This is a genomic window from Vibrio sp. J2-3(2022) (genome assembly GCF_021725735.1).
Taxonomy (GTDB): Bacteria; Pseudomonadota; Gammaproteobacteria; order Enterobacterales; family Vibrionaceae; genus Vibrio; species Vibrio diabolicus.
This window is the reverse complement of the sequence record NZ_JAKKCK010000010.1, coordinates 1-54,791: the sequence shown is the minus strand read 5'-3', so window position 1 is coordinate 54,791 and position 54,791 is coordinate 1. Positions and strand designations below refer to the sequence as shown.

Genomic DNA, 54,791 nt, shown 5'->3' with positions numbered 1-54,791 from the left:
GATCATCCTCTCAGACCAGCTAGGGATCGTTGCCTTGGTGAGCCCTTACCTCACCAACTAGCTAATCCCACCTAGGCATATCCTGACGCGAGAGGCCCGAAGGTCCCCCTCTTTGGCCCGTAGGCATTATGCGGTATTAGCCATCGTTTCCAATGGTTATCCCCCACATCAGGGCAATTTCCTAGGCATTACTCACCCGTCCGCCGCTCGACGCCATTAACGTTCCCCGAAGGTTCAGTTAACTCGTTTCCGCTCGACTTGCATGTGTTAGGCCTGCCGCCAGCGTTCAATCTGAGCCATGATCAAACTCTTCAATTTAAGATTTTGTTCGGCTCAATGAATACTGAACATTACATAACGTAATGTTTGAATTGACTGTGCTGAATCCGAAGATTCAATGGTCACTTCGTTTCATTGAAACCTAATTTGAAACCGAAGTTTCTAATTGGATTATCATCAACGAGTGCCCACACAGATTGATAGGTTTATATTTTTAAAGAGCTTTTCTAACTTATCCAGCAACTTAGTTGCTCGTCGTTAGGGGTGCGTATCTTACTCCGCACCGTGAGAGAGTCAAGCATTTTTTCAAATTTCTTTTTCTCTCACTTCCGACTCGCTGTGTGACTTTCGTCTCACTCCGTGTCGGTGGATGCGCAGTATAGGGAGTTGAGAAATTAGTACAAGCGTTTTTTGCAAAAAAACTTTCAACAGGTTATTAGTTAGCCAAAAGCGTGATATTTGCATATTTCTTCGTCACATTTGAGACATATCACAGCAATTGGTTGGAAAAACACCAACCATATACGTAAGATTCATGTGTCTATTCTGTTAATGGACAATCGATCTCTTTATCACTATGTGTAGTAATTAAAATGACGTCTAAAAAAAATCTGATTTTATGTGCTGGGCTGGCCGTCGTTGGGGGAATCGTCTTCTCTCAAGTCACCATCCCACCAGCCTTGAGTTTTCTCATTGGTGTTATCGCTACTGCTTTTTTATTTTCATTTTCTAGCCAGACACCTTCTATTCAATCAACAGACTCGGATCCATCAACTAAAACTCTGTATGTCGGCAACCTTCCTTATAAGGCCAATGAGAGTCACGTTCGCGATTTGTTTGCTGAATATGGACAGGTCTATGCAGTACGCTTAATGAAAGATAAGCGCACTGGAAAAAGAAGAGGGTTTGGTTTTGTCGTGATGGCTGCGGCAGATGCCAAGCCAGCTATCGCTAAACTTAATGAAAAGGAATATATGGAGAGAACGCTAAAAGTGAGAATTGCGAACGATCCTAAACACCCGGATGGTGGTAAACCAGAACAGGATTAAAACCTAGCTCCTTTAAACAAATGTTCAGTGCATCTTCCTGCCAAGGAGTTGCACTGGCATAAATCGACTTACTTCCCTCTTCCGTATCCTCAATTTCATCACTTAATAGTAATGCTTTTACTCGACGTGCAATGGCTGCACCCGAATCAATTAAAGTAACGTCCTCACCCAAAGCTTGATGAATTTCCTCTTTGATTAAAGGGAAGTGAGTACAACCGAGCACCGCAACGTCTACTTTATCGCGAAGCGGAAGCAGGATTTTTGTCAGTTCGTCTAGAGAAACGCTGTTGCCTCGCAACTTCTCTTCGGCCATATCCACCAAGCGAGTGGATCCCAACAGCTCAACTGGTTTGCCTTGCGCAAAGTCTCGTATTAACTCATGAGTATATTGGCGTGTTACTGTCGCCGGCGTGGCGATCAGCCCCACCCCTTTTGATGCTAAAAGCGATGCGGGTTTAATCGCAGGGACAACACCAACAACGGGAATAGATAAATTTTCGCGTAGGGAAGGAAGCACTATGGTGCTTGCCGTATTACAAGCAATGACAACAATGTCGACTTGGTGTTCTTCGACTAATGAAGAGACCAGTTGGTTAACTCGTGAAATGAGTACCGCCTGATCGAGTTCACCATAAGGGTAAGCCTGATTATCGAATAAGTATAAGTAGTCAAGCTGCGGCAATAGGCGATGTATCTCTTGGAATACAGAAAGACCACCAACACCGGAGTCAAAAACTAGGACTTTTTTCTTACTTGCTACTCGCACGAGCCTTACCTAAAGAACAGAAACGTTGCGATCATACTGCTTAGATTTGTTTTGGCAATGCTTTAGCATGGTATCTTTGATGGCTGAATCTATCTCCAGATTCTACATCTCGCTTCGTCAGCTCGATATGCCCTTGAAAAGACGGCGAAGACGTGACCAATGTGTGAAATTCACCATTTTCCCCACAGGGATCAATTTGACTTGGTAATGACTCTATTAGGACTTTGTCATACCAGCGACCACACCACTCTGGAGGGAGAACACTTCCGTCGATGGTGATCAACATAGTTTGAATACCACGCTCTATGATTTCCATCGCTAGCTTTTCGCTGCTCTCCCCTAATAGAGGAAAGACGCACTCCCAACCAGCAGGTTCAATATAGCTGCGTCGATACTCGGCAATGCCATTGCAAAACATATCGCCAAATGCGACAGCTTCTATATTCAGACCACTACTTTGTAATGCATTAACGATGGTCGATTGATAAATGTCGTTACTTGGAAAGACTTCAGGTAGCTCGATAGTAATGAGCGGAAGCGCAAGTAAGTCGGCTTGCATTTGTACGACTTCAAGCGGAGTTGCTTGGAAAGGGACTTCTTTCCCTACGTAAGTCGTGTACAAACCGACAACTTGATAATTTGGATTCTCGTTAAGGCGCTCAAGCGTTAATGTCGAATCTTTACCGCTGGACCAACTGATCACCACTTGCTTGGGTTTCTTCATTCGATTTTCCACCACAAAATATTAAAAACCGCCCGAAGGCGGTTTGTGTTCATTCACGATTAGAATTCGTAGCCAACGTTTAGATAGTACGCTCGCTCAGCGGCAGGGTAACCTTTTGCCATCTCATACTCTTCATCAAATAGATTATCGATACGAGCGCTAATAGAGGTCGACTCATTCGGATAGTAAGTCACAGCCGTATCAACCAACGAGTAAGAAGAAAGCGTGATATCTTGTGAAGGCCAAGTGCTGTAATCCACATCTGGACGCTTACCTACGTACTGATAGCTAACCGACCAGTCCACTTTATCGAAGCTCACTAAAGCGTTCCACTTATACATTTCTTTAGCGCGGCGCTGCAACTGATGCCCTTTATCGTCTTCAGCATCTTTGTAATCTGCACTCAACTGGTGTTGCACAATCCCTGTATCAAACTCAGCAACAAGCTCCACACCTTGGATACGTGTTTCACCATCGACATTCAAATATTTGTATGTGGTTGGATGGTAATCGATAAGATTCGTGATTTTATAGTCATAACCCGTGACGGACCAAAAAACGCCTTGTACATCACCGCTAAATGCTAGTTCCCAAGCATCTGACTCTTCCGGCTTCAGATCTTTCTCACCGTATGTTGGGTCATACTGTTGATATAGGTTTGGAGCCTTAAACGCAGTACCAAAAGAAGCTTTAACCCCAAACTCTGGCACAAACTGGTAACCAGCCGCTAAGCTGTAAGTGAACTCACTACCGTATTCTTCGTTATCATCCAAGCGAGCACTGCCCTCAAGCATTGCTTTATCAATACTAGTGGTTGCCATACCAAACAGAGCGCCATTGGTACGATCAAACGTTTTATTCGCACTCTTGTCTTTGTAAGATTCGTTGCGCCAATCAATACCACCAGCAAACGTCGTATTATTGTTTAGCAAGTAACTGTTGGTCCACTGGACATTTTGCTGCTCAAGTTCATCTTCAGTACCTGAGTGTTTGCCTTTTGCTTGCTCATAGTTCCAAGACTTCTGTTTCTGTGCCGTTACTTGTAGTTCTGACATCACGTTACCAGACTGATATTTACCGCCCAGAGTGGCAGAAAGGTCGTCTTTTTCTGCTTCGTAATAACCGCGACTGCCGTAGCTGCTGTCATATTGATAAACATTTTCGTAAGCACGTAGGTTACCAAATACAGACCACTGGTCATTGAAGTTATGCACGTAACCTAGCAGACCATTCTTTGTATCAAAGCCATGGCGATCGCCGTCATTAACTCCAGGTACAGGACGAACGTTATAACCATCATCACTTTCACTACCAAGCGCGATATTCAGCTGGCCGCTCTCTGTGACTTTAATGCCAGATGCCACACTCAATTCTTGGTAATCTAAGCTACCTAAACCTGCGCTTAACTTCGTTCCTTCTTCGTCAGCACGTGCAATGGTGATGATATTGATCACGCCACCAATCGCTTCTGAGCCATAAAGTGACGCACGCGCACCACGCACGTACTCAATCCGTTGAACGTAAGTAAGTGGGATTTGGTTAAAGTCCACAGCGCCCTTCGCTGCTCGTGCAAAACGTACGCCATCAACCAGTACTAAAACTTGGTCGGAACTGGTTCCACGAACAAATAAAGACGCTAACTGACCACGACCACCATTTTGTGAAACTTGAATCCCAGTAAGACGACGCAATACATCTGGTAGGGTTTTCGCCTGAATGCGATCGATGTCTTGTCGAGTAACTACTTCGACATCTGCCAACGTACGGCTTTCGGCTTGCTCAAAACGGTTTGCAGTAACAACGATGGTTTCGTCAGTGGAGGTTTCTTGGGCCTGTAGATAAGAGACAGGTGAAAGCAGCGATGCCAAAGTGATCGCCAGTGCGGATTTTCTCATTGTATTGTCCTAAATCGCGTAATTCCTTCCGAGCCCTGTCATCATGACAGTCCAGTGCTATGGCTCAGTTGTTGGCAGGTATTCGGACTCAAGAGCACGGGTGTACCGCCTACTTGCTCGACTTCCCACATAAACTAATGCAGTGTCTGATGAGCGTTCGTTCTCTTTTACCGCTGCGCGTCAGTTCTGGATTCACACCAGATTCCCATTTCAGCCATCTAGATTGCTAGATAGCACCAACTTGAGGCAAATATTATTCAGCTATTGATTATTTGTCCAGCCAATATTGCCCTTACAAGTTGTAACGTTTTGATTGATTTTGCTTTCTACTCTGTCTGTACGCACTATCTTTAAATCAATTCCAGTACAAAACTGGACATCCTATTGAGATTGAATAAAATCTGCGCTCTTAAATTGAATGCACCATAAAAGGTAAGATCATGGCTACTCTTGATGTAAACCCACAACGCTACCAAGAACAACTGGCTGAAAAAGTCGAACGTCTCACGGATATGTTCGCGCCATACAACATGCCAGAACTGGAAGTGTTTGAATCACCAGAGCAGCACTACCGCATGCGTGCTGAGTTCCGTGTTTGGCATGAAGGCGAAGATCTTTACTACATCATGTTCAACCAAGAAACTCGTGAGAAATACCGTGTTGACCAATTTCCTGCAGCAAGCCGTCTGATCAACGACCTGATGCCGCTATTGGTTGAAGCGATGAAAGACAACGACTCGCTACGTCGTAAACTGTTCCAGGTGGATTTCCTATCGACGCTAAGTGGTGAGATTCTGGTTTCACTCCTTTACCATCGCCAACTTGATGAAGAGTGGATTGAAAACGCGAAAGCCCTTAAACAGCGCTTAAATGATGAAGGCTTCAACCTAAACATCATTGGTCGTGCTCGTAAGATGAAGATTGTCCTAGACCGCGACTACGTGATCGAGAAGCTCGATGTAAATGGTCAAAGCTACATCTACCAACAAGTAGAGAACAGCTTCACTCAGCCGAACGGCAAAGTCGCAGAGAAGATGCTGGAATGGGCGGTCGACTGTACCCAAGAAAGCACTGGCGACCTACTAGAGCTTTACTGTGGTAACGGTAACTTCTCGCTGGCGCTGGCACAGAATTTCGACCGCGTCCTGGCAACTGAGCTAGCCAAACCATCGGTTGTATCTGCACAGTACAACATCGCCGCCAATAAGATTGATAACGTACAAATCTTACGTCTATCAGCAGAGGAATTTACTCAAGCGATCGAAGGTAAACGTGAATTCCGTCGTCTACAAGATGCAGGCGTAGATCTGAAGAGCTACAACTGCAACACGATTTTTGTCGACCCACCACGTGCTGGGATGGATGTCGATACTTGTAAAATGGTGCAAGGTTACGAGCGCATCATGTACATCTCTTGTAACCCTGAGACTCTAAAAGAGAACTTGGACATTCTATGCGAAACACACAACGTGACGCGTTTTGCTCTGTTTGACCAATTCCCTTATACCCACCATATGGAAGCGGGCGTGCTATTGGAACGCAAAGCGTAACCCACGGCGTCAAATACAAAAAAGCGAGCTCAATGGCTCGCTTTTTTGTATTTGATTCGTTTTGCTTACTCCGCAGAAGTCTTCTTGCTGACAAAACCTAGCTTCTTACCAATCCATGCGAGTAAGATCATTGAAACCATGATCGCGAAGAAGTTTGAGCCTGCTTCTGGGTATTGCGCTTTAATAAACGCAGAGTGACCAAACGCACCTACGAAGAAACACGCCAAGCCAACTAATGGGATATCTTCTGATACCGGATTATTTAGGTACTCTTGGTAAAGAGCTTGTACAGCCAGTACGAGTGCAATCAATGGGAAGATTGAAAACGATACTTCACTCATGGTCAACCATGACAACAAAGCATCACCACACATACCTGCAACCAGTGCCAAAATCAGCGTTTTCTTTTCAGATTTATTTCCATTCGACATTATTCTATCCCGCCTTTTAATCGGTTACGTTCACGTTCTTTGCGATACCAATAGGCCCCTTTGGCTATCATTCGCAATTGCATGATCAATCGCTCGGCGAGTTCATCGCGCTCACGTCGATCTAAATCTAAAGCTTCAGCCCCCGAACTGAAAACCAAAGTCACAGACGCTTCTGCTTGAGTATACGCCTCTTCTCTGGTCACGCCGGTGCTCATTAAATACTCGGTTAATTCTGCCGCAAAATGCTGGATTTCTCGAGCAACAGCGGTACGAAATTCAGCAGAAGTGCCGGAGCGCTCACGCAACAACAAACGAAAGACGTTCGGACTACTTTCAATGAATTCCATAAAGGTTTCGACCGAGGTACGAATTACGCTACCTTCTTTCACAATACGTTGACGCGCCTGACGCATCAGTTGACGTAGTAGCAAACCGCCTTCATCAACCATGGTTAAGCCTAGCTCATCCATATCTTTGAAGTGACGGTAAAAAGAAGTCGGTGCAATCCCTGCCTCTCGGGCGACTTCTCGCAAGCTAAGGCTGGAAAAGCTGCGATCCGCACTTAATTGACTAAATGCCGCATCGATCAATGATCGACGTGTCTTCTCTTTTTGCTGTGCGCGGATTCCCATCGATTTCATTCTTAACTTGCTCTTTTTCTGTAGGGTACAAGAGCCTCAATATAACGCAATTTGCTCCTACGGAGAAAGATATGTTGCTTCGCTCGCTCTGAGCGCCGAGAACGTTACTATTGGCATGCATCTAATTGCAATGTTCTCGATGCAATTTATAGACATACAACATACCAAATCATCCTTTTGGTCGATTCTGCGTGATCACTTCCACTCTCTAACAGGCATGACGTGTACCAATAGAGTAAATGAGTTAAAATCGCGCTAAAGCAATGTTAAGCAAATATAACAAGGAAGGCATCATGGCGCATGTTAATCACTATGACGTGATCGTAATCGGTAGTGGCCCTGGCGGAGAAGGGGCTGCAATGGGATTAACCAAAGCGGGACTGAATGTTGCCATTGTCGAGAAAGAAAGCAGTGTCGGCGGCGGTTGTACTCACTGGGGTACCATTCCATCAAAAGCACTGCGTCATGCCGTTAGCCGCATCATCGAATTTAATAGCAATCCGCTATTTTGTCGAAACAACACCAGCGTTCATGCAACATTTTCTGACATTTTAGGTCATGCTAAATCGGTCATTGATAAGCAAACTCGACTTCGTCAGGGCTTTTATGACCGTAACTCATGCACACTTTTGTTCGGAACCGCGCGATTTATCGATAACTACTCTATTGCAGTGATGCAAAGCGACGGCACAGAAGAAATCTATTCAGCGGATAAGTTTGTCATTGCGACGGGTTCTCGTCCGTATCAGCCTAACGACGTTGATTTCTTGCATGAGCGCATCTACGACAGTGATTCCATTTTGAGTCTGAAACACGACCCTCGCCATATCATCATTTACGGTGCGGGCGTTATCGGTTGTGAATACGCTTCTATCTTCCGCGGACTTGGAGTGAAAACCGACCTTATCAATACCCGCGACCGCTTGTTGGAGTTTTTGGATAACGAAGTGTCAGATGCGCTGTCTTACCACTTCTGGAACAGCGGTGTGGTAATTCGTAATGATGAGACCTATGAAAAAATCGAAGGCACAGAAGATGGCGTGATTATTCACCTACAATCTGGCAAGAAGATGAAGGCGGACTGCTTGTTGTATGCGAATGGTCGAACAGGTAACACCGATAAGTTGAATTTGGGCGCAGTTGGTCTGGAAGCGGACTCTCGCGGACAACTAAAAGTAAACCGTAACTACCAAACCGATATTGAACACATTTATGCTGTAGGCGATGTCATCGGTTACCCTAGCCTTGCAAGCGCCGCTTATGACCAAGGGCGATTTGTCGCACAAGCCATTACGAAAGGTCAGGCAGAAAACTATCTGATTGATGATATTCCAACGGGTATCTACACCATCCCTGAGATTAGCTCTGTGGGTAAAACCGAGCAAGAGCTAACAGCTGCTAAAGTACCGTATGAAGTAGGACGCTCTTCGTTCAAGCATCTAGCTCGTGCACAGATCGCAGGGAAAGACATCGGCAGCTTGAAGATATTGTTCCATCGTGAAACCAAAGAAATTTTAGGGATTCACTGCTTTGGCGAACGTGCCGCGGAAATTATCCACATCGGTCAAGCTATTATGGAGCAAAAAGGCTCAGCGAATACCATCGAGTATTTCGTCAATACAACCTTCAACTATCCGACGATGGCCGAAGCGTATCGTGTCGCTGCATTGAATGGTTTGAACCGCTTGTTCTAATCTATGCTTCTTGATAGCAAACAGAAAAACAGCAGGCTTGGACCTGCTGTTTTTATATCAACATTGTGCGAGGAAGGTATCCTTACGCCATTGGTAGAGAAAGATAACCCCTAAACCAATACCCCGCATCAACATAAAGCTCGTCATTGCAAACCACAGCGCGTGATTTTCCCACTCGGCGAACAAGTAAAAGACAACAAAGAAACTGCTGGTCGCGACAAACATACTATTGCGCATGTCTTTGCCTTTGGTTGCACCGACAAAAATGCCATCCAATAGAAAGCACCACATCGACGCAAGTGGCATCACCACCAGCCAAGGTAGATACACCGCTGCTTGCTGTTGTACCGCCTTAATTGAAGTGATCATGGCGATCAACTGCGATCCCGCCAAACCAAAGAGCGCGGTCAGTCCTAAGCAAATAACCAAACTCCAAAAGAAAGTGCCGACAAGCGATGCACTCAATTGTTGCCTATCTTTGGCACCAACCGCCTTCCCGACCATGGCCTCCATTGCATAAGCAAAGCCGTCCATGCCATACGAGATAATCATCAAGAAGCTCATCAGTACCGCATTTGCAGCGACAACCTCATCACCAAAGCTTGCGCCTTGGAACGTCATAAAGCTAAAAGCCGCTTGCAGACACAAAGAGCGCAAGAAAATATCGCGATTCAATTTCACGAAGCGCCCTAACCCGTGTTGAGTGCTGGCTAGCAGCTTTTGAGGTGATGGTAATTGCCTCTCTCGCCAGGTTTTCCAGACACACATGAGACCAAAACCCATGCCTGAGTAGTCAGCAATCACCGATGCCAGCGCAGCACCTTCTACTTTCCACCCCAAACCCATCACAAACAACAAATCGAGGGCAATATTAGTCACGTTGGTGATGATCACCATCCACATTGGTGCTTTGGAATTTTGCGTTCCGAGCAACCACCCCAACAACACAAAGTTCATTAGCGCAGCGGGGGCACTCCACACTCGGATAGAGAAATATTGCATGCCGTAGTGCTTCACTTCAGCACTGGCGTCACTCCAACCAAAGATCAAATCAGCAATCGGGTTATGGGCAATAAGAAAGACTAACGCAAACAGTAGCGCCATGAGTGAGCCTTGCATAAACACCAAGGCAAGTTGTTTTCGGTCTTCACCGCCATAGGACTGCGCTGCCAACCCAGTAGTCGACATACGCAAAAAACCAAGCAGCCAAAATGTCACGCTGATCATGGTACTGCCCAACGCAACACCGCCCAAATACCAAGCGTGGTCTAGATGACCAATCACCGCAGCATCGACCAAACCGAGCAATGGAACAGTAATATTCGACAGCACCATAGGTATCGCTAAAGCTAAGACTTGGCGATGAACTTTTGGGTTAGATAAAGGAGAGAAGATTGAATTTGTCACAGGCACCTCATCAGTAAGATCGACGAGTGTACCTGAGCGCTTAACGACTAGCCAATTACCACTTGATATGAACGAGTACTGGCGTGAGGCGATGCTTCAACATTGGAATCTTATTAAGCCAACGCTGCCAAGCTTTCCAACGAGAACAGAATCTATCGAATGGCGAGAAAGCTTTCACCCACTGTGCCCATGGTAACCATTGCAATATCTGTTCTGCAGGCGCTTCAAAGCCATGAGCATAACGATCAGAACCAAGCTTTTGTCCCCACTTGGTTTCAGTTAAATCTCCTGCCAGCACCATACACAGTTCAGCAGAGACAAAATGTCGACCCAAGGTTTGAATAAATTTCGCGACTTGACGTTCTGTGCAATCGAGCAGTGCCATTTCACATAAAATGAGTACTGGTGCTTGATCTGGAATGGCTAACGTCTCTAGCCACGACATTTCATCCACACTGCCACAGCGATGTTCATAACGTTCATTTTTGTGGAACAAGCGCTGACGCCATACCAAATTTTCCGTCACGTCCAGCTCTATCCAATGGCAGCGTCCATTATCCAAACGATAAAAGCGGGTATCCAGCCCAGCTCCAACATTGATTATCCAAGCATCGGGATACTGCTGTAAGAAGTGACTAACCTGCTGGTCACAAAGCTGGGTCAGCGTCACGTGCAGCAATTGCTTCTGCGCAATATCACCACTCAAACAATCCGGCGCCATCTTACAGCTCAAACACGCTTTAGCAGCAATCGGATCGTACACCAAGCCATTGTCGACCATGCTTTCACGGCTACGCAATAACAGTGGCTTTAATAAATGGTTAGGAACTTGATGTTTAGACTGAGACATGGGCATTTCCTGCGCCAGAGAGAAAACATAGACATTGAAATAGATGATAATGAATATCAATTACATTATCAAGCTTATAAATTGCTCAAAACAAACAAGGTCAAGATGATGAGCAAGCTTTTGGAGGAAGTAGAAAAAGAGAAAAGAAGAGAAAAGACAAAACAGCCCAGATGAACTGGGCTGCTTAAATACACTTACATCCAATCGGTATTACGAATAATACCAACGGCTAAGCCTTCAATCGTAAGATGCTGAGACGTTAAGTCCACTTGGATTGGGGCAAACTCTTCATTCTCAGCATGCAGTAATATGGTTGAGCCTTTGCGCTCTAAACGCTTTACTGTCACATCATCATCAACGCGCGCAACGACAACTTGACCGTCTCTCACGTCTTGGGTTTTATGCACAGCGAGCAAATCGCCATCCATAATCCCGATGTCTTTCATACTTTCGCCATTTACACGAAGTAAGAAATCCGCTTGCGGCTTGAACATCGCAGGGTCGACTTGGTAGTGCGCTTCTACGTGTTCCTGAGCCAGAATCGGCTCACCCGCAGCAACTTGACCAATCAAAGGCAAGCCCTGTTCGTCATTAGCGGCAGAGTCATCAAGTAGGATACGAATCCCACGCGATGCACCTGGGATAATTTCAATTGCTTGCTTACGAGCAAGCGCTTTTAGGTGTTCCTCTGCGGCATTCGCAGAGCGGAAGCCAAGCTCACGCGCAATCTCTGCACGAGTTGGTGGCATTCCGGTGTCATCGATTTTACTTTTGATCAAATCGAAGACTTGTTGTTGGCGTGGCGTTAACGGCTTCATGTCTCACCTGTCTTTTTATACAGTTAACTGTGAGTATATCCAGTAAATGCTCAAATGAAAACCCAATTGGTTGTTTTTTAATTTATTTGTGGAGTGCACTTCGTTTGCTGCCCAAGTTCATTATTCATGCGTTTAAAACACCGCCTTTTCAGTTAATCAAAGTAAAGCAACAACTTAGGAGTTCGACTAATTTACAGCCAATAAAATTAAAAGGTTTGACCAGTTTCTGGTATCCTTGCTGCGCTTAAATTTTATCGCCTAGGCTTATTTCTTTTGCCGTACTCATTTCTTTTTCTATAGAAGACATGCAAAGCGGACACTGAAATAAGGTTAGGCCTGTTTGAATACCTATTGAGGCTGTGAACTTTATGTCTTCTGGACAATCATTTTCACGTTCATTACTAAAACTACCTTTATCGGTACTGGTAAAGGGCACCACAATCCCGTCGAACCCGATTGAAGATCTGAATATCGACCTCGCTAAGCCGATTGTATATGCCCTACCGTTCCGCTCGAACGTGGATTTGCTGACACTGCAAAAACAAGCCATGAGCCTTGGTCTGCCTGACCCGCTCAGTCCGCTGGAAATCAATGGCAAAACGCTGAACCGTTTCGTCTTTATCGCTGCGCGTCCAACTGTGATGAACAACGATAATGATGTCCCAACCGACTCTGTCTCTCTGTTCACAGACTTGCTGGAACTGCATAAACTGGACAGTGAATTGGACGTTCAAATGATCCCTGCAACCGTGCTTTGGGGTCGTAAACCAGGTAAAGAAGAAAACCAAAAGCCTTACCTTCAGCCAATGAATGGCCCGCAAAAGGCGAAAGCGGTAATGGCAGCAGGACGCGACTGCTTAGTTCGCTTTAGTCCCGTGGTATCTCTGCGTTATATGGCAGACTCTCACGGTACCGACAGCGCAATTGCGCACAAATTGGCTCGCGTGGCGCGTATCCACTTCTCTCGCCAAAAACTTGCGGCTTCAGGCCCAAACCTGCCACAACGCCAAGTGTTGTTTGCTCGTTTATTAAAATCTCCAGCTATTGAACTGGCGATCGCTGACGAAGCCAAGAGCAAAAATATCTCGATTGATAAGGCACGTAAAGAAGCCCACGACATCATGGATGAAATCGCCGCCGACTTCTCCTACGGTCTAGTGAAAAACGGCGACCGCATCCTGAGTTGGCTATGGACAAAGCTGTACCAAGGGTTGCACATCAATAACGCCTCGACTGTGCGTCGTTTAGCGCAAGACGGCCACGAAATTGTGTACGTTCCGTGTCACCGTAGTCACATGGACTACCTACTGTTGTCTTACGTTTTATACCATGAAGGCATGGTGCCTCCGCACATTGCGGCAGGCATTAACCTGAACTTCTTCCCGGCCGGTCCTCTTTTCCGTCGCGGTGGGGCGTTCTTTATTCGTCGTAGCTTTAAAGGTAACAAACTGTACTCAACCATTTTCCGCGAGTATCTAGCTGAGCTGTTTGCCAAAGGCTATTCAGTCGAGTACTTCAGTGAGGGTGGTCGTTCACGTACAGGTCGCTTACTGCAAGCGAAAACGGGTATGCTGGCTATGACCATCCAAGCAATGCTACGTGGTCTAAACCGCCCAGTAACACTAGTGCCGGTCTACATCGGTTACGAGCACGTAATGGAAGTAGGCACTTACGCGAAAGAGTTGCGTGGCAAACGCAAAGAGAAAGAAAACGCAGGGCTTGTACTGCGTACTCTGCGTAAACTGCGTAACTTTGGTTTGGGCTATGTGAACTTCGGTGAGCCAATTCAGCTCAACCAATACTTGAACGAGCATGCTCCTGAGTGGACGAAAGACATCGACAGCATGGGTGGTAACAAACCACAGTGGATGAATCCTGTGGTGAACGACCTTGCTAATAAGATGATGACGCACATCAATGATGCGGCGGCGGCAAACGCGTTGACCTTGTGTGCAACCGCACTGCTTGCTTCTCGTCAACGTGCACTTTCTCGTGACTCGCTGATCAATCAGATCGAGTGTTACTTAAAGCTACTCAAAAATAATCCGTACTCAAGCACCTCCACTATCCCTACCGAAAGTGCTGAGGAGTTGGTCGATCATGCGATTTCACTTGATAAGTTCGTGATTGAAACCGATAGCATGGGTGACATCATTTCGCTGGATCGTAGCCAATCGATCCTGATGACCTACTACCGCAACAACATCATCCACTTGTTTGCTCTGCCATCATTAATTGCTCAGATGATCATTCGTCAGCGCAACCTTTCGGTAGAAAAAATTCAAGCGAATGTCGCGCAAATCTACCCATTCTTGAAGAAAGAGTTGTTCTTAAGCTATCAAGAAGACGAGTTGGATGAATTGGTCGTTAAAACACTGCATGAGTTTGCCGAGCAGAAAATGATTAGCCTCGATGGTGATAAGCTGGAGATCAATCAGTCGAACAACCAGCCTTTGGTTCTGCTAGGTCGTACAATCACGGAAACACTGCAGCGCTACTCTATTGCGATGAACTTGCTTGTTGCTTACCCAGAGCTCGGTAAATCGGACCTAGAACAGAAGAGCCAAGATATTGCTCAACGTTTAGGACGCTTACACGGTATTAATGCTCCAGAATTCTTCGATAAAGGTGTGTTTACCGCTATGTTCAATACACTCAAACAGCAAAAATACCTCGATAACGATGGTAACTGTGACACGAAGAAAACGCAGCAATTTGCACGATTACTATTCACTCTGCTTTATCCAGAAGTGAAACTGACGATCGAAGAGAGTATTCATCAACTTCAGTCGTAACCGTTTTACCTTCTTCCAAAATAAGAAAAAAGGCATCCAATCGGATGCCTTTTTGCTATTTCTTCGCTTACCAAAATGCGACCAATAACCCTATCGCTATCACCATGCCAACATAGTTGTTGTTGAGGAAAGCCTTAAAGCACAACTCCCGCTCACGGTGACGAATTAAGTGCTGCTGATAAACAAACAACGACGCTGCAATCAAAAGGGTCCAGTAGTAACTTTGTCCCAATTGGTAGAACTGCCCTAACCAAACCAACATCGCGAGCGTAATCAGTTGCAACACACCAATAATAAGTTTGTCATGACGACCAAACAAAATTGCCGTCGATTTAATGCCAATCTTTAAATCATCATCGCGATCGACCATCGCATATTGAGTATCATAAGCAATGGTCCATAAAGCGTTAATCAGAAACACAAACCAAACTATCAGTGGTAGCTCCCCGGTTTGTGCAGCCCACGCCATTGGAATTGCCCAGCTAAACGCCAAGCCTAAAAAGAGCTGTGGAATATGAGTGTAACGCTTCATAAATGGATAAATGAACGCCAACACGATGCCAGCGAAGGATAGCTGAATCGTCAACGGGTTCATGGTCAGCACTAACAAGAATGAGCTGATACCCAAAACCAAAAATAATCCAATCGCTTCTTTTGCTGTCACTTTCCCTGATGGCAGTGGGCGTTGCTTGGTACGTTTTACATGGCCGTCGACTTTGCGGTCAGCAAAATCATTAATCACGCACCCCGCGCTACGCATTAGGAATACACCCAATACAAACACGATAAATACATCCCAACTCGGCATCCCTTGGGCTGAGATAATTAGCGCCCAAATCGTTGGCCACATCAGTAACAGTGAACCAATCGGGCGATCCATGCGCATCAGTTGCCAATATGCTTTGGCTTTTTCTGCGGACATTTACACTGTCTCCTTAGCGTAAACTGGTGAATTAGATAAGAATAACTCGGCGACTAGCATCGGTTTGTGATTCATCCACAACCTTGAGCGTCGCGCTAACAAACGTCCTTCTGGTACGGCTACCCATCCCATTTGCAAAGAGTCCCGCTCAACGTTATCTGCGCTGAACACAGTTAGTCCTAATGGGATATCCCCTTGTTGAGCCAAATCATACTGCTGATCAACTAAGGTTGAGCGAGGAATTAATGTCCGTCCGATAACCCAGTTATCATTGTCACCACACAAAATTACCTCTCGCAGTAAGCAATCTTGTTCGGACAATAACTGGCTTTCGTCCTGTTTTAACGTCGCCGCAGTGACGATCTGATTTTGTAGCAATTCTACCGTTAATGCTTGGCAGTGTTGCTTTAAACGACGTGACAAAGACCCTTGCTCTTCAAGCCAGTGCTTGGCAAATTCATTTGGAAATTCGAATTCTTCGGGGTTTTGCCACTCTACTTCCAATAAAGAAGCAAGATAGAGTGATGTTGGCTGATTCATACTAGTATTCAATTGGAGGCTTTATGCGTACAATAAAGCAACAACTTACCGTCCATAGTAATGTATGTAACCGTAAGTTCCGTTATTTGTTATAGACGGCCCATTGTATCAAGACTGAAGCGATTCGAATATCGCGATCCAGAGAAAGAAAAGTTAGAAATATGTACAAACGTTATATAGCCCAAATTATTTTTGCGTTAACCATACTGTTCGCCGCACCAAGTTGGGCTGAAACGGAAGAAGCTGGACCTAAGTTGGCATACTTTACCCTTGAGCCTGATCTCACTACTAACTTTTACACCAAAGGCAAAAAGTTAGGTTATGTGCAAGTGCGCATCGACATCATGGTAATGAGCCAACAAGATTTATCGATTGTTGAGCATCACCAACCTTTGATTCGCGATGCAGTAATTGAATTACTGGGTAAGCAAACAGAAGATACTATTAAGTCCCTTTCTGGCCGAGAAGATCTGCGCAAAACCTTAGTGACGACCCTCAACGAAACACTTTTGCCCGAAACAGGTAAAACCATCATTGCCGATTTGTTGTTTACAAAATACCTTTACCAATAAACCCAAATCGTTTTGAACATAAAAAAGACCGCTCTTGAGCGGTCTTTTCATTTCAGATTTAGGCTTGCTGTTGGTATTTCATCTTGCCTGAATCAAACAGCGCAATCGCCATCCCCGACAGTAAACCCACCAAGTGAGCGGTGTTTGCAATCGCCATGAACGGCTGCACAAAACCAAGTGCTAACCACACCAACATAAAAACGATGATTGGCTTGGGTAGCGTAAGGCCTAAATGTGGCAAGCGGTAACCCAATATCCACAAATAACCAAGCAACGCATAGACCACGCCAGACAAGCCACCGAAGTTTGCCCCTTCAACATAGAATTGGCCAGCCCCAGAAAGCGCTGCCGACACCACAAAGAGTTGCAATAGCTTACCGGAACCGAGACGACGTTCGATGTCGCCACCCAACTGCCACCACCATAGTAAGTTGAACACGATGTGAGTCACTGAAAAGTGCAGTAACGCATGGCTTAGCCATCGCCACACTTGCCATTGTTGTCCCTCAAAGGCCGGGAAGTGCAACAACTTAAACACCCCATTGCCAAAGCCAAACATTTGTAACAAGTAGATGATGGTGCACACCGTCATGATCAGCAAAGTCATTGGGCCTGCTTTTGCTTTGACCATGCTCATGATACTCGGGCTAGAATAATGAAATGTGCTCTTGCGAGTATCGGCAACGTCCCACGAGGCGGCGCTGTATTTTGAATCAGACGGGTTAGCAAGGAACTGCTTAAGTTCGGCTTCCGCTTCTATTTCATGCTGGCTATCAGTCAGCCACAGCGCAAATTGCCCATCCCCTTCTGGCATCATTTCGATGTCAATTTGGCGAGAGGCCATATAATCAATAAAGGCTTGTGCCATACGTGGATTATTTAACGTTACCAATCTCTTCATTAACTTCTCACTATCGGTAGTTCTGCTCGATGCCAGGCTTCAAAGCCACCATCCACACTGTACACCTGTTCAAAGCCTTGGTTAACTAAATATTGCGCCGCACCTTGGCTACTAATGCCGTGGTAACACATCACCAGAATAGGTTGTTCGAACTCCACTTCATCCATAAACGCAACGATCGTATCGTTAGTTAAGTGATACGCGGACTCCGCATGCGCAACGGCAAACGATTGAGGGTCACGGATATCTACAAGCTTCGCATCACCCTGCTCGAGCAGCGCTTGCGCACCTTGTACATCGATATGCTTAAACTGATCCATTTACTTTCTCATTGTCTTATTAATATACCCAAGCAACCTCGAACCTAACGTGCTAATCAGCACCCGTGGTACAGCATAAAATCTATATTTGAAGCCGCTTGGGTATACTGCCGCTATTGTAACCTATCCAACGGCAAACTTAGACACATGGATAATCAGGCTTTTCAAAAGTGTACACATTCCAACCATTTGTGGATAAAGCTGTGAATTGCGTTGATAAAGTGTATTTGGATCTTTTGATCCACAATATGTAGTGATGATCCTGATCTAACTGTGTGTATATCTATAACTATCCCCAGATGGGAAAGTGCTTGAATCCCTTATTTTGTCCGGGTTTCGAACAGTTGATAAATAATTACTTCACAGAGTTATACACAGGTAGCACATAAAATCCGGATCGCAAACGCTATCGATTTTCGATCGACAATAAAAAAGCCGAGATCACATGATCTCGGCTTTCTATGAAAATCTTACTTTCAATTAGCAGTGGAAATTAAAATTCACCCACGGCCAATTTTAGTTTCTTCATTGCATTTTTTTCTAGCTGGCGAATACGCTCGGCAGAAACACCGAACTCATCAGCTAAGTCTTGCAATGTTGCTTTCTCATCATCTAACCAACGAGAACGCACGATGCGCTGACTACGCTCATCCAAACTCGCTAATGCATGACCCAGACGATTATTGGTATGCATTTCCCAGTTTGCAGCTTCGATGTTGTCAGCCACATCAGACGATTTGTCTTCTAGGTACAGCATTGGCGCTGTGTAAGCGTTTGAGCTGTCGTCTTCGTCAGTTGGCATATCAAAGGTTGAATCCACCGCCGCTAAGCGTGATTCCATCTCGCGAACTTCAGAAGGCTCAACACCTAACTCACGCGCAACGGTTTCGACTTCACCGTTGTTAAACCAACCCAAGCGCTTTTTCGACTTACGCAAATTGAAGAACAACTTACGTTGCGCTTTAGTGGTCGCAATTTTCACGATACGCCAGTTACGTAGCACGTATTCGTGGATCTCTGCTTTGATCCAGTGGACAGCAAAAGACACCAAGCGAACCCCTACTTCTGGGTTAAAACGCTTAACGGCTTTCATTAGACCGATGTTACCCTCTTGCACAAGGTCCGCCATTGGCAAACCGTAGCCAGAGTAACCACGAGCAACGTGAACAACGAATCGTAGGTGCGAAAGAATTAGACCTTTTGCAGCCTCAATCTCACCTTTGTAGTGTAATCGTTCTGCCAGCTCACGCTCTTCGTCTGCAGTCAGCATTGGGTAGCTGTTTACTGAGCGAATATAGCTATCAAGGCTATCTTGCGTGACTAGAGCCATCGGATACGCTTCTTTTGTCATTCAATTCCTCATCAATCTCTGATCTGGAGCATTACATTGCAAATTTAGCTTCGATATCTTGAACTCAAAATGAACAAGTTTCAAGAAGGGGAAGCAATTATCCATAAACATTCGGTCTAAACAAGGGATCCAGATTAGCTAGTGCTAATAAAATCCGAGTAGTAAGACCTTCATCACTTAAACTGGTTCAATTTCTTTCAAATGTCGTTGCGCAGAAAAGCGCGCCGCAATGCATCCCAAAAGACTACCAATGATGATTAATAGCAAAGATTCATCCCAGCTTAAACCAATCAGGCGAAACTGGCTGTCGTACAACGCAGCAAGATCTTCCACCGCACTATTCATAACAATGGTCACTAAAGCCGTTACCAACCACGCGATGGTGGCACCTAATACGCCAAACCACATCCCCGTGTACAAATAAGGACGCAGAATAAAACTGTCCGTCGCACCGATCAGTTTCATGGTTTGAATCTCTTCTTTATTCGCCAGCACATTAAATCGCAACGTGTTGCCAACGATTAAAAATACCGCACCGAGCATCAACACTGTCAGAGTAATGACAATAATACTCGCGAGAGTTTTGATCGCATCAAGACGCGCCAGCCAGTCTTCGTCAAGTCTCACATCGGTCACGTCTTGTTGCTCTCGAACGTCTTTGGCTAATGACTGAATATCACTTTTTAGCTCCGAGGCTGGCGTAATCACCAACACACCGGGTAGCGCATAGCCACTTAAAAGGCTGATAGCCTGATCGAATCCTGCATATTGGCTCAAATCAGACAGACCTTGCTGTGGAGAAATATATTCTACTTCTTTTACCAAAGGCCAAGTTTCAATTTGATCTTTGAGAACCATTACACGTGCATCCGGCATGCCTTCTACTAAGTAAGCACTAACTTGCGAGGGAGATGCCACATCTTCCGCGGCACCCGCGACGTTTTTGCCCAGTAGATACAAACAAGCTGGCATAGCAAGTGCCATTGAAATCACGGCTAGGGTCAGGATATTACCTAAAGGTCGTTGCCATAAGGCGCTAAAAGAGGATTTTGCTTGTTTTGCGTGGACAGAGAAAAAACCATCGGTATTTGCACGCTTGGCACTGCGGCCTTTCCCCTTCTTTTGGGAGTGCTTGTTACCTGCCATAGTCTTCTACCTCACTTAGGAAGCCTTGGTTTAATTCAAAATGACGATACTGTGGGCGAGTGTTTACTAACCCCACATCGTGCGTGGCGAGTAAGATGGTCACTCCAGCACGATTAAATTCTTCGAACAAACGCAATACGCGATTGGATAGTTCGGGATCGAGGTTACCTGTCGGCTCATCAGCCACCAGCAACGTTGGTCGATTGACCACAGCACGGGCAATACCGACGCGTTGTTGCTCACCACCAGAGAGTTGGCTCGGCAGGCAACGAGCCTTATCAAGCAAGCCCGTTTTATCTAACGCCGCAGAAACACGGCGTTTGATTTCGTTTTCAGAAATCGATTCGATACGCATCGGCAGAGCAACATTGTCGTACACACTGCGATCCATCAATAGACGATGGTCTTGAAAAACAATCCCAATATTGCGGCGCAAAAAAGGGATGTCTTTGCTTGGAATGCGCGTGATATCGTGACCATTAAAATGGATTTTTCCATCGGTCGGGCGCTCTATCGCACAAATCAATTTCAGCAAGGTACTTTTACCAGCCCCGGAATGCCCGCCTAAAAACGCCATTTCACCGCGCCTCAGGTGAAAATCGACTTTTTGCAGTGCTTGTCGACCACCTCGGTAAGCTTTGCTCACTTGCTGAAATTTGATCACCGCTGATTTCCTCTAACTCTTTTTATTCTTCACGACTAAACAGTGCGTCAATAAACTCTTGAGTTTCAAATGGACGCAAGTCTTCGATACCTTCACCCACACCAATGTAACGAATTGGAATACCGAACTGATCAGCAATAGCGAAAATTACTCCGCCCTTGGCTGTACCATCCAGCTTAGTCAAGGTAATCCCGGTTAGAGGGGCAACATCACTGAAAAGTTTCGCTTGGCTAATGGCATTTTGCCCTGTACCTGCGTCTAGCGTTAGCATGATCTCGTGTGGTGCTGAGTCATCAATTTTCTTCATCACACGTACAATCTTACGCAGCTCTTCCATTAGGTTCGCTTTATTCTGTAGACGACCCGCAGTATCAGCAATCACAACATCCACACCACGTGCTTTTGCCGCTTCAATCGCATCATAGATAACAGAAGCACTGTCTGCGCCAGTATGTTGAGCAATCACAGGAACATTATTACGTTCACCCCACACTTGTAGCTGCTCAACCGCTGCGGCACGGAAAGTATCGCCCGCTGCAAGCATCACTTTTTTACCTTGAGTTTGGAACTGCTTGGCAAGCTTACCGATGGTCGTAGTTTTACCCACGCCATTTACACCCACCATTAAGATAACGTAAGGCGTTTTGTTGCTATCGATTTCTAGTGGCTGCTCGACTTTAGAAAGAATCTCAGCCATTTCTTCTTTCAACAAACCATAAAGGGCTTCGCCGTCTTTTAGATCGCCACGTGTGGCTTTTTCTGTCAGGTTGTTGATGATTTTTGTTGTGGTATTCATGCCCACATCAGCAATAAGCAGTTGCTCTTCTAGCTCTTCAAATAAGTCCTCATCGATTTTCTTACCGCTGAATAGACCGAAGAAGCCAGCACCAATATTTGCTTTTGTTCGGCTTAGGCTACGTTTAAGACGAGCAAAAAAGCTTTCTGTTGGCTTTTCTTGTTCTTGAACACGAGGCGCGGCCGATACGACTTCTGGCTCCTCTGCTTCTGCTTCTGCTTCTGCTTCTGCTTCTGCTTCTGCTTCTGCTTCTGCTTCTGCTTCTGCTTCTGCTTCTGCTTCTGCTTCTGCTTCTGCTTCTGCTGGGGCAGCCTCCGCTTTTTTCGATTCTTCTTCAAGTTCTGGCGTTGCTTCCGCTTGCTCAGCAGCCGCGTCGGTTTGCTGCTCTTCAGAAGGCGCTTCCACTGCTTCTTCTTTTACTGTTTCTTCAGTTTTTGGTTTTGGGCTTTGTTCTTCGTCACCAAAACCTAGCCACGAAAGTAATCCGCGCTTCTTTTTTTCCGTCATCTGGGGCTATCCTAGATTGTTCTTTTATCTATTAATGACTCTTTTTTGACAAGATTATTATCTGTCTAAAAAAGGCTAATGACAAAGTTCTGAAAACTTTCCGATTAGGTAATTCTAATCTTATTAGTGTTACACTCTGTCATCTTGAATATTCTGGGCTGTATCCAAGCTCCAAGCTCACGGCTTGGGCGATTAGATATAGTATCACTTTATTAGCGGTCAAAAAATCTATGGTAAGACGTCGCCAGCAAAACTCATCACAAAAAAAGCCAACAACGGGCTTTGTTCGCATTATTAGTGGCTTATGGAGAGGCAGAAAACTTCCTGTACACGATGCTGAAGGCTTACGCCCAACGACCGATCGCGTCAAAGAAACGCTATTTAACTGGCTGGCTCAAGATGTGCCGCAAGCAAAATGTCTCGACTTGTTTGCCGGCTCCGGCGGCTTAGGCTTTGAGTCGGCTTCGCGCCAAGCAGAGCAAGTGACCATGGTCGAGCTGAACCCACAAGCTTTCCAGCAATTACAGAAGAACGTGACATCTCTTAACGCGAACAACATCCAAGTAGTGAATACCGACGCACTGAGCTTTTTAAAACAGCCGGGTACTGCGCACCATGTGGTGTTTATTGACCCACCGTTTCGTAAGGGACTATTGGATGAAACCGTGGCTCTGCTAGAACAAAATGGCTGGCTCGCGGAAGACGCGATGATTTATATTGAAACAGAAAAAGAACTCAATATTGCCGACTTACCAGAAAACTGGCAGTTACATCGAGAAAAAACAGCAGGCCAAGTGAGTTACCGTCTGTATGAACGTACCTCCGCATAACGCCTCGATTTAAAAGGACACTTAAATGAAAGCATTAATTCTGCTGGCCAAAGCGGCTATCGCCTTTGTTTGGTTAGTATTGATCCTCAATATCTTTATGCCGTTTCCCGGTAATGCCGCGATTGCGCTGTACATCATGACCGCTTTTTTGTTCATCATGCACGGTTTACAAATGGCCATCTTCATTGGCGCATTTGGCGACAAAATTAAAATGAGCAGTTGGGAAAAATATTCCATCCTGATCTTTGGTATTTTTGCCCTGCTCGATATTCGTCGTAAACACATGATGTAATCGCCCAAATACTAAAAAGCCGCTCACAAGAGCGGCTTTTTTATTGCGTTTCTTCCATCACCCAAGATAGCTCTTAACACCATCCAAAAACATTTGAGTAGAGATCATCACCAGCAACAAGCCCATTAAACGCTCTACCGCTTTTAAGCCACGCTCGCCCAACAAACGATTAAAGAAGCCATAAAACATTAGAATAAAGAATGTTGCGCCCCACGCAATCACAACTGATGCGGACATTTCCAACATTTTTTCTGGATGCTGTGAAGATAGCAAAAGCAATGCTGCAATCACTGAAGGGCCCGCGATCATAGGAATGGCCATCGGAACAATAAAGGGTTCCTCGCCTGCCGCCAGTCCAGTGATGCTGCCAGCACTCGGAAAGATCATCTTAATCGCGATAATGAAGAGAATAATGCCACCTGAAATGCTGAGCGTTTCTGGCTGGACATGCAAAAAACTTAAGATGCTTTGTCCTGCAAACAGAAACAACATCAAGATCAGTAAGGCAAACAGTAGTTCACGAATCAATACCTTACGGCGACGCTTAGGATCGATGTGCTTGAGAATAGACAACACAATCGGCAAATTACCGAGAGGGTCCATGATTAGAAACAGCATGGTCGCTGCAGAAAGAATGTCCATATTCTGGCCTCACCTAAAAAATGGCGGCCAGTGTATAGCAAACTGACAACGTGAGTACATGGCTGAGGGCGAAAACAGCATATTCACCCTCGCATCATAGCCGCCGCTTAGTGATTACAGACACGCGCCATATTGACCACAAACTTACCTTCAAGCTCACGTATTTTGTCGCGCTTGAGCAAAAATGCTAGCAATGCATCTAAGTCTAGATCATTCAGTTTACAGGTGTGAAAGCGAACGGTGTTGCCAAAGTGCTGTGCCAGCGCTTCGCGACCCATTGGCGTTTCTCGAAGTAGGTTTAGCAGCTCGTGGGCATGGATTTCACTCATTATTGACTCCAGTCATCAAGAACAATACGTCCAGTTTACTGAAATCTTCGGGAGCTGCTTTGACTTAAATTAGTAAATGATAGAGGCAACAATGAGGGCGTGGGCAAAGAAGTAGCTACCACTTACCCACAAATAGGCGTGTTTCATCGGTTTTCGGTAACCGTGTATCGCATACGCCAACGCCGAATAGATCAAAACTAGGGTTCCGCTGAAACCGATAGCATTGGCATAGCTCGGGGCCTGCAACCAAACTTCACCCGCCGCCCAAGCAAGCTGAACCAACATCATCCCCATGATCACAACAGGAAACACCAGAGAGTCGAGTTGAGGTAGCAACAAAAAGAACGCCACGATACTCGCTGCGAGCAGTAGGGCCAACAGCCACCAGACAATCTCACCATTAAGCTGCACCCAAAATGACTTGCTATAGCACACCTGAGCAAGCAAATACGCAGCAAAGTAAATTAGCTTGCGAGTTTTAAATGAGTGCAGCGTATCTGCCACCATAGACACAATAAGCCCACCCGCAATCCAGTAGGTATATGTTGCGGATGCGCCTTGAGTTAACACCAACACAAGAAGAAGTAGCAGAGTAAAGATTTTAAACACGAGGGATTGTGTCGGGTTAGCTTGTTTTGCTCCCAACACGGAATACACACCTGATAGCCCTATCGCCAGCCAACTCCACATGCCGTATACACCTTTTACTTAAACTCGCCGCTAGTCTAGGTAGACCAGTTTTGATGTAAAGACACAATCTGCGAAAGTTGGATCTCGCTAGCGATTCGAAACATTTTGTAACCCTCAGTCTGCACAACAATTAAGTCGATGAGCCTTAATGACGGCCATAAATATGGGGCAGAGCCCTATCCCATGAGCCAAGTTCATCAAATCACACGGCACAATAACCCGCGCTAAGTCAGGCCATTTAACTAAAAAGCAGCCCAATGGCCTTGGTAACCCATTACGTCAAAAACTGATGACTAAACCATCAGACTGTATACATCACAGGCAACAAGAATAAATAACAGACACAAAACAGAAAATCGTCTTGGTAGCGAGCTAAGATAGTAGAAACCACCGATGAACAGATTAGAACAACATGAAAAGTCAAACTTAACTCAATAACAAAAACATCAAATAGCGAACGTAAGCTAATGATAAATAAAGCCACATTCTCAATAACCATCGAAAACACCGACTTCATAAACCATCAAATCACTAAACACTTTTTTAAGCCCATATTTTCTCATTAGATAAGAAAATTCCCCTTCCACACCTCAACTCAATGATGCACCTCCATAGCACATCTTTTTATTTTCTCAATTTTTGAGAAACACAGACAAAATCGGCAATCAACATACCAACCGAAACAAAAAACAATTTCCAAGCCAACAACAAACCAAGATTGACACTTTAAAATCATATGCTTAAATAAAATACGAACAACAATCACACAATACGAGCATTTTAAATACAACACAAAAAACACAGTTTCATTAGTCAAAAACACGTAAAAAAAGACAAGTTAAGTGTATTTTTTGAAAAGATTATCGAGCATATGTTGATCAAACCCCAAAAACAGTGCTATATTAAATTCATCGAGTTCATCAAAGATTAAGGGGTAGTGTTATGATTTCATCTTCTCAAAAACAAGGGCTGGTAATGATTGCAGTGGTTGTGGGTTTAATGACACTGCCAATGATGTACTAACCTACTGATTAAAAATAAAAAAGGACGCAAATGCGTCCTTTTTTATTTATCTGTGCTTTTCTACTGTATGTGTTTGGACAAGATATCCCAATGCATGTAGTAGAAACCAAGAGCGGCGAGCGTAATCAACGTCATTAGCAAAATTGCTGCACGCCAAATAAAACGAGAGCTTCTTGGCGTTAGCTCTTTTTCACAAGCGTCACATGCCGCCATAAAGCCTTTCCGATCATCCAGCTTATAATCGTCTTCGTGAACCACTTTATTACGCACAGTAGCGATAAAACGAAGCTTCGCTATCACGTCATGTGGTAAACGTTCTTCACAACTATTAATAAGTTGGTGTAACCCTTTCCCTTCTGCATGGTACTGAGTACGCAAAAGTTTTTCGATCGTTCGGGTACGCATGACTACTTTTTCAATATCTGACATCGTAACCCTCCTTACCAGACCCTTCCCGTGTTCGTTATTTTTATTCTTCTATAAATTTAGAGCTTTTTCGAGCCGTTAAGTGCAATTTTACTTTCAATTTGTGCCCTTGAGCGCATATAGCCAGACAAGTGAAAGCTGCTTAGTTCAGCTTTAGTGACGTAGCTTGCAGATGAAGCAACGATTTCATCGCGTCCCCATTGAGATAAACCGTGAAGTGCGCCGAATAAAATTCATGTCCCTTTCATTAGATTATGAATAAGTTATCTCAACTCATCGTTTCATCAATGAGTTCTGTAGAATAGAGCTCAATGAAACATCGGAGGTTAACATGCCAATCTCACTTATTGTCGCCCTGTTCGCCCTTATTGCTTTGGGCGCATGGGTATTTTTTCGTTTCTATAGCAAGCACTATGTGGGCGAAGACGCTCCAGAACAAAGTGCACAGGTAACTATTTTAGATAAGCAAGCTATCGACATCCCAGATGCACCACCAGGCCAAGACGACCAAGAATATTGGATTTATGTCCAACGCGGTTCTATTGGCCCTAAACGAGAGTTCCAAATTGGAGTGCACTACTACCATGCACTCAACCCTGGAGATAAAGGAACGCTAACCTATCGTGGTAACAAATTCCTTCACTTCGCCATCAAACGTTAAGGCAGTAACCAACGAGTCTTGGCAGAGCGAGAAAATAGATAGCTCATCGCCAAGGCTCCAGCTCCACTGATAATGATCCAGACTGGAATCACCCATGCGGGATGTCCGGTGTACCAACCAAACGCTTTCATCGGCCATAAGAAAATTGGGTGAAGTAAGTAAATCCCCAAGCTGTGCTGACTGATCACACTCACCACTTTTTGTACTTTTGGTGACAAGCCTTCCCCAAAGTAACGACCGATCATGAAAATCATCGAAGCCGCTAGAATGACATTCAGTGTTTTGTAAGAAAGCCAGCGTCCAACCGTGTACTTCTCCGCCTCTAAACTGTTCGTCACGACCATAGTAAATGTCACAGCCAACGCGACGAGGCCAAACCCTGTAAATAAGGTCACCATAGAGCGGTTCAAAGGCACTTTTTGAAATAGAACATAACCCAGAGGAAGGTAACCCATGTAGAGCCACATTTGGTTACTCCACGGACCATCAATCTTGAACAAAAACAGCGTGCTGGTGAAAAGCCAAAATGCGAGATAGGTATACAACACATTGTCATCAACGTTGCGTACCATCCATTGGAACAACGGAATCACAAAATACAGCGGTATAAAGTAATAGAAAAAACCGAGGTGGTAATACGTTGCGTGGAATGGGCTATTGCTTAACACCTCTTTTACGGTTTCAAAGTCAAACCCTTGAGCCGTCCAGCCAGAGAGGTATGCATAAAACATCGACCAAATAAGAAATGGGACTAAGACTTTGCCTAAACGCCTTTTGATATAATACTTACCGTCAAATGGTCGAGTATCACTGAGCATCAACGCTCCGGTGATCAGAATGAAAACTGGCACCGCCCAGCGGGTAACGCTATTAACGCCTACCGCCGTCAACCATTGGTCAAACGGGATCACTCCTAACTCATTTCGATAAGGGGCCAAGACGTGAATGGCGATCACTGCCACCGCAGCAAAGCAGCGCAATAAATCAAAAAACAGAACCCTTTCTCTCATACCTTTCCCTACTTTGAGTCGCTTATCGTTTATAGCATAGGGTAAATCTCAGCCAGTGAAATGGTTAACAATCTGTTTTTGCTTATTTTTAACGCAACAATGACCTACAACGGGGATTTCATCGCCACTCTAATCCGTTGGCGGGAACAAAAACCAAACATCAGCATGAACTCACGAGACCGAATCCACACCACTTGATTACGCCGCGTGACGTACAAGAAACAAAAAATGGCTCCAAGTTGGAGCCATTTTGTACGATCTACAGATAAAAACACCGGGCAAAATTTACGCTGTGGCAACGTTAGCTTTTGGCAACTTAATCGAAATCAACGTCGTCAGCGCCAAGAAAGCAAAGGAGACCCATAAGCACGCCGCAAGACCAGCCTCTTGGTAGATCCAACCCGATAATACCGTGCCAATCAAACGTCCCATCGCATTGGCCATGTAATAGAAGCCAACATCCAGAGATACGCCATCGCCTTTGGCATAGCTCACAATCAGATACGAGTGCAGTGAAGAGTTAATGGCAAACACAGCGCCAAAAATCATTAACCCCACAACAATCACCAACTCAGGCTGCCAACCGATTTGCACACCATAAGCAATACCGCCCGTAATTAACGCAAGAATTCCTGCCCATACTAATGCTGCACTACCATCAGGCACGCGACCTTGCGCTTTGCCAGTAATACGCGGCGCAAAGCCTTGCACAAACCCATAAGCAATGACCCATGCGGCTAAAAAGCCACCGACCCACAAGTGATCCCAGCCAAACACACTGCCAAGATAAATAGGCAGAGCGACCACAAACCACACATCACGCGCCCCAAACAAGAACATACGCGCCGCAGATAAAATATTTATAGATTCGGACTTGGAGAAAATTTGGCGAAACTTAGGTTTGCTCTTTGCTTTACCCATGTCTGCTTCTAGCCAGATCATGCTGCAAACAAACACCAATGCCAGCACACTCGACATAATAAACATCGAGTTTTGGAAGCCCACCCAAGACAACAGCAAGCCACCAACAAAAAAGCCCGCCCCTTTGAGTGCATTCTTCGAGCCTGTCAAAATCGCCACCCATTTGTAGAGTGCGCCTTGCTGCTCGTCTGGTACTAATGTTTTAATCGCACTCTTGGCACTCATCTTGTTGAGATCTTTGGCAACCCCCGACAAAGCTTGCGCCGCCATCACCCAAGGAATCGTCAGCCATGCGTTGGGTACTGCCAGCATCAACAACGCAAACACTTGCATCGCTAAACCAATGTTCATGGTTTTGTTCAGGCCTAACCTTGCGCCCAACCACCCACCAATCAAATTGGTCACCACACCAAAAAATTCATAGAAAAGGAACAGTGAGGCAATAGCTAACGTGGAATAACCCAAGTCGTGAAAATAGAGCACCACCAGCATACGCAGCGCTCCGTCGGTCACGGTAAAGTTCCAATAGTTAAACGTCACTAACATGTACTGACGAATACTTTTGCTCAATTGAGAAATCATATTGACCTCTTATGTACAGCGATAGAAGCATTTAGATCATCATGTGCCAAATGCTTATTAACCTGTACACCAACCATAAGGCGATACAACCTTAGTTCGAATTCACAAACACACCGAAATTTAAAAATGGACAAAGATAACCAATAAAAACAAAAGCTTAAATTAAAATCTTTAGTTTTACTGCTGACCTATTTTCCATTATATAAACTGGAAAATAGTTTTTGGATCATGATGTTCCAAAAGCTATTTAAGCTGATCAAGCGTCTTGCGCCACGCGTTCGATGTACTCAAGCTGCACCGGTTTTGTAAACGCACCAGGGCGAAGCGCCTGCACTTCTCGCACGATATCTTCTAACTGCCATTTCTTCTCTAGCAACAAGTGAGCCGCAAACAAACCTGTGCGACCCGAGCCGCCCATGCAGTGCATCGCGACTTTGCCACCTTGAGCAAGAATCGCATGCAGTTCCGGACTGGCTTGTTGCCACTTCGCCGCAAATTCTTCACTTGGTGCACAGTCATCTTCAATCTCGATCTGGAACCATTTCATGCCCAGTTGTTGGGTAACTTCACCCAAATCCGCAACGTCTTTCGCTGCTAACTCGCTATCGTCCAATGCAGTAACGACCGCTTGAACCCCCTGCTCCTTCAACTGTTCCAACGATGCTTTCAACTCGACGCCTTTGGTGCCCGGGCACGGTGTTAGGACTAATGCACCAGAGTCCAAATCTAATTGCCATGTAGGATGAGACATTATGAACTCCTGTTATGCCAGACCAACGTTTCGAACCAATTCTGCGGTGCGCGTTGCGTATCCCATTTCATTGTCGTACCAGGCGTAAATCTTCACCATTCGTGAGCCAACCACCATGGTGGATTGTGCATCAACGATGGTTGAGCGTTGGTCGCCTTTGTAATCGATCGACACTAACGGACGTTCCTCAAAGCCAAGAATGCCTTTTAGCTCCCCTTCCGACGCCTCTTTCAGCAAAGCATTCACTTCTTCTGCTGTGGTATCGCGTTTTACATCGAAGATGATGTCGGTCAATGACGCATTCGCCAACGGTACACGTACCGCGTGGCCGTTAATCTTGCCTTTTAAATCTGGGAAAATTTCCACAATCGCAGTCGCACTACCGGTAGTGGTCGGGATAAGACTCATGCCGCACGCACGAGCACGGCGCAGATCTTTATGTGGCGCATCCAAAATGGTTTGCGTATTGGTCAAATCGTGAATTGTCGTGAAAGAGGATTGCTCAATGCCCAACTTCTCATGAATGACTTTCACCACAGGCGCTATACAGTTTGTTGTGCACGAAGCGGCTGTCACGATACGATGTTTTTCAGGGTCGAAAATATGATCGTTCACGCCAACAACAATGTTCGCAATGCCTTCTTCTTTCACTGGCGCACTCACCACCACGCGCTTCACACCTTGATCGAGGTATTGGTCTAGGTACGAGGTTTTGCGGTGTACACCTGTCGCTTCAATCACAACATCGCAGCCAGACCAGTTCACAGCGTCGATATCACGTTGCTGAGTCGTGGCGATGCGCTTGCCATTGATGACGAGCTCATTGCCCTCAACCTGCACTTCATGGTGCCAACGACCTTGCACTGAATCGAACTCTAATAAGTGGCCAAGCGTCGCTGCATCACCTGCGACATCGTTGATTTGCACAAACTCTAACTCTGGCCAATCGAATGCCGCTCGCAGTGCTAAACGACCAATTCGGCCAAAGCCATTAATGCCTACTTTAATTGTCATAGTTTTACCCTTTAATCTTCTACCTTGAATCTCTGTTTGCTATTAACAGCAAGCCTCACGACTTTTATCGTGCAAGCGTGTGATGTCGTCTTGGTACTCTTGCTTCAAACAGTTTGATGCCACTAAGTCTTCAATCAGCTTACGCATCCAACCTGGTAATTGCTGCGATAACTCGTAGTACACCCATTGCCCTCGGCGTTTATCCACCAAGATGCCACTGGAGCGTAACTGAGCAAGATGACGAGAAACTTTCGGCTGACTCTCTTGCAACGCAAACGCCAAATCACCCACGCAAGTTTCGCCTTCACGGGCCACCAGCATTAAACAACGTACGCGCGTTTCATCGGATAACAGCTTGAAAAACTGATGTGGAAGCATAATAAACATACCTATATATGGATATGCGTATATATTTATTTAACTCTGAGATGTCGTCAAGAGTGATCCCATCATCGTCATAAAAGTTTCACATCGAAACAGCCAATAAAGATTGAGAGAAGAACGGTTAGAGAGAATAAAGATACGGCAGAAATTTACGCGGTTGCGACGTTTTGACTCCAGCGAACCGCTTCGCCTAACGAGAGCTTGACCTCTTCCAAAGACAATCCCAACTGCGTCGTGATTTTTTCAACGCCTGACCAGTCGGCACGCTCGTAACACTCTTCGAGAGAAATCAGCGCACCATAAACCCCCTTGCGATGTAATAAGGCTTGTTGTACGGATTCGCTAAGTGGCAATTGCTTGACTAAAGATTCCACCGACAAATCAAGCATCGCATCTAAAATCGATAATAAGCCGACCATAAACCCTTGTTCGTTGAGGTGGGAAAATGGCTGATAACGCGACATTAATTGGCAGAACTGCGCTCGTTGTAATGAAAGGTGATACAGCTCTCGAGGCTTGTTACTAGAGATATACGACGCCACGACCAAGGAGACAAACTGCTTAAGATTATCCTGACCAAGGTAGATCAAGGCCTGACGAAACGAGCAGATTTCGACAGCGAGGTTCGGCGCTTGCGTATTTACAAAGCGCAATAATTTGTACGACAACGCGACATCTTGCGTAATGATGGTTTCAATACGAGTAAAGTCTGGCTCTGGTGAGCAGACTTCACGAAAAAGCTGTAGCGCTAACACTTGCTCAGGGCTCACGTATTTTGTTTGCGAAACTAATGGCTTACTAAAAAAGTAGCCTTGGAAAAACTTAAAGCCAGCCGCTTTGGCTTGCTCAAACTCTTCTGCGGTTTCAACACGTTCCGCCAAAAAGTGATATTTGACGCGTTTAGCAAGGTGAGCTTTGACCAACGCACACGCTTTTTCCAGCCCCATTGCCATGATATCGAGTTTAACGATGTGCACGTAAGGTAAGAAGCGACACCACTCCGGCGTTAAGGTGAAATCATCCAGCGCGATCAAATAACCTTCTCGATACAACTCGCGAATCGCATCGAGAAGATCATCGGTCGGCTGGCAAGTTTCCAGGACTTCGACGACGATTTTGTTTTTTGGCAAGCTGCGCGGTAAGCGGCGCACCAAGCTTTGATGAGGAAAATTGATAAAGCATCGCGAAGAAGCAATCACTGGGTTAGTGCCCAGTGATAGGAAATTCTCGACAATTAATCGGTATGTTGCTCGGTTTGACTCAATATGCGAAGGGTATGCGTTACTCTCCCCATCTCGAAACAACAATTCATAACCCAGCGTCTGTCTTTTGCGGTTAAAGATCGGCTGGCGAGCAACATACGTTGTATTCATGCTAAAGAAGGACCTATAAATGGCTTATGACTTTGCAGCTGCTAATAATGCACCACAACCCATAAACATTGAACCGAAGACTTTGTTTATTTTCCCCATGATTTTATCGGAGCGAATAAAACGTCCCATTTGCGCCGCCAAGGTGGTGTAACCCAACATCACGCACGCGTCGATCACAACAGTCGTAACACCAAGCACCAACAGTTGCGTCAGTTGGTCTTGTGCCGGGTCAATAAACTGTGGAAACAACGCCACCAGAAAAACAATCGATTTAGGGTTCGTCAGGTTAATCAAAATAGCTTTGTACAAGAGTGCCATGCCAGACATGTCTTTGTGGCTCTCAGCCGCCACCAAGCTGGAAGTGTCTCGCCATTTCTGGATACCCAACCAAACCAAATAAGCCGCGCCAACCCATTTAATGACAGAAAATGCCGTTGCCGATTGTGCGACCAGCGCACCAATGCCCGCCCCAACTAACGCAATGTGAATGGCCAAACCAATTTGGAGACCGATCACAGCCCCCAAAGATTTGCGAGTACCGTAACTCAAACCATTGCTGATTGAGTTCACCGTGCCAGACCCCGGAGCCAAACTAAAAACGATTGCAGTTACTACATAAGCTAACCAGACGTGGGTATCCATTGCATTTCCTCACTAATTCTTCGATGATACATCGCGTAAACAACGTATCTTCAGGTAATCGACTAATGGCTACTAACCATTCACCTTTGACTTATACTCAAGAGTCATTATTTGAGCAAGCAATTGGTGGTCCGATCGCGGCACTTTGGCAAACTCGCCAAGAAGGCTTTGTTAAAGGAACTGAGAAAAAGAACATTTACTGGTGCAAACTGACCAACCCAGAACATAAAAAAGCCGTGCTCATCGTTAATGGGCGCATTGAGTCTTCCTGGAAATACCAAGAACTGTTTTACGATCTCTATCGCCAAGGCTTCGACGTCTATTCCTTTGACCACCGCGGACAAGGTTTATCAGATCGTCTATTGTCTGACTCAGATATGGGTCACGTCTATGACTTTACTGATTATATTGACGATATGGACGTGGTCGTAAACAAACACGACCTTAGCGACTATCAGCAATGTTTCATCATTGCCCACTCCATGGGCGGCGCAATCGCTACACGTTATCTGCAAACTCACCCAGAACATCCCTTTACTGGTTTGATTCTCAGTGCGCCTATGTTTGGTATTAATCTGCCATGGTACTTATCGCCAATAGCGATTCCAGTGACACAGATTATGTCAGCGGTATCGACTTTGCCACGTTATGCGCCAGGACATCAGGCCTACTTTCCTAAGCCCTTTGAAGATAACCCGCTCAGCCAAAGCTATGGTCGCTACCAATGGTTCCGAAATCTCTATACGGAAAAACCGGAACTGCAAGTCGGTGGACCGAGCACACGATGGGTATGGCAAGGGCTAATGGCAGCAAAACAATGCTTTTTATTGACTCGCCAAGTCAAAGTACCGGTGCTCCTGATTCAAGCTGGGAACGATCGTATTGTCAGCAATCTGGCACAAAAACGTTTTATCGATAAATTGCGTAAAACCAACCCACATGCGGAGCTACTTTCTATCGAAGGCGCACAGCATGAGATCTTATTCGAGACCGACCAGTATCGTAATCAAGCACTCGATGCGATCTTCCGCTTTATGAATGACCCGAAATCATCGCCAAACGAAAAAACATAATAAGAACTCTAGGCGACCATTTCACGGCCATGATTAAAGAGGAAATGTCTGCACATTGATTTACCCTCTTTTTCATCCTCATTTTGACGTACACTGCTTGGGTCTGGCTGCGTTGAACCATGCAGATGCAACCGACCAAAGTTCCCCCGCATTCGGAGCAGCATGATCTAGTCAGTCTGCTGTACTCCGTTTGCAATCACCTGTTCCACACTATCCAAACCGTTTACGAGGACTTCATGAGCACATCGCTACCTTGCAAAGAGATCACTAAAATCGTTGCCTCTGATCTGGATGGCACGTTACTCGCACCAAACCATCAGCTCAGTGCTTACTCAAAAGAGACGCTAAAAGCGCTGCATGAAAAGGGTTACACCTTTGTCTTTGCAACAGGCCGTCACCACGTAGACGTTGCGAGCATCCGTCGTCAGGTCGGTATTCCGGCTTACATGATCACCTCGAACGGTGCCCGTGTGCATGACCAGGAAGATCAGTTGATGTACAGCGAGAATGTCCCTGCAGAACTGGTTCAAGGCGTGATCGACACGATCAAGCACGATCAAGAAATACTTATCCACATGTATCAAAATGACAGTTGGTTGATGAACAAAGACGACGAAACATTGCGTGATTTCCATGACGAATTCACATACGTCTTATTCGATGAAGACCAAGCACCAACTGACGGTATTGCGAAAATCTTCTTCACCCATCCAGCACAAGACCACGAACGCTTGGTGGTGTTTGAAAACAAACTACGTGAACAATTTGGCGATAAGCTGAATATTGCGTTTTCAACACCATGGTGCTTGGAAGTAATGAGTGCAGGTGTGTCTAAAGGCCATGCTCTTGAAGCGGTAGCGAAAAAACTCGGCCTCACGTTAGAAAATTGCGTGGCATTTGGTGATGGCATGAATGACGTAGAAATGCTGTCGATGGCAGGTAAAGGATTGGTCATGGGTACATCACACGAGAAAGTGATGAAAGCATTGCCAAATAACGAAGTGATTGGCAGCAATGCAGAAGATGCGGTTGCACACTACCTACAAGATCACTTGCTGTAAGCTGCAATACTCCAAACAATAACAAAGGGCTGCACATTCGCAGCCCTTTTCTTTTATCGCTGACTTGGCAACTTCTCTTTGCAAAGGATCGCTTCCCACTCTTCTTCTGTCACAGGCATGATCGACAAGCGATTTCCACGTTTCACCAATGGCATGTTCTCAAGTTCTGGCATCGCTTTCATCACCGATAACGGAATCACTCGCGTCGTTTTACGCACGAATTCGACATCCACCATAATCCAACGCGGGTTGTCTGGGTCTGACTTTGGATCGTAATAATCACTTTCAGGATCGAACTGGAAATGATCGGGATAGGCTTCTCTCACGACTTTAGCAATACCGGCAACGCCAACATTCTTGCAAGAAGAGTGATAAATCAGGACGAAATCGCCCACCTTGACTTGGTCACGCATCATATTGCGCGCCTGATAATTACGAACTCCCTCCCAACATGAAACCTTTTGGGTTCGAAGCGTGTCAATAGAAAAGGTATCTGGTTCAGTTTTAAATAACCAATATGCCATAATGCCATCCGATGCCGATTGAGTAACAATAATGAGGAAGATATAACATGAAGGCTTTGAAAAACCCAGTGGCGCTTGCCACTCTGCTGGTTCTGCAAGCATGTAGTTCGCAGCCGCCACATTCTGGCGCTGCCGACCCAGCTTCTCCACCAGCCACCTTAGATAAGCCTGACACCATTCAACCTCAAACCTTTATGCTACGTGGAAAAGTGATCGTCGGTCACGAGAGCCAATACATCATGCCTTGTGGCAGCGACAAGCAATATTGGTTACAACTGTCACCACAGCAAATGCAACGAGCAATTCAGTTAAATAACGAGCCTTACCAGACCATGTATGGCGAGGTTATCGGCCATCTCAACCCACCGGGCATCGATGGGTTTTCTGCTGATTTCGATGCTAACTTTGTCGTGGAACAAGTGAACTTCCTCACAACGAAAAGTCCAAACCGTTGTCAGCAACCAAACAAACCAACTCGCGTGTTTGGCAATGAGCCTTCTTGGTCGGCAAGCTTTGAGGCTAATGGACTGACATTCCAGCCAATCGGCAAACAAACCACAAAATTAGCGATTAAGAGCAGTCAACTTCAACCTCGCCAGCGCACATATCAACTACAAGATGGTGAACTTCGCCTAACAGAAAACCTCTGCTCAGATACGATGAGTGATTCTTTGTATGGCTGGAAAGCGACGCTAAAACATGATGGCGACACTTATCAAGGTTGTGGTACGGCTGCAAACGTGGACGCTACGCTTGGCTGGGCCAATACCTATGTCGCGACTTCAACCCAATCACAAGGTTTTGAGGTGCAAATGACCTTAAACCCAGACCACAGCGCCACAACAAAATACAGCTACGCCAATGGGCAAGCACCGTTAATCGAACGTGGGTACTGGCAACAATTAAGTCCGTCTCAGGTTCAAGTCGTCATGACGCATCATCAACAACAAAAACTGATGTCAGAGCGACTGTTTACGCGAGAAGGCAATCAGCTCAAAGCGACCAAAGAAAAAGTCGGTAACTTGGTATACCCAATCGCCGATGGTGGTTTAGTGCTTTACCCTGCCACCACTCGTGATGAGGGCATGATGCAACCAGCCGAGAAACGCGCCAACAAGCCCATCAGCAGTGCAGACGTACCTTCTAGTGCGGAGTTTGACTCCAAAGTAGATGCCGCCGTGCGCAACTACTTCTTCATTCACCAAACCAACCCCAACAACAACCAGTACCGTTGGCTAACTTACGACCTCAACGGCGATGGTAACGAAGAGCTATTAGTACAGCTGGATTGGTGTGGTTCCGGTGGCTGTACATTGCTGATATTTGAACATCACGAAAAAGAGTGGCGCTTCAATAGCCGCATCACACTGGTACAAAGCCCGATTATGCTCGGCCAACAAACCTCCCATGGTTGGCGAGATCTGATTTTTAATGTCAGCGGTGGCGGATCTAAGGCAGCCCAACACGTGATGCAATACAGTGGGGTTAGCTACCCACTCAACCCAAGCATGGCACCAACGGCAACGCAAAACCAAATCAGTGGCGTGCGTCTGTTCTCGGATGGGGTTAGCCCTGTGCGCGAAGGAGTTCGTCTGTAATGTCGCAACCGTGTCCAAATTGTGGTTTTCAATTCAACTGTATGTGCTCACTGGTGCCGAAACTTACCAGCGAGCACAACATCTTGCTGTTGATGCATCCGAATGAACTGACGCGTGATACTAATACCGGCCAGCTACTAGAGCAGTGCCAACTCAATATTGAGCGAGTAATCTGGGACCGAAAACAACCACCAGCAGACTTGCTCGCTCGATTAGCTGATCCGTCGCTGTATCCAGTGCTTCTATTCCCAAGTGAAGAAAGCGTCACACTCGAACATATGGCGCTCCAAAGCCAGCAACAAACCAAAAATCCGCTGTTTATTATTTTGGACGCTACCTGGCAAGAGGCGCGCAAGATGATCAACAAGAGCCGTTGGTTAGAAAGTATCCCTACTATGGCGCTGTCTACATCGGCAGACTCGCAATATCAGCTGCGACGCAACCAACAACAAGGTAACCTGTGCACGTTTGAAGTCGCTGCACATTTACTCGGACAACTAGGCGAGCAAAATAACCAGCAAAAAATGCTCACATTCTTTGCTCACTACCTTGCACTATTTCAAGCCGAAAAAAGTGGACACGCTCTCAAGCAATCACCGAGCTAACGCAACTAAAACCGAATTGCTCAAAATAAAAAACGCAGCCAAGGCTGCGTTTTTATTTAGAATGGTTTCACGTGAAACAGCATTAAAATAATCGGGTCGGCTCACCCAGATAATAGCCTTGCAGATAGTCGACGCCCATATCCTGCGCGATTTTGCACACCTCTCGATTGTGGACAAACTCCGCCACCGTCTCCGCGTTAAACACCTGACATAAACGCACCAACTGAGAAGCTATTTTGCGCTGCTTTAAGTCTTTATCGATATCACGAATCAAGCTACCATCGAGCTTTATGACTTCCGGCTCCAGCTTTAGGATTTCATCAATATTGGAATAGCCTGAGCCAAAATCATCAACAATGATACGCGCTCCTAAGCTTCTAAAATGACTGCATACTTCGATCATTCGACCGTAGTCTTTGATTTGCTCAGATTCCAACACTTCCAAACCAATTCGCCTAGGGTCATTGAGCTGACAAATTTCATGCTCTAAAAGCATTAAAGTTTTATCACTAAGCAAATCTTGCGGCGATAAGTTAATAGAAAAGTCACCTTGCTTATCTCGCATGTAATGTAACGTAGAATGGATCATGTGCCGACTCAATCGAGTATAAAGGTGCGTATCGGAAATAATAGGCAGGAAGCGCCCTGGCGCAATTACCGTTCCATCCTCCTCCAAAATGCGAACCAAACATTCTTGGCTTGCCAATTTATGGCTATCCGCATGCACTATCGGCTGGCTATAGGTGATGATGTTCTGTTTGAGAATGGCTTTACTGACGCAACTCAACCATCCAAGCTGCTCTTTACGCACATCCTCACTGACTTCGATGTCTTTCGCATTGCAGATATGGGTATTACTGCGCACACCGGAACGCCTCGCTTCAATGCCTTTAAGCAATAGCTCATCCGCAGAAGCTGATGGAAAATCTCGACGACTTACTAAGCCGCCGCACAGCGAGATAGAAAGATAATCTATTTCGCGCAGACCAATTGGCTCAAAATTAGTTTGCTCTACCGCGTCGGCAAAACGAGTAAAGTGCTGTTTGATGGTTTCGCTGCTTTGGTCAGCTTTAAATATGAACGCCCACTCACCAACCCCAATACTATAAAGCTGCAAAGCCGTTGGCATGCCAAAACGCTTTCGCAGTCGATTCGTAAAGTGCATTGAGAGGTCTTTAAGTAGCTGATCCCCTACTCTATAACCGTATTTTTCATTGATATGGCTGAAGTTAAGTAGCTTTAGAGTCAGCAAGTGCTCATCCAAATCGATGCTACTCAGCCGCTCTTGCAGCGCGACTCGGTTTTGTAATCCAGTGCGACTATCTCGCCGATAGCTTTCTTGTAACTTGCGCGTTTGGCGATCGAGTTGATACCCCATATGCGCGTTCATATGGTTGAGGTCGCCAATCGCATTTCGAATCAAGCTAAACAATGGTGAAATAGAGGAGCTAACGGGCGACTTAGGCAAGTTCAATGCTTGTACTTCGTCTCCCTCTCGCATCGCTAAATACGTCAGACTGTGATGAAGAATTTCTGGCTGTCCAATACCGCCATGCAGTTCCCCCATACAATAACTACCAAACGTCGTCGCGATATCTTTGAAGGCTTGGACTTCGTCGCTGCTGTCAATAAAGTCTAACCGTGACGCGCAGTTAAAAATCATCACGACTTCAGGTTGGTGCATGGCTAACTCAACCACACCATGTCGCACCTGTTCGAGCGTTAATGAGGGGTGGTTATAGCAAAATTGTACTTCGTCACCAAGACACCAAGGCCTGTCGAAACTCATACTGCCATCAGCGTGTAGCTCCGTTACCGTGCAAACTTCCTTACGCCCCAAACTTTCTCGATACAAAGGAAAGCTGAGCAGTTGACTCAGCGTCACGTCATGCCCATCCGCCAAGTAACGCTTGTATACGTCCAACGCTTTCTGTTCACCTAAGCAATACAAGCGCGTTCCTTTTGCATGGGTGACTTTATGTGGCATGCCAATCGGGTTCCATTCCGAATACGCATCTGTCCATAGCTTCAAGGTATCGCTGTGCAAAGCTACGGCAACCACAGCGTTATCGTAAACTCGGTTTTGATATAGCACCCAGCATCCATCATCAATACTCTGCGCCAACCCTCCAGAGATCACGACTTCTTCACTAGCGAACGTTTGAAACAAGGGATAGTCACGTCGTTCAATTTGCACAGCAAAGCTGAGGATCACTTGCGAATTATGCTGCAACAGAAGCGAGCGTTTGAGCTCTCCACCATCAATATCGGGGGAGTAAGAGTAGGTTTGTACAGCAGAAGTAAGCGTGGTTTGTTCGAACTCAGTCACACTGATCAGGCAACCAGAGGTAAATATCTCCCCCTCCAGAATGACATTACGCGTACTATGCCCCATGACATGAGCATTCGGCAGCAACAATAAAACAGCGTCCGCAAGTGTGGTCGTAAAGTCGCGTGATTGAGTCGACAATATTTGCACCAAATATTGTTTACTTGAAGAGAACTGAGAAGTGACTAAAAAGTCATTTAACTGACTGACATCATAAACCAGTTTTGAAAAAGCTCGCATGCACCTACCACTGCCGTAACACTATCTTCACCACGACGTGTGGCGTTACTCTTTTTACTTAATAGTGAATAATTTACGTGGCTTTACGCTGCTTTTCTAGACACAAAATGAGATTAGAATGGATTAATGCGAAAGCAATTAAAAAAGTGTGAGTAACGGCTGCAAACTATTGATTTCAATATCAGGTAAAGTACGTGTTTTTGAATGGTTAATGACATTTTTATTCATATTATTGAACCAACAAGCCGCAAAACCAGCCGACTTTGCACCATGCACATCCGTGGTTAGGTGATCACCGACATGCAGAATATTCTCTGCTGGAATATCCAAGAACCGTTTCGCCTTAGCAAACATATCGGTGGCGGGTTTCGCCAACCCATCAGGCCCTGCTTTGAGTACACATTGAAAATACGGCGTTAAGCCAATTTTATCTAAATCGACGTTTCCGTTTGTGATCGCCACGAGCGGAACTCGCTCTCCCAGTTGTGTTAAAACATCTAAGCTTGATTGGGGCACTTCAAACTGACTGCGCCAATCCAAAGCGAGCTGCACACCCTCTTCAGCTGCGGCTTGAGCTTGCGCTTCATCATAGCCAACTGAAAGAAAACCATGCTTTAGCTGCACTAAACGCCAAAGCGTCACATCGCTTCTGAGATCCGGTCTCTGCTGGAGCACATGTTTTTTTACCTGCATCCAATCAGCCTTATCCATGTGCGCCACGGCTGGATGTGTTTGTTGCAACCAAGTCAGCAACTCACGCTCCATACGGATAATCACCGGGTAATTGTCGTACAGCGTGTCATCAAGATCGAAGGTCATGGCCTTAATAGGCTCGATACGGCGATAAAATTTCATACTTCGGCTCACTCCCCGTTCTTTTTACGTGCGCGTGGGTGGGCTTGGTCGTAGGCTTGCGCTAAATGTTGGAAATCCAAGTGCGTGTAGATTTGGGTCGTCGAAATGTTCTCGTGCCCTAAAAGCTCTTGCACCGCACGTAAGTTATTGCTGGATTCGAGCATATGTGTCGCAAACGAGTGACGCAACTTATGCGGACTAATATGGCTCGCCACAGACTGTTTTTGTCCCCATTCTGCCATACGTTTTTGCACGCTACGGTGCGAAATACGCGTTCCGAGTTTAGACACAAACAAGGCGGGTTCACCTGGTGCAGCAAGGTCACCCCTGACTTTCAACCACTTGGCAACCCATTCAGTTGCCATGCCAGAAAATGGTACTTTACGTTCTTTATCGCCTTTACCGATAACACGAAGCTCGCCACTGCGCAGTTGTACATCACGTACATCCACACTCACCAACTCAGCCAAACGCAAGCCTGCACCGTACATCAGCTCCATCATGGCGCGATCACGCACAGCCAACGGGTCGTCTTCGTTGACCTCAAGCAGTTGGCTCACTTCATCAACATCGAGGTTTTTCGGCAACGGGCGCTTTTTACGTGGCGCTGAAACCCCTTTGGCAGGGTTAGCTGACATCTCGCCACGCAGAATAAGGAAATCGAAAAAGCTACGCAGCGATGAGAGGCGCGTCGCTAAACTGCTGGCTTTCATGCCTTCCCGCATGCCCTTACCTGCTAATTGGCGCACCCAGCCTGCATCCACTTGAGACCAATCTTTAAGTCCCATTTCAGCCAAGTGCTGCGCCATGGTTTCTAGCTGCTGTTTGTAATTGCGTTGAGTATGTAGGCTGAGCCCCTTTTCGCTTCGTAAGAATTCATAGAAGCGCTCAAGAGGCTTTTGCAGACTATTTGGCAGAGGAGTGTTGGGAGTTGTCGTCATCGTAACTTTGCCATACCAATGTTTGAGCGAGATGTGCCACTACTAATGATAGGTGACGCAAAAACAAGGTATCCATATCTGGCTGAAAATGGCCGCCATCTTCACTAGAAAAAGCAAGCACGCCCAGTGTTTGCTGTTTCACGAGCGGCAGTACCACATAGGACCCCATTTCCGGCACATCCATATTGCCAAACAAAGCTTCACGATCCACTTTGCGAAGACGTCCTAAGTACGCGTATTTGCCATTTAAGTGGGTGGTCGCAAAACGTTGATAACTTTCCTTACTCAATTGAATCGATGCGTCGCATTGACTAAACAATCGAACAAACGCGCGTAAGCCCAGTGCTTTAGCTTTCTCTTCAATAGAATGAATGACTTGTTTAAAGTCACCACACTTTAGAATCTGCCCCTGCAAATCCATAAATTCGTAAAAGGTGCGATCGTTGTTCGCCGCAAGCGACATCAGTGTGGTGATCTCTTCCTCTAACTCTTCAATGCGCTGACGTTGGCGGTTCATTTGTATGTGCACCAAAGACACCGCACCCAAGTCTGAGTGTGGGAAAGATAGACGATCCACAAGCTCCGGACGCTGCACAAAAAAATCGGGATGATCTTTGAGGTACTCGGCCACCACTTCAGCCGTTAAGGCATCTGCTTCTACTTGAGACAAAACGTTTCCTTTTTCTTCTACTAGCAAGACAATTGACCATCAAATACATGCGTTGTAGGTCCGGTCATAAACAACGGCTTACCCGGACCTTGCCACGCAATTCGCAGTTCACCACCTGGTAGAGAAACCTTAACGTTTTCATCCAGCAGACCCTGAAGAATCCCTACCGCTACCGCCGCGCATGCGCCGCTACCACAAGCTTGTGTTTCACCTGCGCCTCGCTCGTAAACTCGAAGACGAATATGGTCACGACTCACCACCTGCATAAAGCCAGCGTTGACGCGCTCTGGAAAACGCTCGTGTGACTCAAGCAGCGGCCCTAATGTATCGACATCAGCAGTATCCACGTCATCGACCACCGTCACCACATGCGGGTTACCCATGCTTACCGCGCCACAGAACAGCGTTTTTTCACCAGCGCGCATGATGTAGGTTTTCTCTTTTTGCTTGGCTTTAAAAGGAATTTTGTTCGGCTCAAACTCTGGCACACCCATGTTGACCGTCACTTCTCCATCATCTTCGATGTTGAGAATCATCTTTCCTTTTTTGGTGCTTACGCTGATGCTGTACTTATTGGTTAACCCTTTCAAGCGAACAAAGCGCGCGAAGCAGCGCGCGCCATTCCCGCACTGCTCGACTTCACTACCATCGGCATTGAAAATCCGATAATGGAAATCAGTTTCAGGGTCGTAAGGGGCTTCTACCACGAGCAATTGGTCAAAACCAACGCCGGTATGACGATCCGCCAAACGGCGGATCAGGTCTTGCGAGAAAAACACGTTCTGGGTAATACAGTCGACGACCATGAAGTCGTTGCCCAAACCGTGCATTTTGGAAAAGTGGAAATGCATTTGTTGTGTGTTACTCCGGTAGAATCTGTTCCAGCTGCCACAAACTGGTCAGCTCCTCACGCTGGCGAACTAAGTGGCTTTGTTTACCATCCACCATTACTTCTGCCGCTCGGGTACGAGTATTGTAGTTCGAAGACATCACAAAACCATAGGCACCTGCTGAACGAACCGCGAGTAGATCACCTTCTTGCAAAACGAGTGCGCGATCTTTACCCAAGAAGTCGCCGGTTTCACAAATAGGGCCAACCAAATCGTAAGTCTGTGCTTCACCCGTGCGCGGCGAAACTGGCACGATATCTTGCCATGCTTGGTATAGTGCAGGACGCATCAAGTCGTTCATTGCCGCATCGATGATGGCAAAGTTCTTGTGCTCAGTATGTTTTAAAAACTCAACACGCGTTAGCAAGATACCTGCATTCGCAGCAATTGCTCGGCCCGGCTCAAAAATCAGCTCCAAGTCTTGGTGATTTTCAAGACGACCAAGTAACGCTTTGGCGTAATCTGAAGGCTGAGGTGGTAATTCATCACGATAGACCACACCTAAACCGCCGCCGACATCAAGGTGACGAATGTTAATGCCTTGCGCTTTTAAATCATCAATCAAGGCTAATAAACGGTCTGTCGCGTCGATAAATGGGTCGATATTGGTGAGCTGAGAACCAATGTGGCAGTCGATGCCTTGCACATTCAAGTTCGGCAGGCTTTGCGCGAATTTATAAACATCTGGCGCACGATCAAATGCAATGCCGAATTTATTGTCGCGAAGACCAGTCGAAATGTAAGGGTGTGTTTTCGCGTCGACATCTGGATTGATACGCAGAGAAATTGGCGCAATCACACCAAGCTCACCCGCAACCTTATTCAAACGTTCTAGCTCAGGCTCAGATTCAACGTTGAAACATTTGATACCTAGCTCAAGAGCACGCTTCATTTCTGCAGGTGTTTTCCCAACACCAGAGAAAACGACTTTCTTCGGATCACCGCCTGCGGCAATCACACGCTCAAGTTCACCACCTGATACGATATCAAAGCCCGAACCCAAACGCGCCAGTGCGTTCAATACGCCTAGGTTTGAGTTCGCTTTCACCGCGTAGCAAACTAGATGAGGATGTTGACCCACAGCACTATCAAACGCCTTCCAGTGGCGCTCTAGCGTGGCTCGAGAATATACGTAAAGAGGAGTGCCATATTGCTCTGCAAGAGCTTGAAGTGGGACGTCTTCGGCCCAAAGCTGGCCATCATCCTGATAGTTGAAGTAATCCAAAATTCGCTTCCCTTATTTTATTCGACTGCTGAACCCTAATTTCACCCTAAGGCGCGGTTATTTATTGTGATTGCTCATTCTGTTGAGTGTCATCTGGAATGTATAGTGAGCCAGACTGGCCACATCCCGCTAACGTCGCGGCAACCATCACAAACAACACAGTAACTAATTTTTTCATTTCGCATATCGTGATTATTGAATCAATGCCCCCTATAATCGCACCACACTCAGGAAAAGCAATAGGATAGACGGATGAACGATACTGAATTTCATCAACTGGTGGATGCGCAGATGCAAATCATCGAAGAATCCATCGATGATTCAGGCGCAGACATTGATTACGAAGTCACTGGCAACGTAATGACATTGGAATTTGAAGACCGCAGCCAAATCATCATTAACCGCCAAGAGCCGATGCATGAGATCTGGCTAGCGTCCAAATCTGGTGGTTTCCACTTCAAACTTATTGAAGATAAATGGACCTGCTCAAAAACGGGCATGGAGCTATTTGAAATGGTGAAGCAAGAGTGTGAAAAGCACGCGGGCGAAGCCATTGATTGGGCATAATGTCCGTCAATCGTCACCAAAACAAAAAGAGCACCGAAGTGCTCTTTTTGTTTATTGATACGGGTTTAATTACGCGTTTACCGCTTTCGTCGGACGATGCGGCGAGCAACCATCATTACGATAAGGGATGATATAAGCATTGCCCTCTTCAGGATGGATAATCTGGTAGTACTGCGGCAGGTTAAAGTTGATAAATTTCGACGCAACACGACTGTCATCTTTTACGGATGTGTAAAAGCTGTTCACAGACGAAATCATCTCGTCTTTGGAGCCACTAAACTGGTGATACACTTCAACTTGGTTTGACTCATCCAACACATAAATATTGAAGCCATCTTCATTATCTTCAAAGAAGAATTGCACCAGACCTTCACTGGCAAAACCATCCACCGCTTCTGGCATTTGATACTCTTGCTCACGATCGAGCATTAATAGCGGCGAGCCTTTAAGTTTGTTAGTAGAAATGCTGCGATAGAAATCAATTGAGTTTTCTAACTTCTGCACCGACACACCACGACGTTCAAAGAACAGCCCGTAAGTTTGGTTACCAAGGCGCATCGCTTTAAAGCGGCGGCGTTTTTCTTGCTCTACTGGCTTCAAGCGTAAGTCGATACATTCCGCTAAAAGCTGGTAGACCATATTACGCATCACACCACGCATGTTCTTCGCATAACAGAACACATCCACCGATTCTGGTGGCAACGCGTCTTGGTGCATTTTGCCCAGAATGGTTTTCAGTGCGTCCAGCATCGCCGTTTCCCCTTTGAAATGCAGCGTACGCACTTCATGCCAGGAGTTACGGTAAACCAAGTCGACACTGCCGACTAAGTTTTTATGTTCCGGACCAAAACTGAAGATATCGGTATTTTTTACATCCACTTTCAGTGAACGGCCCGAAAGCTCTGACGTAGGATCATTTTCAAAGTTGATGAACATCGCTAGCTGGCTTATTTCACATGGGCTCGCTAATGCCTGCATCGTCGGACGGCGCTTACGCAGCGCAAAGGTATTTCGTAAGTCGCTCACCATTTGGTAGAACTTATCGATATCCAGTTGCGCTTCACGCACCACCGCGTGCAAACGAGTCGACTCGGTGATTAAACCATTAAAGAATGCCCAAGAGACTAACTTGCTCAAGTATTCATGATGTTCTAAGTATGGCTGCCCCAAAATGCGGTGCGCGATCAGAGGTTGTTTATAGAGATACCAACCAGACTTGTTCACACCACCATCTTTCACTTCGATGAAGCTTAAATCCGGTTCATGCAAATCAGGGGAAATCTGCGGGTTGAGCAACGTCACTTTGCCCGGCAATACTTCAAAAGCGGCGTAAAGCTTACGAGCCAAAATACTGATGTCTTGCGGGCTGATAGCGGAGGTAATGTCGTTGCGACGCGCAAATTGAATCAAATTACGGTAGCTCTGCATCAACGCATCCAGCAACGCATGATGCACCACTTTTACCTGTTCAACTTTCCAGTTGCGGCGATCATCGAGCTCAGCAACAACGCTGGCATCCCAATCCCATTTTGCAATCATGTCGCTCAGCGCTTCACGGCGCCAAGCCACTGAACCAACATCCGGTTCACGCGACAACTTTTCATGGGTTTTGAGATAGAAGCAACGGCGCACCAAATCCAAACGAGTGTCGTCTTGGATTCGCTCTAAATAGCGAGTCACTTTTTCCAGCATTAAGTAGTATGCATCCATGCCATAGAGGTCTGGCTCATGGGCAAAGAAACGACGCTTGGTGTCGATGCTTAACAGTTGCGTATGTGGGTACTCCCACGAATAAGCTTCAAGCAGAATGGCTTTTAATACCGATTTGTAGGGAGAATCGATACTTTTGTATAGCTGCCACAAGTTCGAGCCGAAGTACTCTTCAGCAGGAATGCGGTTCAATTTGCCAAAGTCGATCCATTCACTACAGTCGATGTAACCATCACTGCATAATTGAGAAACGTACTCATCGTAACACTCTTCCATTTCTGGCGGCACTATTTGCCATAATAAACGCTGTCCAGCAATACGCACCGCGCTGCGATAGAATTCATCAAGCAAAAGTAAGTGCTGAGATGAGCCACAGTTATCACCTGTCATCTCTTCAGAATGGTTGCTTCTAAAGCGTTCTTCATCCATTAAGAAGAAGTTCGCCTCCACCCCTTGGCTTTGTGCCCAGTCGGTGATCAGCAAGCATTTATTGGTCAGCAATTCTCGCTCGTCACAATCCATATCTGGCGAAATACACACCCAAATATCTAAATCACTAGAAGTACTTTGACCAATTGATGAGGTACTGCCCATGGTGTATAAGCCCAAGATAGCCGGCTTCTCTGCCGTCTTAAGTGGCTGACCAATCGCAAGTTGAATGTCATCAATGAATTGCTGCTGAATGCTATTTAGCGCCAGCCCATGCACACCAAACGGGACATCGGCATCGTAATAGCCAGGAATCACAGGGTGGTTGTAGTTCAACAAGGCAGGAATCAAGTGGAAGACTTGCTGGCTTTGCGAATCCATAAGCGCCAGCGCGCGATCAACTCGCTGCTGATTCAAATTATCTAGTCGCTGAATGATTTTTTGGGTGTAAGCCTGCAAGGGGAATTCCTTGGTTGAACAATCACGAAAATCTGCTGACGTTTTAAACCAAAACGGCCTAAAAACGTGATCAATTTAACACTTTTATTGGTGCGGGTAAAGTTTCACGCCCACGCACCACTCAGGATGCAAAACCATACTTTAGTCACAAAATTAATCGCGCGGTAGTGTCGCTCTTATTACCTATTACTAATAATAGTCCTTAGTCTAATTGAGAATCCAGTCACACTATTTTCATAACGTCATGTAATTCCATTCATAGCTCTCAGAGATAACGAACTAACAGTAAGCATTTCTTGATGAGAATGGTAGGATAAACCCAAATCCAAACAGCATTGAGAAGATCATGACACAATCCACACCTATTCGCATTGCAACTCGAAAAAGCCCTCTTGCTTTATGGCAAGCTTACTTTGTCAAAGACGCCCTTCAAGCCGCTCACCCTGGTTTGGAAGTCGAGTTAGTAACCATGGTGACCAAAGGTGACGTGATTTTAGATACACCGCTAGCAAAAGTTGGCGGCAAAGGCTTATTCGTAAAAGAGCTTGAAGTCGCAATGCTAGAAGGCCGTGCAGACCTTGCCGTTCACTCAATGAAGGACGTGCCCGTCGATTTCCCGGAAGGTCTTGGTCTCGTGACCATTTGTGAACGTGAAGACCCTCGTGATGCTTTCGTCTCCAATACCTATAGCAACATTGATGAACTCCCTCAAGGTGCAGTGGTTGGTACTTGCAGTTTGCGCCGTCAATGCCAACTGAAAGAATATCGTCCAGATATCATCATTAAAGAGCTTCGCGGTAATGTGGGCACTCGCCTTGGTAAACTAGATGCGGGTGAATACGATGCGATCATTCTTGCTGCGGCTGGCCTTAAACGATTGAAACTTGAAGAACGCATTCGTAGCTTTATCGAGCCAGAGCAATCATTACCTGCGGTAGGCCAAGGTGCTGTCGGTATTGAGTGCCGCCTTGACGATGAAAGGCTGCTTAAGCTACTTGAGCCGCTTAACCACCAAGACACCGTAGACCGCGTTTTGTGTGAGCGCGCAATGAACCTGACGCTAGAAGGCGGCTGTCAGGTACCTATCGGCAGCTATGCCCTGCTAGATGGCGATAACATTTGGCTACGCGCATTAGTTGGCGAACCAGATGGCAGCGAAATTGTTCGTGGTGAAATCCGTGGCCATCGTAAAGACGGCGAAACGTTAGGAGTGCAGTTAGCCAATGAACTACTGGATAACGGCGCTCGTGAAATCCTAACTAAGCTGTACGCAGATCACGAATAATCATGGCAGTGTTGGTCACTCGGCCGGGAGAGCAAGGCAGCGCGCTTTGCTCTCTGCTCGAAAGGCACGGCATTTCCGCATATCACCATCCTCTGATCGACATTGTCGCCGATCTCACGGACACGCACCTCTCTAAACACCTGCATCAAGCTCAAATTGTTATCGCTGTTAGTCGACATGCCGTGCAATGTGCACAGCAAATCTTAGCCAGCAACGAGACATCATGGCCGAAACAAGCCATTTACCTTGCCGTTGGTCAAAAAACAGCACACTATTTAAGCAAATGTACCCAACAGAAAGTACACTATCCCCAAGTCAGTGATAGTGAACATTTATTGCGACTGCCAGAGCTCAATAATGTGGCCCAACAACAGGTTCTTATCCTTCGTGGGAACGGTGGAAGAGAGCTGATCAAAGATGCATTGGTGAGACGTGGCGCAAAAGTTCACTATAGTGAGACTTACAAGAGAGAATTCATCCCATTCGATCCAGTAAGCTGTGTCTCACTATGGAAAACCCTACAAATTGACCAGATCATCGTCACCAGTGGTGAGCAACTGGATTATTTGTGCAGCCAATTGACGTCAGAGCAATTGACTTGGCTTAATCAACAAGAGTTGTATATCCCCAGTCAGCGTATCGCTGACATCGCACTTCAAAGGGGGTTCACTCGGGTGAGATGCACGGGAAGCGCATCCAACCAAGAATTACTGGCGGCTCTCCAGCCCTAGCTACACAGGATATAGGCATGACAAGTAAAAATAACGACCAAAAAAATAACGATAAAAACCTTTCCGAAGAAACCTCATCGGCACCGATAGCCGAAAAAAGCACATCGCAGCAGGATGCGGCCCCTAAAAAAGAACAGCCAAAAGTGGCCGAGCCCCCAAAAACAGCCGAGCCAGCCAAAGTCGAATTTGAAGAAAAACAAGGCAAGCGCGGAGTTAAACTAGGCACAGTCGCTATCATCTTATCGATTATTTTTGGCGGTGGCCTCGCATACAAGCTACATCAGCAGCAAGCCGATTACCAAGCGCAGATCGCCCAACTAAAAAGTCAACTAGAAAGCACTCAAGCTTCCATGAAGCAAGAGCTCAGCCGGGTACAAGAAGAAACCATCGAGAAAGCAACGACCGTGACACACAAAGCGGAAGTGGTACTGGGACAGCAACAGAAGAGCATTGAAAGCTTACAGCTTGCCGTTGCCGATGTGAAAGGTCGCCGACCAAACGACTGGCTACTTGCTGAAGCCGATTACCTCGTCAAATTAGCAGGTCGTAAACTGTTCTTAGAGCATGACGTAGAAAGCGCAACTCAACTAATGGAAAGTGCTGATCAACGCATTGCCGCACTGAATGACCCTAGCCTCGTCAAACTACGTAAAGCAATGGCGAACGATATCACCAAACTTCGTACTATCCCGCTGATTGACCGTGATGGATTGGTACTACGCTTAACTGCTCTGCAACAGCAAGTAGACAAGCTACCACTCGCCAATGCACTACTCCCAGAAGCAGAAGTCGTAGAGAACACTGAAGTGTCGGAAGATATTGCAAACTGGCAAGATAACTTAATGACCTCTCTGAAGGACTTTTCAGAAAACTTCATTACGTTCCGCACGCGCGATGGTAACGTCATTCCACTGCTTTCTCCTGAGCAACACTTTTACCTAAAAGAAAACATCAAAGCCAAATTGGAGACCGCAATAAAAGCGGTGTACCAAGAGCAAGGTGAAATTTACACCACGTCTCTAAAAACGGCCGATAAATGGGCATTAGCTTTCTTCAACCAAGACGATAATTCCGTTAAAGAGTTCAACAAAACTGTTAACCAGTTAAGCCAGCAAAACATTCAAGTGGAATACCCAACGAAACTGCAAAGTCAGTCTCAACTATCAGATGTCATCCGTGAGCGCCTACGTCGCGAAGTCACAACGATGACAGGTATGGAGGATAAGTAATGTTTCGTCTTATTTTCCTATTTGTTGTACTAGGTGCAGGACTATTTGTTGGCACTCAATTTTCTGGTCAGCAAGGCTATGTACTCATCTCCATCGCTGAGAAAACGATCGAGATGAGCGTAACGACATTGGTCGTATTCGTTATCGCAGCACTCGCAGGCCTTTTTCTACTTGAGTACCTAATTAAAAAGCTAGTTTACGCAAGTTCTACAACATGGAACTACTTCAGCGTGCGCAAAATGCGCCATTCCCGTCGATACACCAATGAAGGCATTATTAAACTCCTAGAAGGAGACTGGAAAGGTGCCGAGAAAAAAGTGACTCGTTGGGCGAATCATCACGACATGCCACTACTTTGTTACTTAGTTGCGTCTGAAGCTGCACAAGGTCAAGGTGATAAAGCAAAACGTGATCACTACCTAGAGCTAGCAAGCCAGCAAGAGAATGCTCATCTCGCAGTAGAGCTAACTCGTGCTAAACAGTTTATTCGCGATAACGAGTTCGAGGCTGCTTTCGATACTTTGCAATCGTTAAAAGGTCAGTATGCGAGTAATTCGATTGTATTGAACTTGCTGAAAACAACGTACATGCAGCTAAAATTGTGGCAACCTCTTATTGACCTCTTGCCACAACTCACCAAAGCAAAACTCATCACGGAAGAAGAACACGCAGAGCTGATTCAAAAGGCGCAATGCGGCTTACTCCATGAAGTGGCACAGCAGCAAGGTAGCGAAGGGCTTATTTCTCATTGGAATGGCCTTGCACGCAAAGTAAAACAAGACACACACCTAGTCGCCTGTTTTGCTCGTGAGTTGATAGCCCGGAAAGCAGATGCTGAAGCCTTTACTGTGCTAAAAGAAGCATTGAAAAAACAACCGGCTCCTGAGCTTTATCAACTACTGCCAGATCTAAACCTGCCAGATATCCACCCTGTCGTGGTTTTCTTAGAGGGAGTAGTGAAGAAAGAGCCAGATAACGCCGCTGCGCATAGCGCATTAGCGCACTTCTATTTCCGTCAAGAGAAGTGGCAAGAAGCCCAAGACCACTTTGAGATCGCCTTAAAGCTTCGCTCTGACGTCTCTGATTATGCATTCCTAGCAGACACACTAGAAAAGCAGAATCTAACTAAAGCCGCTCACGAAGTCTCTCGTAAAGCTCTCACGCTCGTCCAGAACGACTAAGTAGCAATCATCTAACCAAGCCGACAGTTTACTGTCGGCTTTTTTATTGCCTGTCACTCATCAACACGACACAAACCTGCAATATCCACTAGAGCTAATGCCCTTCAATCGCCTAAACCTCATTGAGAGCCTCATCGCTTCCAGCAGCACTCCATTAAGCCCAATAAAATCCTCTAAAAAATAGCTTGCACACTTTCTTCAAGGCAAACAACCAAATATAAGTTTCTAGGAAGGAGCTCTACTAACAAAATACAGGTAACTTGAAATAGTGCAGGAAGAAAAAATAGGTACATAAGCTCCAATACTCTCCATTCTCTTCAATGAAGGACTGTCCTATACAATGCTTAGAGAGTGTTTATTGTACCAACTAGGGCAAGATAGCGAAGAGCCATTAGGTAACACTAAGAGCGCTAACGCACGTAACATCGAGTAAAGAGTAAAGACAAGTCTCTTGTTAACAGAAACACTTCACCCTTAGAGGTAGGAATGCCAATACTCAGACTTGATGGTTCTCATTAGAAGATAAAGTTATGAACTTCTGTCGCTGCACAACCTGTGGATAGCGAGAACGCGCTTAAAGCAAGGCTTCTCAAGTGACATAGTGCAGGGATACCTAGTCCGGGGATACGATCAGCTAAGGGATTGATTCCAGTCCCTAACGAATTTCCAAGCGTCAGAAACGAAGAAAGCCTCGCTATTTCTAGCGAGGCTTCTGAATAGTGGCGGAGAGATAGGGATTTGAACCCTAGATACGCTATTAACGTATGCCGGTTTTCAAGACCGGTGCTTTCAACCACTCAGCCATCTCTCCACAAATTGTCATCAACAGATTAGTACACTGATGATGTTGTTACTTGTCTATGCAAATAACGATATTTAAAGCCTGGCGATGTCCTACTCTCACATGGGGAAGCCCCACACTACCATCGGCGCTATTTCGTTTCACTTCTGAGTTCGGCATGGAAATCAGGTGGGTCCAAAACGCTATGGTCGCCAAGCAA

At 45.9% G+C, this 54,791-nt stretch carries 52 protein-coding genes, 1 tRNA gene, 2 rRNA genes, 1 pseudogene and 1 riboswitch; of the genes and pseudogenes, 17 read left to right on the top strand and 39 right to left on the bottom strand.

The genetic code is table 11. The annotated features are described in order from the left end of the window. Positions 1–318 (bottom strand): 16S ribosomal RNA (locus L3V27_RS21960); the annotation flags it as partial. A gap of 554 nt (positions 319–872) precedes the next feature. On the opposite strand from L3V27_RS21960, the gene L3V27_RS21955 reads away from it, so the two are divergent. Beyond that, entirely contained in the window at positions 873–1,328 is a 456-nt protein-coding gene (locus L3V27_RS21955) for an RNA-binding protein (protein WP_031780357.1), read from the top strand. Here L3V27_RS21955 and murI read toward each other — a convergent pair. Genes murI through btuB form a run of 3 tightly spaced genes read right to left on the bottom strand, consistent with a single transcriptional unit; the run spans position 1,291 to position 4,713 of the window. Next, positions 1,291–2,094 carry a glutamate racemase gene (murI, locus tag L3V27_RS21950; RefSeq protein ID WP_012841305.1) on the bottom strand — a complete coding sequence of 268 codons (804 nt, stop codon included), beginning with the start codon at positions 2,092–2,094 and terminating at the stop codon, positions 1,291–1,293. The two genes, L3V27_RS21955 and murI, sit on opposite strands and share 38 nt — an antisense overlap. A gap of 40 nt (positions 2,095–2,134) precedes the next feature. Continuing rightward, entirely contained in the window at positions 2,135–2,818 is a 684-nt protein-coding gene (locus tag L3V27_RS21945; protein WP_237312719.1) for an adenine nucleotide alpha hydrolase, read from the bottom strand. A 59-nt stretch (positions 2,819–2,877) separates the two neighbouring features. Further along, a complete protein-coding gene (gene btuB, locus L3V27_RS21940; RefSeq protein WP_005393711.1) occupies positions 2,878–4,713 on the bottom strand; it encodes a TonB-dependent vitamin B12 receptor in 1,836 nt (611 codons plus the stop codon). Positions 4,714–4,768: 55 nt separating this feature from the next. Beyond that, positions 4,769–4,969, bottom strand: a riboswitch (cobalamin riboswitch). A 184-nt stretch (positions 4,970–5,153) separates the two neighbouring features. Between btuB and trmA the strand changes: the two genes are divergently transcribed. Next, the gene (trmA, locus tag L3V27_RS21935) at positions 5,154–6,263 is read left to right on the top strand and encodes a tRNA (uridine(54)-C5)-methyltransferase TrmA (RefSeq protein WP_033907263.1); all 1,110 of its coding nucleotides are present in this window, start codon (positions 5,154–5,156) and stop codon (positions 6,261–6,263) included. Between the two features lie 65 nt (positions 6,264–6,328). Here the strand turns inward: trmA and L3V27_RS21930 are convergent, their stop codons facing one another. Both L3V27_RS21930 and fabR read right to left on the bottom strand, forming a co-directional pair. Continuing rightward, positions 6,329–6,694: a YijD family membrane protein gene (locus L3V27_RS21930; RefSeq protein WP_005378634.1), complete on the bottom strand. Its 366-nt coding sequence runs from the start codon at positions 6,692–6,694 to the stop codon at positions 6,329–6,331. Further along, entirely contained in the window at positions 6,694–7,335 is a 642-nt protein-coding gene (gene fabR / locus L3V27_RS21925) for an HTH-type transcriptional repressor FabR (protein ID WP_005378632.1), read from the bottom strand. Before fabR ends, L3V27_RS21930 begins: the two co-directional genes overlap by 1 nt. 263 nt (positions 7,336–7,598) lie before the next feature. Here fabR and sthA point away from each other — a divergent pair, with 263 nt between their 5' ends. Next, entirely contained in the window at positions 7,599–9,029 is a 1,431-nt protein-coding gene (sthA, locus tag L3V27_RS21920) for a Si-specific NAD(P)(+) transhydrogenase (protein ID WP_005389689.1), read from the top strand. Positions 9,030–9,086: 57 nt separating this feature from the next. Here the strand turns inward: sthA and dinF are convergent, their stop codons facing one another. The 3 genes from dinF to lexA form a co-directional block, all read right to left on the bottom strand. Continuing rightward, positions 9,087–10,436 carry an MATE family efflux transporter DinF gene (dinF, locus tag L3V27_RS21915; RefSeq protein ID WP_237312718.1) on the bottom strand — a complete coding sequence of 450 codons (1,350 nt, stop codon included), beginning with the start codon at positions 10,434–10,436 and terminating at the stop codon, positions 9,087–9,089. A 55-nt stretch (positions 10,437–10,491) separates the two neighbouring features. After that, a complete protein-coding gene (locus L3V27_RS21910) occupies positions 10,492–11,286 on the bottom strand; it encodes a class I SAM-dependent methyltransferase (RefSeq protein WP_182034993.1) in 795 nt (264 codons plus the stop codon). A gap of 194 nt (positions 11,287–11,480) precedes the next feature. Next, a complete protein-coding gene (gene lexA / locus L3V27_RS21905; RefSeq protein ID WP_005393778.1) occupies positions 11,481–12,104 on the bottom strand; it encodes a transcriptional repressor LexA in 624 nt (207 codons plus the stop codon). Positions 12,105–12,472: 368 nt separating this feature from the next. On the opposite strand from lexA, the gene plsB reads away from it, so the two are divergent. Continuing rightward, positions 12,473–14,899, top strand: coding sequence for a glycerol-3-phosphate 1-O-acyltransferase PlsB (gene plsB / locus L3V27_RS21900; protein ID WP_046874380.1), 2,427 nt, complete (start codon positions 12,473–12,475; stop codon positions 14,897–14,899). A 67-nt stretch (positions 14,900–14,966) separates the two neighbouring features. Here plsB and ubiA read toward each other — a convergent pair whose 3' ends face one another. Further along, positions 14,967–15,821 carry a 4-hydroxybenzoate octaprenyltransferase gene (ubiA, locus tag L3V27_RS21895; protein WP_005393780.1) on the bottom strand — a complete coding sequence of 285 codons (855 nt, stop codon included), beginning with the start codon at positions 15,819–15,821 and terminating at the stop codon, positions 14,967–14,969. Then, positions 15,822–16,361: a chorismate lyase gene (locus tag L3V27_RS21890; RefSeq protein ID WP_005393781.1), complete on the bottom strand. Its 540-nt coding sequence runs from the start codon at positions 16,359–16,361 to the stop codon at positions 15,822–15,824. A 161-nt stretch (positions 16,362–16,522) separates the two neighbouring features. Between L3V27_RS21890 and L3V27_RS21885 the strand changes: the two genes are divergently transcribed. Next, positions 16,523–16,933, top strand: coding sequence for a flagellar basal body-associated protein FliL (locus L3V27_RS21885; protein WP_046874381.1), 411 nt, complete (start codon positions 16,523–16,525; stop codon positions 16,931–16,933). A gap of 58 nt (positions 16,934–16,991) precedes the next feature. Here the strand turns inward: L3V27_RS21885 and glpG are convergent, their stop codons facing one another. The 6 genes from glpG to ftsY form a co-directional block, all read right to left on the bottom strand. Beyond that, positions 16,992–17,834 carry a rhomboid family intramembrane serine protease GlpG gene (gene glpG / locus L3V27_RS21880; protein ID WP_237312717.1) on the bottom strand — a complete coding sequence of 281 codons (843 nt, stop codon included), beginning with the start codon at positions 17,832–17,834 and terminating at the stop codon, positions 16,992–16,994. Further along, positions 17,834–18,154 (bottom strand): thiosulfate sulfurtransferase GlpE, encoded by a 321-nt coding sequence (glpE, locus tag L3V27_RS21875; protein ID WP_005378691.1) that lies wholly within the window; start codon positions 18,152–18,154, stop codon positions 17,834–17,836. The genes glpG and glpE overlap by 1 nt, the downstream gene beginning before the upstream one ends. Positions 18,155–18,647: 493 nt before the next feature. Beyond that, positions 18,648–19,505, bottom strand: coding sequence for an RNA polymerase sigma factor RpoH (rpoH, locus tag L3V27_RS21870; protein WP_005378693.1), 858 nt, complete (start codon positions 19,503–19,505; stop codon positions 18,648–18,650). A 177-nt stretch (positions 19,506–19,682) separates the two neighbouring features. Continuing rightward, the gene (ftsX, locus tag L3V27_RS21865) at positions 19,683–20,651 is read right to left on the bottom strand and encodes a permease-like cell division protein FtsX (RefSeq protein ID WP_005393793.1); all 969 of its coding nucleotides are present in this window, start codon (positions 20,649–20,651) and stop codon (positions 19,683–19,685) included. Then, entirely contained in the window at positions 20,641–21,315 is a 675-nt protein-coding gene (gene ftsE, locus L3V27_RS21860) for a cell division ATP-binding protein FtsE (protein WP_005393800.1), read from the bottom strand. Before ftsE ends, ftsX begins: the two co-directional genes overlap by 11 nt. Positions 21,316–21,337: 22 nt before the next feature. Further along, positions 21,338–22,618 carry a signal recognition particle-docking protein FtsY gene (gene ftsY / locus L3V27_RS21855; RefSeq protein ID WP_237312716.1) on the bottom strand — a complete coding sequence of 427 codons (1,281 nt, stop codon included), beginning with the start codon at positions 22,616–22,618 and terminating at the stop codon, positions 21,338–21,340. A 230-nt stretch (positions 22,619–22,848) separates the two neighbouring features. Between ftsY and rsmD the strand changes: the two genes are divergently transcribed. Together rsmD and L3V27_RS21845 are read left to right on the top strand one after the other, a co-directional pair. Next, entirely contained in the window at positions 22,849–23,448 is a 600-nt protein-coding gene (rsmD, locus tag L3V27_RS21850; protein ID WP_114324084.1) for a 16S rRNA (guanine(966)-N(2))-methyltransferase RsmD, read from the top strand. 25 nt (positions 23,449–23,473) lie between these two features. Further along, the gene (locus tag L3V27_RS21845; RefSeq protein WP_005393805.1) at positions 23,474–23,740 is read left to right on the top strand and encodes a DUF1145 domain-containing protein; all 267 of its coding nucleotides are present in this window, start codon (positions 23,474–23,476) and stop codon (positions 23,738–23,740) included. A 57-nt stretch (positions 23,741–23,797) separates the two neighbouring features. On the opposite strand, the gene L3V27_RS21840 is transcribed toward L3V27_RS21845, so the two are convergent. The 4 genes from L3V27_RS21840 to L3V27_RS21825 form a co-directional block, all read right to left on the bottom strand. Beyond that, on the bottom strand, positions 23,798–24,382 hold the full coding sequence (locus L3V27_RS21840) for a YhgN family NAAT transporter (protein WP_005393807.1): 585 nt from the start codon (positions 24,380–24,382) through the stop codon (positions 23,798–23,800). 107 nt (positions 24,383–24,489) lie between these two features. Beyond that, positions 24,490–24,711, bottom strand: coding sequence for a YecH family metal-binding protein (locus L3V27_RS21835; protein WP_237312715.1), 222 nt, complete (start codon positions 24,709–24,711; stop codon positions 24,490–24,492). Between the two features lie 69 nt (positions 24,712–24,780). Beyond that, positions 24,781–25,401: a lysoplasmalogenase gene (locus tag L3V27_RS21830; protein ID WP_005393811.1), complete on the bottom strand. Its 621-nt coding sequence runs from the start codon at positions 25,399–25,401 to the stop codon at positions 24,781–24,783. A 1,083-nt stretch (positions 25,402–26,484) separates the two neighbouring features. After that, the gene (locus L3V27_RS21825) at positions 26,485–26,853 is read right to left on the bottom strand and encodes a hypothetical protein (RefSeq protein WP_005393815.1); all 369 of its coding nucleotides are present in this window, start codon (positions 26,851–26,853) and stop codon (positions 26,485–26,487) included. 328 nt (positions 26,854–27,181) lie between these two features. Here L3V27_RS21825 and L3V27_RS21820 point away from each other — a divergent pair, with 328 nt between their 5' ends. After that, entirely contained in the window at positions 27,182–27,511 is a 330-nt protein-coding gene (locus L3V27_RS21820) for a DUF2500 domain-containing protein (RefSeq protein ID WP_005393817.1), read from the top strand. Here L3V27_RS21820 and L3V27_RS21815 read toward each other — a convergent pair. The 7 genes from L3V27_RS21815 to rhtB form a co-directional block, all read right to left on the bottom strand. Then, positions 27,508–28,521: an acyltransferase family protein gene (locus L3V27_RS21815; RefSeq protein ID WP_005393819.1), complete on the bottom strand. Its 1,014-nt coding sequence runs from the start codon at positions 28,519–28,521 to the stop codon at positions 27,508–27,510. The two genes, L3V27_RS21820 and L3V27_RS21815, sit on opposite strands and share 4 nt — an antisense overlap. Before the next feature lie 285 nt (positions 28,522–28,806). After that, the gene (gene arsJ / locus L3V27_RS21810; RefSeq protein ID WP_237312714.1) at positions 28,807–30,024 is read right to left on the bottom strand and encodes an organoarsenical effux MFS transporter ArsJ; all 1,218 of its coding nucleotides are present in this window, start codon (positions 30,022–30,024) and stop codon (positions 28,807–28,809) included. Positions 30,025–30,280: 256 nt separating this feature from the next. Next, positions 30,281–30,775 (bottom strand): cyclin-dependent kinase inhibitor 3 family protein, encoded by a 495-nt coding sequence (locus L3V27_RS21805; RefSeq protein ID WP_182037232.1) that lies wholly within the window; start codon positions 30,773–30,775, stop codon positions 30,281–30,283. Between the two features lie 12 nt (positions 30,776–30,787). After that, complete coding sequence (locus L3V27_RS21800) at positions 30,788–31,789, bottom strand: ArsJ-associated glyceraldehyde-3-phosphate dehydrogenase (protein ID WP_005393824.1); 1,002 nt, start codon at positions 31,787–31,789, stop codon at positions 30,788–30,790. A 42-nt stretch (positions 31,790–31,831) separates the two neighbouring features. Further along, positions 31,832–32,167 carry a metalloregulator ArsR/SmtB family transcription factor gene (locus tag L3V27_RS21795; protein ID WP_005393826.1) on the bottom strand — a complete coding sequence of 112 codons (336 nt, stop codon included), beginning with the start codon at positions 32,165–32,167 and terminating at the stop codon, positions 31,832–31,834. Between the two features lie 155 nt (positions 32,168–32,322). Further along, positions 32,323–33,546 (bottom strand): EAL and HDOD domain-containing protein, encoded by a 1,224-nt coding sequence (locus L3V27_RS21790; protein WP_237312713.1) that lies wholly within the window; start codon positions 33,544–33,546, stop codon positions 32,323–32,325. A gap of 24 nt (positions 33,547–33,570) precedes the next feature. After that, positions 33,571–34,188 carry a homoserine/homoserine lactone efflux protein gene (gene rhtB, locus L3V27_RS21785; RefSeq protein ID WP_005393828.1) on the bottom strand — a complete coding sequence of 206 codons (618 nt, stop codon included), beginning with the start codon at positions 34,186–34,188 and terminating at the stop codon, positions 33,571–33,573. Positions 34,189–34,253: 65 nt separating this feature from the next. On the opposite strand from rhtB, the gene L3V27_RS21780 reads away from it, so the two are divergent. Both L3V27_RS21780 and L3V27_RS21775 read left to right on the top strand, forming a co-directional pair. After that, positions 34,254–35,261: an alpha/beta fold hydrolase gene (locus L3V27_RS21780; protein WP_047010230.1), complete on the top strand. Its 1,008-nt coding sequence runs from the start codon at positions 34,254–34,256 to the stop codon at positions 35,259–35,261. A gap of 236 nt (positions 35,262–35,497) precedes the next feature. Continuing rightward, on the top strand, positions 35,498–36,322 hold the full coding sequence (locus L3V27_RS21775; RefSeq protein ID WP_005393831.1) for a Cof-type HAD-IIB family hydrolase: 825 nt from the start codon (positions 35,498–35,500) through the stop codon (positions 36,320–36,322). Between the two features lie 53 nt (positions 36,323–36,375). Here L3V27_RS21775 and L3V27_RS21770 read toward each other — a convergent pair whose 3' ends face one another. Next, positions 36,376–36,846, bottom strand: coding sequence for an EVE domain-containing protein (locus tag L3V27_RS21770; protein ID WP_124009073.1), 471 nt, complete (start codon positions 36,844–36,846; stop codon positions 36,376–36,378). A gap of 47 nt (positions 36,847–36,893) precedes the next feature. Here L3V27_RS21770 and L3V27_RS21765 point away from each other — a divergent pair, with 47 nt between their 5' ends. Together L3V27_RS21765 and L3V27_RS21760 are read left to right on the top strand one after the other, a co-directional pair. Continuing rightward, entirely contained in the window at positions 36,894–38,444 is a 1,551-nt protein-coding gene (locus L3V27_RS21765) for a hypothetical protein (RefSeq protein ID WP_237312712.1), read from the top strand. Beyond that, entirely contained in the window at positions 38,444–39,049 is a 606-nt protein-coding gene (locus L3V27_RS21760) for a tRNA-uridine aminocarboxypropyltransferase (RefSeq protein ID WP_237312711.1), read from the top strand. Before L3V27_RS21765 ends, L3V27_RS21760 begins: the two co-directional genes overlap by 1 nt. A gap of 82 nt (positions 39,050–39,131) precedes the next feature. On the opposite strand, the gene L3V27_RS21755 is transcribed toward L3V27_RS21760, so the two are convergent. The 7 genes and pseudogenes from L3V27_RS21755 to L3V27_RS21725 all read right to left on the bottom strand — a co-directional run bounded on the left by L3V27_RS21755 (position 39,132) and on the right by L3V27_RS21725 (position 46,472). Next, positions 39,132–41,618 (bottom strand): EAL domain-containing protein, encoded by a 2,487-nt coding sequence (locus L3V27_RS21755; protein ID WP_104971061.1) that lies wholly within the window; start codon positions 41,616–41,618, stop codon positions 39,132–39,134. A 138-nt stretch (positions 41,619–41,756) separates the two neighbouring features. Continuing rightward, entirely contained in the window at positions 41,757–42,473 is a 717-nt protein-coding gene (gene yigB, locus L3V27_RS21750; protein WP_237312710.1) for a 5-amino-6-(5-phospho-D-ribitylamino)uracil phosphatase YigB, read from the bottom strand. Between the two features lie 8 nt (positions 42,474–42,481). After that, positions 42,482–43,414 carry a tyrosine recombinase XerC gene (xerC, locus tag L3V27_RS21745; RefSeq protein ID WP_012841287.1) on the bottom strand — a complete coding sequence of 311 codons (933 nt, stop codon included), beginning with the start codon at positions 43,412–43,414 and terminating at the stop codon, positions 42,482–42,484. Next, complete coding sequence (locus tag L3V27_RS21740; RefSeq protein ID WP_237312709.1) at positions 43,380–44,111, bottom strand: DUF484 family protein; 732 nt, start codon at positions 44,109–44,111, stop codon at positions 43,380–43,382. Before L3V27_RS21740 ends, xerC begins: the two co-directional genes overlap by 35 nt. Further along, positions 44,105–44,935 (bottom strand): diaminopimelate epimerase, encoded by an 831-nt coding sequence (gene dapF, locus L3V27_RS21735; RefSeq protein ID WP_006743008.1) that lies wholly within the window; start codon positions 44,933–44,935, stop codon positions 44,105–44,107. Before dapF ends, L3V27_RS21740 begins: the two co-directional genes overlap by 7 nt. 10 nt (positions 44,936–44,945) lie before the next feature. Further along, positions 44,946–46,199 (bottom strand): diaminopimelate decarboxylase, encoded by a 1,254-nt coding sequence (lysA, locus tag L3V27_RS21730; protein ID WP_006743007.1) that lies wholly within the window; start codon positions 46,197–46,199, stop codon positions 44,946–44,948. A 61-nt stretch (positions 46,200–46,260) separates the two neighbouring features. Then, positions 46,261–46,472 (bottom strand): annotated as a pseudogene (locus L3V27_RS21725) (lipoprotein). On the opposite strand from L3V27_RS21725, the gene cyaY reads away from it, so the two are divergent. Further along, positions 46,452–46,766 carry an iron donor protein CyaY gene (gene cyaY / locus L3V27_RS21720; protein ID WP_012841286.1) on the top strand — a complete coding sequence of 105 codons (315 nt, stop codon included), beginning with the start codon at positions 46,452–46,454 and terminating at the stop codon, positions 46,764–46,766. The pseudogene L3V27_RS21725 and the gene cyaY overlap by 21 nt on opposite strands. A gap of 69 nt (positions 46,767–46,835) precedes the next feature. On the opposite strand, the gene L3V27_RS21715 is transcribed toward cyaY, so the two are convergent. After that, positions 46,836–49,364 (bottom strand): class I adenylate cyclase, encoded by a 2,529-nt coding sequence (locus tag L3V27_RS21715; RefSeq protein WP_006743006.1) that lies wholly within the window; start codon positions 49,362–49,364, stop codon positions 46,836–46,838. 346 nt (positions 49,365–49,710) lie between these two features. On the opposite strand from L3V27_RS21715, the gene hemC reads away from it, so the two are divergent. Genes hemC through L3V27_RS21695 form a run of 4 tightly spaced genes read left to right on the top strand, consistent with a single transcriptional unit; the run spans position 49,711 to position 53,790 of the window. After that, the gene (gene hemC / locus L3V27_RS21710; RefSeq protein WP_005393847.1) at positions 49,711–50,649 is read left to right on the top strand and encodes a hydroxymethylbilane synthase; all 939 of its coding nucleotides are present in this window, start codon (positions 49,711–49,713) and stop codon (positions 50,647–50,649) included. A 2-nt stretch (positions 50,650–50,651) separates the two neighbouring features. Then, positions 50,652–51,380, top strand: a complete 729-nt coding sequence (locus L3V27_RS21705; RefSeq protein WP_074190035.1) for a uroporphyrinogen-III synthase — start codon at positions 50,652–50,654, stop codon at positions 51,378–51,380. 17 nt (positions 51,381–51,397) lie between these two features. After that, positions 51,398–52,609, top strand: coding sequence for a uroporphyrinogen-III C-methyltransferase (locus L3V27_RS21700; protein WP_053807592.1), 1,212 nt, complete (start codon positions 51,398–51,400; stop codon positions 52,607–52,609). Then, a complete protein-coding gene (locus tag L3V27_RS21695) occupies positions 52,609–53,790 on the top strand; it encodes a heme biosynthesis HemY N-terminal domain-containing protein (RefSeq protein ID WP_005393852.1) in 1,182 nt (393 codons plus the stop codon). Before L3V27_RS21700 ends, L3V27_RS21695 begins: the two co-directional genes overlap by 1 nt. A gap of 720 nt (positions 53,791–54,510) precedes the next feature. On the opposite strand, the gene L3V27_RS21690 is transcribed toward L3V27_RS21695, so the two are convergent. Further along, positions 54,511–54,601, bottom strand: a tRNA-Ser gene (locus L3V27_RS21690). A gap of 70 nt (positions 54,602–54,671) precedes the next feature. Then, positions 54,672–54,788, bottom strand: a 5S ribosomal RNA gene (gene rrf / locus L3V27_RS21685). Between the last annotated feature and the right edge of the window lie 3 nt (positions 54,789–54,791).

What these genes read in the sequence shown, in the direction of transcription:
- L3V27_RS21775 (WP_005393831.1), top strand. Translation starts at nt 35,498, where the DNA reads ATGAGCACATCGCTACCTTGCAAAGAGATCACTAAAATCGTTGCCTCT.
- L3V27_RS21835 (WP_237312715.1), bottom strand. Translation starts at nt 24,711, where the DNA reads ATGAGTGAAATCCATGCCCACGAGCTGCTAAACCTACTTCGAGAAACG.
- ftsX (WP_005393793.1), bottom strand. Translation starts at nt 20,651, where the DNA reads ATGGCAGGTAACAAGCACTCCCAAAAGAAGGGGAAAGGCCGCAGTGCC.
- L3V27_RS21930 (WP_005378634.1), bottom strand. Translation starts at nt 6,694, where the DNA reads ATGTCGAATGGAAATAAATCTGAAAAGAAAACGCTGATTTTGGCACTG.
- L3V27_RS21780 (WP_047010230.1), top strand. Translation starts at nt 34,254, where the DNA reads ATGGCTACTAACCATTCACCTTTGACTTATACTCAAGAGTCATTATTT.
- btuB (WP_005393711.1), bottom strand. Translation starts at nt 4,713, where the DNA reads ATGAGAAAATCCGCACTGGCGATCACTTTGGCATCGCTGCTTTCACCT.
- L3V27_RS21805 (WP_182037232.1), bottom strand. Translation starts at nt 30,775, where the DNA reads ATGTCTCATCCTACATGGCAATTAGATTTGGACTCTGGTGCATTAGTC.
- glpG (WP_237312717.1), bottom strand. Translation starts at nt 17,834, where the DNA reads ATGAAGAGATTGGTAACGTTAAATAATCCACGTATGGCACAAGCCTTT.
- L3V27_RS21890 (WP_005393781.1), bottom strand. Translation starts at nt 16,361, where the DNA reads ATGAATCAGCCAACATCACTCTATCTTGCTTCTTTATTGGAAGTAGAG.
- L3V27_RS21830 (WP_005393811.1), bottom strand. Translation starts at nt 25,401, where the DNA reads ATGTGGAGTTGGCTGGCGATAGGGCTATCAGGTGTGTATTCCGTGTTG.
- L3V27_RS21840 (WP_005393807.1), bottom strand. Translation starts at nt 24,382, where the DNA reads ATGGACATTCTTTCTGCAGCGACCATGCTGTTTCTAATCATGGACCCT.
- L3V27_RS21845 (WP_005393805.1), top strand. Translation starts at nt 23,474, where the DNA reads ATGAAAGCATTAATTCTGCTGGCCAAAGCGGCTATCGCCTTTGTTTGG.
- ubiA (WP_005393780.1), bottom strand. Translation starts at nt 15,821, where the DNA reads ATGTCCGCAGAAAAAGCCAAAGCATATTGGCAACTGATGCGCATGGAT.
- trmA (WP_033907263.1), top strand. Translation starts at nt 5,154, where the DNA reads ATGGCTACTCTTGATGTAAACCCACAACGCTACCAAGAACAACTGGCT.
- L3V27_RS21955 (WP_031780357.1), top strand. Translation starts at nt 873, where the DNA reads ATGACGTCTAAAAAAAATCTGATTTTATGTGCTGGGCTGGCCGTCGTT.
- L3V27_RS21825 (WP_005393815.1), bottom strand. Translation starts at nt 26,853, where the DNA reads ATGTCAGATATTGAAAAAGTAGTCATGCGTACCCGAACGATCGAAAAA.
- L3V27_RS21815 (WP_005393819.1), bottom strand. Translation starts at nt 28,521, where the DNA reads ATGAGAGAAAGGGTTCTGTTTTTTGATTTATTGCGCTGCTTTGCTGCG.
- L3V27_RS21885 (WP_046874381.1), top strand. Translation starts at nt 16,523, where the DNA reads ATGTACAAACGTTATATAGCCCAAATTATTTTTGCGTTAACCATACTG.
- L3V27_RS21945 (WP_237312719.1), bottom strand. Translation starts at nt 2,818, where the DNA reads ATGAAGAAACCCAAGCAAGTGGTGATCAGTTGGTCCAGCGGTAAAGAT.
- rsmD (WP_114324084.1), top strand. Translation starts at nt 22,849, where the DNA reads ATGGTAAGACGTCGCCAGCAAAACTCATCACAAAAAAAGCCAACAACG.
- L3V27_RS21705 (WP_074190035.1), top strand. Translation starts at nt 50,652, where the DNA reads ATGGCAGTGTTGGTCACTCGGCCGGGAGAGCAAGGCAGCGCGCTTTGC.
- ftsY (WP_237312716.1), bottom strand. Translation starts at nt 22,618, where the DNA reads ATGACGGAAAAAAAGAAGCGCGGATTACTTTCGTGGCTAGGTTTTGGT.
- lexA (WP_005393778.1), bottom strand. Translation starts at nt 12,104, where the DNA reads ATGAAGCCGTTAACGCCACGCCAACAACAAGTCTTCGATTTGATCAAA.
- L3V27_RS21770 (WP_124009073.1), bottom strand. Translation starts at nt 36,846, where the DNA reads ATGGCATATTGGTTATTTAAAACTGAACCAGATACCTTTTCTATTGAC.
- cyaY (WP_012841286.1), top strand. Translation starts at nt 46,452, where the DNA reads ATGAACGATACTGAATTTCATCAACTGGTGGATGCGCAGATGCAAATC.
- glpE (WP_005378691.1), bottom strand. Translation starts at nt 18,154, where the DNA reads ATGGATCAGTTTAAGCATATCGATGTACAAGGTGCGCAAGCGCTGCTC.
- rpoH (WP_005378693.1), bottom strand. Translation starts at nt 19,505, where the DNA reads ATGACAAAAGAAGCGTATCCGATGGCTCTAGTCACGCAAGATAGCCTT.
- L3V27_RS21910 (WP_182034993.1), bottom strand. Translation starts at nt 11,286, where the DNA reads ATGTCTCAGTCTAAACATCAAGTTCCTAACCATTTATTAAAGCCACTG.
- L3V27_RS21820 (WP_005393817.1), top strand. Translation starts at nt 27,182, where the DNA reads ATGCCAATCTCACTTATTGTCGCCCTGTTCGCCCTTATTGCTTTGGGC.
- L3V27_RS21795 (WP_005393826.1), bottom strand. Translation starts at nt 32,167, where the DNA reads ATGCTTCCACATCAGTTTTTCAAGCTGTTATCCGATGAAACGCGCGTA.
- L3V27_RS21790 (WP_237312713.1), bottom strand. Translation starts at nt 33,546, where the DNA reads ATGAATACAACGTATGTTGCTCGCCAGCCGATCTTTAACCGCAAAAGA.
- fabR (WP_005378632.1), bottom strand. Translation starts at nt 7,335, where the DNA reads ATGAAATCGATGGGAATCCGCGCACAGCAAAAAGAGAAGACACGTCGA.
- dapF (WP_006743008.1), bottom strand. Translation starts at nt 44,935, where the DNA reads ATGCATTTCCACTTTTCCAAAATGCACGGTTTGGGCAACGACTTCATG.
- hemC (WP_005393847.1), top strand. Translation starts at nt 49,711, where the DNA reads ATGACACAATCCACACCTATTCGCATTGCAACTCGAAAAAGCCCTCTT.
- L3V27_RS21700 (WP_053807592.1), top strand. Translation starts at nt 51,398, where the DNA reads ATGACAAGTAAAAATAACGACCAAAAAAATAACGATAAAAACCTTTCC.
- L3V27_RS21755 (WP_104971061.1), bottom strand. Translation starts at nt 41,618, where the DNA reads ATGCGAGCTTTTTCAAAACTGGTTTATGATGTCAGTCAGTTAAATGAC.
- L3V27_RS21695 (WP_005393852.1), top strand. Translation starts at nt 52,609, where the DNA reads ATGTTTCGTCTTATTTTCCTATTTGTTGTACTAGGTGCAGGACTATTT.
- plsB (WP_046874380.1), top strand. Translation starts at nt 12,473, where the DNA reads ATGTCTTCTGGACAATCATTTTCACGTTCATTACTAAAACTACCTTTA.
- L3V27_RS21800 (WP_005393824.1), bottom strand. Translation starts at nt 31,789, where the DNA reads ATGACAATTAAAGTAGGCATTAATGGCTTTGGCCGAATTGGTCGTTTA.
- xerC (WP_012841287.1), bottom strand. Translation starts at nt 43,414, where the DNA reads ATGACGACAACTCCCAACACTCCTCTGCCAAATAGTCTGCAAAAGCCT.
- rhtB (WP_005393828.1), bottom strand. Translation starts at nt 34,188, where the DNA reads ATGGATACCCACGTCTGGTTAGCTTATGTAGTAACTGCAATCGTTTTT.
- L3V27_RS21760 (WP_237312711.1), top strand. Translation starts at nt 38,444, where the DNA reads ATGTCGCAACCGTGTCCAAATTGTGGTTTTCAATTCAACTGTATGTGC.
- yigB (WP_237312710.1), bottom strand. Translation starts at nt 42,473, where the DNA reads ATGAAATTTTATCGCCGTATCGAGCCTATTAAGGCCATGACCTTCGAT.
- arsJ (WP_237312714.1), bottom strand. Translation starts at nt 30,024, where the DNA reads ATGATTTCTCAATTGAGCAAAAGTATTCGTCAGTACATGTTAGTGACG.
- L3V27_RS21765 (WP_237312712.1), top strand. Translation starts at nt 36,894, where the DNA reads ATGAAGGCTTTGAAAAACCCAGTGGCGCTTGCCACTCTGCTGGTTCTG.
- sthA (WP_005389689.1), top strand. Translation starts at nt 7,599, where the DNA reads ATGTTAAGCAAATATAACAAGGAAGGCATCATGGCGCATGTTAATCAC.